The sequence below is a fragment of the Saccharophagus sp. K07 genome (assembly GCF_014336955.1).
Classification (GTDB): Bacteria; Pseudomonadota; Gammaproteobacteria; order Pseudomonadales; family Cellvibrionaceae; genus UBA5868.
Window position 1 is genome coordinate 634388 of sequence record NZ_QRAI01000001.1, and the last position, 57671, is coordinate 692058.

The 57671-nt window shown below is 52.8% G+C and carries 52 protein-coding genes (2 of these 52 running past the window's edge); 22 read left to right on the forward strand and 30 right to left on the reverse strand.

Going from position 1 to position 57671, the window contains the following annotated elements:
- The 6 genes in view from DWB84_RS02605 to DWB84_RS02630 are tightly spaced (each overlapping or abutting the next) and all read left to right on the forward strand, a layout consistent with a single transcriptional unit that may run on beyond the window.
- A protein-coding gene (locus DWB84_RS02605) for a monovalent cation/H+ antiporter subunit A (protein ID WP_222867990.1) crosses the window boundary here: on the forward strand, positions 1-497 show its 3' end. 2398 nt of this gene lie to the left of the window's left edge; the window shows 497 of its 2895 coding nt (coding positions 2399-2895); the start codon falls outside the window, past its left edge; the stop codon is at positions 495-497.
- The gene (locus DWB84_RS02610; RefSeq protein ID WP_187408192.1) at positions 497-838 is read left to right on the forward strand and encodes a Na+/H+ antiporter subunit C; all 342 of its coding nucleotides are present in this window, start codon (positions 497-499) and stop codon (positions 836-838) included. The genes DWB84_RS02605 and DWB84_RS02610 overlap by 1 nt, the downstream gene beginning before the upstream one ends.
- A complete protein-coding gene (locus tag DWB84_RS02615) occupies positions 835-2451 on the forward strand; it encodes a monovalent cation/H+ antiporter subunit D (protein ID WP_187408193.1) in 1617 nt (538 codons plus the stop codon). Before DWB84_RS02610 ends, DWB84_RS02615 begins: the two co-directional genes overlap by 4 nt.
- Positions 2448-2951 (forward strand): Na+/H+ antiporter subunit E, encoded by a 504-nt coding sequence (locus DWB84_RS02620; RefSeq protein WP_187408194.1) that lies wholly within the window; start codon positions 2448-2450, stop codon positions 2949-2951. The genes DWB84_RS02615 and DWB84_RS02620 overlap by 4 nt, the downstream gene beginning before the upstream one ends.
- A complete protein-coding gene (locus DWB84_RS02625) occupies positions 2948-3226 on the forward strand; it encodes a K+/H+ antiporter subunit F (RefSeq protein WP_187408195.1) in 279 nt (92 codons plus the stop codon). The genes DWB84_RS02620 and DWB84_RS02625 overlap by 4 nt, the downstream gene beginning before the upstream one ends.
- A complete protein-coding gene (locus tag DWB84_RS02630) occupies positions 3223-3600 on the forward strand; it encodes a Na+/H+ antiporter subunit G (RefSeq protein ID WP_222867991.1) in 378 nt (125 codons plus the stop codon). Before DWB84_RS02625 ends, DWB84_RS02630 begins: the two co-directional genes overlap by 4 nt.
- A 22-nt stretch (positions 3601-3622) precedes the next feature.
- On the opposite strand, the gene DWB84_RS02635 is transcribed toward DWB84_RS02630, so the two are convergent.
- The 3 genes from DWB84_RS02635 to DWB84_RS02645 all read right to left on the reverse strand — a co-directional run bounded on the left by DWB84_RS02635 (position 3623) and on the right by DWB84_RS02645 (position 8342).
- Positions 3623-4165, reverse strand: coding sequence for a gluconokinase (locus tag DWB84_RS02635; protein ID WP_187408196.1), 543 nt, complete (start codon positions 4163-4165; stop codon positions 3623-3625).
- Between the two features lie 72 nt (positions 4166-4237).
- Complete coding sequence (locus DWB84_RS02640; protein ID WP_222868048.1) at positions 4238-6598, reverse strand: GH36-type glycosyl hydrolase domain-containing protein; 2361 nt, start codon at positions 6596-6598, stop codon at positions 4238-4240.
- 76 nt (positions 6599-6674) lie between these two features.
- Positions 6675-8342 carry an MFS transporter gene (locus DWB84_RS02645; RefSeq protein WP_370589656.1) on the reverse strand — a complete coding sequence of 556 codons (1668 nt, stop codon included), beginning with the start codon at positions 8340-8342 and terminating at the stop codon, positions 6675-6677.
- 267 nt (positions 8343-8609) lie between these two features.
- Between DWB84_RS02645 and gnd the strand changes: the two genes are divergently transcribed.
- Positions 8610-10061 carry a decarboxylating NADP(+)-dependent phosphogluconate dehydrogenase gene (gnd, locus tag DWB84_RS02650; protein WP_187408198.1) on the forward strand — a complete coding sequence of 484 codons (1452 nt, stop codon included), beginning with the start codon at positions 8610-8612 and terminating at the stop codon, positions 10059-10061.
- A gap of 99 nt (positions 10062-10160) precedes the next feature.
- Here the strand turns inward: gnd and DWB84_RS02655 are convergent, their stop codons facing one another.
- The 7 genes from DWB84_RS02655 to DWB84_RS02685 form a co-directional block, all read right to left on the reverse strand.
- Positions 10161-10889 carry a glycosyltransferase family A protein gene (locus DWB84_RS02655; RefSeq protein ID WP_187408199.1) on the reverse strand — a complete coding sequence of 243 codons (729 nt, stop codon included), beginning with the start codon at positions 10887-10889 and terminating at the stop codon, positions 10161-10163.
- Complete coding sequence (locus DWB84_RS02660) at positions 10886-12094, reverse strand: nucleotide disphospho-sugar-binding domain-containing protein (protein WP_187408200.1); 1209 nt, start codon at positions 12092-12094, stop codon at positions 10886-10888. Before DWB84_RS02660 ends, DWB84_RS02655 begins: the two co-directional genes overlap by 4 nt.
- Before the next feature lie 61 nt (positions 12095-12155).
- On the reverse strand, positions 12156-13826 hold the full coding sequence (locus DWB84_RS02665; protein ID WP_187408201.1) for an autotransporter outer membrane beta-barrel domain-containing protein: 1671 nt from the start codon (positions 13824-13826) through the stop codon (positions 12156-12158).
- A 242-nt stretch (positions 13827-14068) separates the two neighbouring features.
- On the reverse strand, positions 14069-15196 hold the full coding sequence (locus tag DWB84_RS02670) for an autotransporter outer membrane beta-barrel domain-containing protein (RefSeq protein WP_187408202.1): 1128 nt from the start codon (positions 15194-15196) through the stop codon (positions 14069-14071).
- 72 nt (positions 15197-15268) lie between these two features.
- On the reverse strand, positions 15269-15727 hold the full coding sequence (locus tag DWB84_RS02675; protein ID WP_187408203.1) for a hypothetical protein: 459 nt from the start codon (positions 15725-15727) through the stop codon (positions 15269-15271).
- Positions 15728-15885: 158 nt separating this feature from the next.
- Entirely contained in the window at positions 15886-16890 is a 1005-nt protein-coding gene (locus DWB84_RS02680) for a nucleoid-associated protein (RefSeq protein WP_187408204.1), read from the reverse strand.
- 92 nt (positions 16891-16982) lie between these two features.
- Positions 16983-17210: a hypothetical protein gene (locus tag DWB84_RS02685; protein ID WP_187408205.1), complete on the reverse strand. Its 228-nt coding sequence runs from the start codon at positions 17208-17210 to the stop codon at positions 16983-16985.
- Between the two features lie 196 nt (positions 17211-17406).
- On the opposite strand from DWB84_RS02685, the gene DWB84_RS02690 reads away from it, so the two are divergent.
- Positions 17407-18150, forward strand: a complete 744-nt coding sequence (locus tag DWB84_RS02690; RefSeq protein WP_187408206.1) for a glycerophosphodiester phosphodiesterase family protein — start codon at positions 17407-17409, stop codon at positions 18148-18150.
- 3 nt (positions 18151-18153) lie between these two features.
- Positions 18154-19314 (forward strand): FAD-dependent oxidoreductase, encoded by a 1161-nt coding sequence (locus DWB84_RS02695; RefSeq protein ID WP_187408207.1) that lies wholly within the window; start codon positions 18154-18156, stop codon positions 19312-19314.
- Positions 19315-19337: 23 nt separating this feature from the next.
- Here DWB84_RS02695 and DWB84_RS02700 read toward each other — a convergent pair whose 3' ends face one another.
- From DWB84_RS02700 to dusA, 4 genes are all read right to left on the reverse strand, one after another.
- A complete protein-coding gene (locus DWB84_RS02700) occupies positions 19338-20354 on the reverse strand; it encodes an HDOD domain-containing protein (RefSeq protein ID WP_255428789.1) in 1017 nt (338 codons plus the stop codon).
- 158 nt (positions 20355-20512) lie between these two features.
- Positions 20513-20965, reverse strand: a complete 453-nt coding sequence (locus DWB84_RS02705) for a TerB family tellurite resistance protein (RefSeq protein ID WP_187408208.1) — start codon at positions 20963-20965, stop codon at positions 20513-20515.
- A 125-nt stretch (positions 20966-21090) separates the two neighbouring features.
- On the reverse strand, positions 21091-22026 hold the full coding sequence (gene tal / locus DWB84_RS02710) for a transaldolase (RefSeq protein ID WP_187408209.1): 936 nt from the start codon (positions 22024-22026) through the stop codon (positions 21091-21093).
- Positions 22027-22072: 46 nt separating this feature from the next.
- Positions 22073-23062: a tRNA dihydrouridine(20/20a) synthase DusA gene (gene dusA / locus DWB84_RS02715; RefSeq protein WP_187408926.1), complete on the reverse strand. Its 990-nt coding sequence runs from the start codon at positions 23060-23062 to the stop codon at positions 22073-22075.
- Between the two features lie 149 nt (positions 23063-23211).
- Here dusA and DWB84_RS02720 point away from each other — a divergent pair, with 149 nt between their 5' ends.
- From DWB84_RS02720 to DWB84_RS02740, 5 genes are all read left to right on the forward strand, one after another.
- The gene (locus DWB84_RS02720; RefSeq protein WP_187408210.1) at positions 23212-23970 is read left to right on the forward strand and encodes a VacJ family lipoprotein; all 759 of its coding nucleotides are present in this window, start codon (positions 23212-23214) and stop codon (positions 23968-23970) included.
- Positions 23971-24152: 182 nt separating this feature from the next.
- Positions 24153-25346: a response regulator gene (locus DWB84_RS02725; RefSeq protein WP_187408211.1), complete on the forward strand. Its 1194-nt coding sequence runs from the start codon at positions 24153-24155 to the stop codon at positions 25344-25346.
- Positions 25343-25828, forward strand: coding sequence for an STAS domain-containing protein (locus tag DWB84_RS02730; protein ID WP_187408212.1), 486 nt, complete (start codon positions 25343-25345; stop codon positions 25826-25828). The genes DWB84_RS02725 and DWB84_RS02730 overlap by 4 nt, the downstream gene beginning before the upstream one ends.
- A 74-nt stretch (positions 25829-25902) precedes the next feature.
- Positions 25903-26556, forward strand: coding sequence for a hypothetical protein (locus DWB84_RS02735; protein WP_187408213.1), 654 nt, complete (start codon positions 25903-25905; stop codon positions 26554-26556).
- A 141-nt stretch (positions 26557-26697) separates the two neighbouring features.
- Entirely contained in the window at positions 26698-28290 is a 1593-nt protein-coding gene (locus DWB84_RS02740) for a hypothetical protein (RefSeq protein ID WP_187408214.1), read from the forward strand.
- Positions 28291-28311: 21 nt separating this feature from the next.
- Here the strand turns inward: DWB84_RS02740 and DWB84_RS02745 are convergent, their stop codons facing one another.
- The 3 genes from DWB84_RS02745 to DWB84_RS02755 form a co-directional block, all read right to left on the reverse strand.
- Positions 28312-29052, reverse strand: a complete 741-nt coding sequence (locus tag DWB84_RS02745; RefSeq protein WP_187408215.1) for a TerC family protein — start codon at positions 29050-29052, stop codon at positions 28312-28314.
- 24 nt (positions 29053-29076) lie between these two features.
- On the reverse strand, positions 29077-31602 hold the full coding sequence (gene secD / locus DWB84_RS02750; RefSeq protein ID WP_187408216.1) for a protein translocase subunit SecD: 2526 nt from the start codon (positions 31600-31602) through the stop codon (positions 29077-29079).
- Positions 31603-31707: 105 nt separating this feature from the next.
- Positions 31708-32094, reverse strand: coding sequence for a hypothetical protein (locus DWB84_RS02755; RefSeq protein ID WP_187408217.1), 387 nt, complete (start codon positions 32092-32094; stop codon positions 31708-31710).
- 127 nt (positions 32095-32221) lie between these two features.
- Between DWB84_RS02755 and DWB84_RS02760 the strand changes: the two genes are divergently transcribed.
- On the forward strand, positions 32222-33016 hold the full coding sequence (locus DWB84_RS02760) for a class I SAM-dependent methyltransferase (protein ID WP_187408218.1): 795 nt from the start codon (positions 32222-32224) through the stop codon (positions 33014-33016).
- Between the two features lie 53 nt (positions 33017-33069).
- Here DWB84_RS02760 and DWB84_RS02765 read toward each other — a convergent pair whose 3' ends face one another.
- The 3 genes from DWB84_RS02765 to DWB84_RS02775 all read right to left on the reverse strand — a co-directional run bounded on the left by DWB84_RS02765 (position 33070) and on the right by DWB84_RS02775 (position 36698).
- Positions 33070-33747 carry an OmpA family protein gene (locus tag DWB84_RS02765; protein WP_187408219.1) on the reverse strand — a complete coding sequence of 226 codons (678 nt, stop codon included), beginning with the start codon at positions 33745-33747 and terminating at the stop codon, positions 33070-33072.
- A 245-nt stretch (positions 33748-33992) separates the two neighbouring features.
- The gene (locus tag DWB84_RS02770) at positions 33993-35132 is read right to left on the reverse strand and encodes an FHA domain-containing protein (protein WP_187408220.1); all 1140 of its coding nucleotides are present in this window, start codon (positions 35130-35132) and stop codon (positions 33993-33995) included.
- A gap of 375 nt (positions 35133-35507) precedes the next feature.
- A complete protein-coding gene (locus DWB84_RS02775) occupies positions 35508-36698 on the reverse strand; it encodes a PilT/PilU family type 4a pilus ATPase (RefSeq protein WP_187408221.1) in 1191 nt (396 codons plus the stop codon).
- Positions 36699-36942: 244 nt separating this feature from the next.
- Here DWB84_RS02775 and DWB84_RS02780 point away from each other — a divergent pair, with 244 nt between their 5' ends.
- A complete protein-coding gene (locus tag DWB84_RS02780) occupies positions 36943-39336 on the forward strand; it encodes a TonB-dependent receptor (protein WP_187408222.1) in 2394 nt (797 codons plus the stop codon).
- A gap of 233 nt (positions 39337-39569) precedes the next feature.
- On the opposite strand, the gene DWB84_RS02785 is transcribed toward DWB84_RS02780, so the two are convergent.
- The 3 genes from DWB84_RS02785 to DWB84_RS02795 form a co-directional block, all read right to left on the reverse strand.
- Positions 39570-40592 carry an ImmA/IrrE family metallo-endopeptidase gene (locus DWB84_RS02785; RefSeq protein ID WP_187408223.1) on the reverse strand — a complete coding sequence of 341 codons (1023 nt, stop codon included), beginning with the start codon at positions 40590-40592 and terminating at the stop codon, positions 39570-39572.
- A 241-nt stretch (positions 40593-40833) separates the two neighbouring features.
- The gene (locus DWB84_RS02790) at positions 40834-43689 is read right to left on the reverse strand and encodes a valine--tRNA ligase (RefSeq protein ID WP_187408224.1); all 2856 of its coding nucleotides are present in this window, start codon (positions 43687-43689) and stop codon (positions 40834-40836) included.
- 138 nt (positions 43690-43827) lie between these two features.
- The gene (locus tag DWB84_RS02795) at positions 43828-44022 is read right to left on the reverse strand and encodes a hypothetical protein (RefSeq protein WP_187408225.1); all 195 of its coding nucleotides are present in this window, start codon (positions 44020-44022) and stop codon (positions 43828-43830) included.
- 310 nt (positions 44023-44332) lie between these two features.
- Between DWB84_RS02795 and DWB84_RS02800 the strand changes: the two genes are divergently transcribed.
- Complete coding sequence (locus tag DWB84_RS02800) at positions 44333-45733, forward strand: MBL fold metallo-hydrolase RNA specificity domain-containing protein (protein ID WP_187408226.1); 1401 nt, start codon at positions 44333-44335, stop codon at positions 45731-45733.
- Here the strand turns inward: DWB84_RS02800 and DWB84_RS02805 are convergent.
- From DWB84_RS02805 to DWB84_RS02820, 4 genes are all read right to left on the reverse strand, one after another.
- A complete protein-coding gene (locus DWB84_RS02805; protein WP_187408227.1) occupies positions 45730-46620 on the reverse strand; it encodes a TIGR00730 family Rossman fold protein in 891 nt (296 codons plus the stop codon). The genes DWB84_RS02800 and DWB84_RS02805 overlap by 4 nt on opposite strands.
- A 107-nt stretch (positions 46621-46727) precedes the next feature.
- The gene (locus tag DWB84_RS02810) at positions 46728-47663 is read right to left on the reverse strand and encodes a hypothetical protein (protein WP_187408228.1); all 936 of its coding nucleotides are present in this window, start codon (positions 47661-47663) and stop codon (positions 46728-46730) included.
- Between the two features lie 177 nt (positions 47664-47840).
- Entirely contained in the window at positions 47841-48251 is a 411-nt protein-coding gene (locus DWB84_RS02815; RefSeq protein ID WP_187408229.1) for a DNA polymerase III subunit chi, read from the reverse strand.
- A 9-nt stretch (positions 48252-48260) separates the two neighbouring features.
- Positions 48261-49736, reverse strand: a complete 1476-nt coding sequence (locus DWB84_RS02820; RefSeq protein WP_187408230.1) for a leucyl aminopeptidase — start codon at positions 49734-49736, stop codon at positions 48261-48263.
- Positions 49737-49861: 125 nt separating this feature from the next.
- Between DWB84_RS02820 and lptF the strand changes: the two genes are divergently transcribed.
- Positions 49862-51034, forward strand: coding sequence for an LPS export ABC transporter permease LptF (lptF, locus tag DWB84_RS02825; protein WP_222867992.1), 1173 nt, complete (start codon positions 49862-49864; stop codon positions 51032-51034).
- 27 nt (positions 51035-51061) lie between these two features.
- A complete protein-coding gene (gene lptG / locus DWB84_RS02830) occupies positions 51062-52123 on the forward strand; it encodes an LPS export ABC transporter permease LptG (protein ID WP_187408231.1) in 1062 nt (353 codons plus the stop codon).
- A 1-nt stretch (position 52124) separates the two neighbouring features.
- Here lptG and DWB84_RS02835 read toward each other — a convergent pair whose 3' ends face one another.
- The 3 genes from DWB84_RS02835 to gap form a co-directional block, all read right to left on the reverse strand.
- Positions 52125-52571 (reverse strand): RDD family protein, encoded by a 447-nt coding sequence (locus DWB84_RS02835; protein ID WP_187408232.1) that lies wholly within the window; start codon positions 52569-52571, stop codon positions 52125-52127.
- A gap of 47 nt (positions 52572-52618) precedes the next feature.
- Positions 52619-53446 (reverse strand): DUF3108 domain-containing protein, encoded by an 828-nt coding sequence (locus DWB84_RS02840; protein WP_187408233.1) that lies wholly within the window; start codon positions 53444-53446, stop codon positions 52619-52621.
- A 190-nt stretch (positions 53447-53636) separates the two neighbouring features.
- Positions 53637-54647 (reverse strand): type I glyceraldehyde-3-phosphate dehydrogenase, encoded by a 1011-nt coding sequence (gene gap, locus DWB84_RS02845; protein WP_187408234.1) that lies wholly within the window; start codon positions 54645-54647, stop codon positions 53637-53639.
- 324 nt (positions 54648-54971) lie between these two features.
- On the opposite strand from gap, the gene DWB84_RS02850 reads away from it, so the two are divergent.
- The 3 genes in view from DWB84_RS02850 to edd are tightly spaced (at most 11 nt apart) and all read left to right on the forward strand, a layout consistent with a single transcriptional unit that may run on beyond the window.
- Entirely contained in the window at positions 54972-55205 is a 234-nt protein-coding gene (locus tag DWB84_RS02850) for a hypothetical protein (RefSeq protein ID WP_187408235.1), read from the forward strand.
- 5 nt (positions 55206-55210) lie between these two features.
- Positions 55211-56662 carry a glucose-6-phosphate dehydrogenase gene (zwf, locus tag DWB84_RS02855; RefSeq protein ID WP_187408236.1) on the forward strand — a complete coding sequence of 484 codons (1452 nt, stop codon included), beginning with the start codon at positions 55211-55213 and terminating at the stop codon, positions 56660-56662.
- Positions 56663-56673: 11 nt separating this feature from the next.
- On the forward strand, positions 56674-57671 hold the 5' portion of the coding sequence (gene edd / locus DWB84_RS02860) for a phosphogluconate dehydratase (RefSeq protein ID WP_187408237.1). Its footprint extends 841 nt past the window's final position; only the first 998 of its 1839 coding nucleotides appear in the window; the start codon lies at positions 56674-56676; its stop codon lies off the right edge, out of view.

Consider the following 57671-nt stretch of genomic DNA (forward strand, 5'->3'; position numbering starts at 1 on the left):
AACAACAGGCATCGGTTGGCTATTTAATGGTGCCGGGTGTGTATTTGCGCTTGATATCGCCGGTCATCGTTCTGATTGCTGCTTACCTGTTTATGCGCGGCCATAACATGCCCGGTGGTGGATTTGTTGCGGGTCTGACGCTGGCGATAGCGATCATCTTGCAATATATGCTGGCCGGAACGACCTGGATCGAAGCTCGGCTGATCTTGCGACCGGGCCGCTGGTTAGCCTTTGGTTTGTCGGTCGTGCTCGCCACAGGTGCGGGAGCATGGCTATTTGGTTATCCGTTCCTGACCAGCCATACCACCCACCTGACACTTCCTTTGTTGGGTGAGATTCATGTGCCGAGCGCCTTTTTCTTTGATCTGGGCGTGTTTGCGGTGGTTGTGGGTAGCACCATTCTGATTCTGGTGGCCTTGGCTCACCAAGCTTTGCGCAGCCATCGCCAGCCGGGTAGTACTCAGAGCGATTATCAAACACTCAAGGAGCTCAATTAGTGGAAGCTGTTCTCGCCATTTCCATTGGGGTTTTATTTGGTTCCGGCGTTTGGCTGGTGTTGCGTCCGCGCACCTTTCAGGTCATTACCGGCCTTTTATTGCTGTCCTATGCGGTCAATCTTTTTATCTTCTTGATGGGACATGCAAAATTGAACCAGGCACCGATCACACCCACTGCGGATATTGATCCTGCGCAATTTGCCGATCCTATACCGCAAGCTCTGGTGTTGACGGCAATCGTTATAGGTTTTGCCAGCACTGGACTTTATCTGGTGGTGATGCTGGCATCTCGCGGTTTGACCGGTACCGATCACGTGGATGGTAGGGAATCGTCCACATGATCGAGCAATTGTATAGCCACCTTATTATTTTGCCGATTTTGGTCCCCATGCTTAGTGGAGCGCTGCTGATCTTATTTAGCCAGCGCAATTTTTCCCTGAAATTCGGTATTAGCGTGTTGAGCACTGCGCTGCAATTTGCCATTGCCGCCTGTTTGTTGTTGTTGATTGAGCGCGGGCACTGGCAAAACGGCGTCGGCGTATATTTAGCGGCCAATTGGATAGCGCCTTTTGGCATTGCCTTGGTGGTCGATCGCCTTGCAGTGTTGATGTTGTTATTGACTCCGGTATTAGGGCTTGGCGCTATCTGGTATTCCTGGGTGCGTTGGGGACGCGTCGGTGTGCACTATTTTTCCCTGTTTCAATTTTTGTTGATGGGATTGAACGGAGCATTTTTGACGGGCGACTTGTTTAACCTGTTTGTTTTCTTTGAGGTGATGCTCGCGGCGTCCTATGGCTTGGTGTTGCACGGTTACAACAGCGCGCGCGTCCGCGCGGGAATGCAATACATAGTCGTCAACTTGTTGTGCTCCTCGCTGTTTTTGATTGGTGTAGCGCTGATCTATGCTGCGACAGGTACTTTGAATATGGCCGATATAGCCGCGCGCACGCCCGCACTGGCAACGCCTGATCGCCATTTGTTGCATGTAGGTACGACGATACTAGTGGTGGCTTTTTTGACCAAGAGCGCGCTTTGGCCCTTGTGCTTTTGGTTGCCTACAACCTATTCCACTGCATCGCCGCCGGTCGCAGCCATGCTTGTGTTACTGACCAAAGTGGGGATCTACACTATTCTGAGGTTGTGGTCGCTCGTCTTTTCTGTGGATGCAGGTAGTTCTGCTGGTTTCGGTGCGTCCGTTTTATTGTGGAGCGGGATTGTCACCATTGGCTTTGGGATTGTCGGTTTGATTGCCAGCCAGGATCCGGGGCGAATCGGCAGCTATAGCGCCATAGTCTCGTCGGGCACTTTGTTGTCGATTATCAGTTTTGGCCAAACACTTACCACCAGCGCTGCCTTGTTTTACATGCTCAGTTCAACCTTGGCTGTGGCGGCCTTTATGTTGCTCGTCGAGTTGATCGAGCGAATTCGCAATCCCGCAGCCGCCATGTTGGCGTTGACGATGGAGGCGTTTGCCATCGGCGATGAGCCAGGGGAATCTGCAGGTGTGGCAATTCCTGGAGCCTTGGCGTTCGTCGGACTCGCGTTCGTTTTCTGCGCGATGATTATGGCGGGCATGCCGCCATTGTCCGGATTTCTCGCAAAATTCGGCATCTTCCACGCATTGATGGAGGGGCATGAGGAAACCTCTATGGGATACGCTGGCTGGACTCTGGTGACAGTAATCGTAGTATCGGGTTTTGCGGCCATTATTTCGTTTATGCGTTTCGGTGTTCGCACCTTCTGGGCATCTCCTATCGCTAAAGCGCCGAGATTGCAGGTGACCGAAGCCGCGCCGATCTTCGCGTTGGTGATGATTTGCGTGTTCTTTACCGTGCAGGCGGGTCCGCTGAAGCGCTATCTGGATCGCGCAGCGGCTTCTCTGCATGCTCCGCAAGGATATATTCACCAAGTGTTATCGCACGCCGCTGTGCCTGGCCCGGGAGGCGCGCCATGAAGCGTTGGTTTCCTGCTCCGCGTTTGTCCGTTGTACTGCTGATTATTTGGCTGCTGGTCAATCAGAGTATTGAATTTGCCACTATTTTGGTTGGAGCGATTCTGGCGATTGTCATTCCATACTGGTTTCGCGCGATCCTGCCGGAAAATGTGCTGATTCGTCGACCTTGGGTGATTGTGCGCTTGGTTGTATTTTCCATGATTGAAATCGTGCGCTCCTGTTTCAACGTCAGCTTGCTGATTTTATTCAGACGACGTGGCCACCTGAATTCGCAATTCATCACCGTGCCATTGGATTTGCGCAGCCCGGCAGGGCTTGCGGTGTTGTCGGGCATCATCAACACAACGCCCGGTACTGTATGGGTGGAATTGCTGCCAGATACCTACGACTTGGCGCTGCACGTATTTGATTTGCACGACGAGCAGTGGTGGATCGATACCATCAAAACGCGTTACGAGCAGCCGCTGATCGAGATTTTCGAGGGGAGGGACGCAGTATGAGTTCACTGCTCGTGTTTGCCATTAGCTTTGCGCAAATTTGCATTCTATTGGCCATGTTGTTTTGCACAATTCGCTTGCTGATTGGCCCAGCAGCGCAGGATCGCATCCTGGCTCTCGACACTCTGTGGATGACCACCATGCTGCAGGCGCTGATGATGGGGTTGCGTTTTTCCAATGAACTTTATTTTGAATTGGCGCTGTTGATCGCGCTGACAGGTTTTGTTTCGTCCATCGCGCTGGCGAAATTTCTGATGCGTGGGGAGATTATCGAGTGATTTACGTTATTGAACCTCTGCCGCTGTGGATTTCGGTAATCGTTGCGGCCTTTTTGATTTTAGGCGGCTTGATCGTATTTATTGGCGGTTTGGGGTTGCTGCGACTACCCAATTTTTATCAGCGTATTCACGCACCCGCAATCGCGATTACCTTGGGGGCGGGGAGTATTTTGATTGCGTCCATGGTGTATTTCAGCAGTGTGGAATCGCGCCCGGTTATACATGAATTATTGATTACGATATTCGTATTTCTTACTGCTCCGATCACGTCAATGTTGATCATGCGCGCCGCAGTATACCGGGACTTGCAGGACGGGAAAATTGATTACTCGAAGCCGAGTAGTCAGCCATTTCCTGTTGAAAAAGAAGATTAGATTTTCTTTGGAAAAGCCAAGGCTAAGTCCGGTGCTTTTGAATAAACTCGCGCGCTAATTCCGTCGCCTGCCGGCGAATTTTAGGAATGCTTTGGCCGACGTCGACTTCGATAATATCGGGCTCATTGACTGCCGCTTCCAACGCTGCGTACTGGCTGTCCAAAAGGCCTGATGGCATAAAATGATTTGCGCGAGCTTCCATGCGCCGACGAATAATTTCTTGAGGCCCTGCCAAGTGAATAAACAGCGTCGGAAAGCCCAGTTCGCGAAAACGTTGGCGGTGGGCACGGCGCAATCCCGAATAAGCCAACACGCAGCTTTCCCCCTTCTGCCGATGCTCGCGTAATTTATCGCACATGCTGGCAATCCAGGGCTCGCGCATGGCGTCGGTCAGCGGCCTGCCGCTCGCCATATGCGCTTTGTTTTCTGCTGAGTGAAAATCATCTGCTTCCAGAAAAACCAAACCAAAATCTTTGGCCAAATATTTGGCCAGGGTGGTTTTGCCACAACCGCTGACGCCCATGCTGATGATCAAGATGGGATTTGAGGAGGCAGAATTGCTCATGGATATCTCGTTAAAAATAAAAATCAAAAATTGCAGTAATGACCGCGCGATTTGCACCGCGCGGCCACCACATTAAACGGGCAGAGTGACTTCCACTTTATAGGTTTTACCCGCCTGAATATTGGCGATGCAGTTGCCCGCCAGCGTCTGGCCATCGACAACAATTCGAGGACCATCCAGACCCGCCGCGCGCGAATAAGACACTTCAAAGGTGGCGCCGCGGAATTGACGGGTTGCCTTGGCGGTCTGCCAAGCGCTCGGCAGTTGCGGCTGCACCAGCAAGCCTGAGGAGTTGCCCTTCAAGCCGAACAGGCCTTCAATCAGTGAACGATATACCCAGGAAACGGTGCCCGTGTTGAACAACTGGCTGGAGCGCCCAGCGGTGCGCGGGAATTGATAGTAGGCGCCGCGGTAGTAGTTGGGGATATACACCGGCATCTGGCCGCGTTGCAGGTAATCGGCTTCGTCCGGGCCGGACAACATCTGACGCACCAGGCGGTAAGCTCGATCGGTTTCCTGGATGGTGTAGAGGCTGTAGATATAAAACACGGCAGCGTGGTTATAGACCGAACCGTTTTCCGCCGAGCCCGGAAATTTCTGCGTTACACGGCCGACGTCTTCGCGCATTTTGGTGTAAGCCGGAGCGAGCATCATAACGCCGTAGGGCGTTTCGAGTTGTTGCTCGATAGCTTTGATCATGGCGGCGCGTTTGGTGGCGTCCGCGGTACCTGCGAGAATCGCCCAACTTTGCGGGTTGAGGAAAATGCGGCCTTCTTTGTCTTTCGAGACACCGAAAATAACGCCGTCATCAGTGATGCCGCGGCCGTACCATTCGCCGTCCCACATGTGGGTGTTGACCGCTTTGTTGACGTCGCGCGCACCGGCGCGGAATTCCGCAGCGAGATCGGCTTGTTGCAAGTGTTCGCAAATATCTGCCCACAAATTCAATGCATAAGCCGTTGCCACAGATAACCAGCCGGAGACGCCTTTGCCTTTGTATCCGACCATATTCATAGGGTCGCACCAGTCGCCTTGCGCGATATAGCTCAAGCCCCGTTCATCGCGCGCGGACAGCAACCAGCGCATGGCGTTGCTGATGCGTTCAAAAGCGGTTTTGGTTTCTTCGCCCTGCCAGGCTTTTACCGGCTCATCAAAAATCGCGTAGTCGTTGGTTTCGTCGAGATACGCACGCAGGCACACGGGCAACCAGACGCAGTGATCGGTGTGGGGAATCTGGTTGATGTATTTCAGCTCCGCGCCTTCAACTAACAAAATGCCGTCCGGAATTGCGCCGTTGTGCTCCTGCTGGCTCAGCGCATGCAAAAACGCCGCGCGCGCAACTTCGGGCTTGATAAAGGTCATGCCCATATTGTCTTGCAGATAATTGCGCGTCTGCGGATCGGTGGTCAGGCGGTTGACGTCGCCGTGGTAATACACTTGGCGCGGCAGCCAGTGATTGACGAATTGGTCGAGGTGTTGGTCCGGCGTTTCGATTTGCAGCACACCTTTGCCCGCTTCGATATAAGCAGCGTATTGTGCTTTGGTCGCGGCGAAATCGGCATCGGCAAAAAAGCGATCGCGCACACTGATAATTTCCGCATCATCGAATGCAGGGCCGAGCAGGAAGCGGTAGGACTCACTTTGTCCGGCTGCCAACTGCACGCGATATTGCAGCACTGCGGCCGGTGTTTCGTAGAGCGCGTCGCCGTTATTTAAAGTTTCCTGCTGCAAACCATCCGGATTGTGCAATCCGCCTTCACCTTCAAACGCTTCGCGCGCGCATTCGAATGCATCAGGTGCGCGGTCATGCAGGAAAAAAGTTTTGTCTTTGAAATATTTATTTTTGAAATAGTCGGCCACTTTTTGATAGGGCGTTACACAGGACGCAACTACACCGCCGAGATCTTCGCGATAGGCTGCTGACTGATTCATCCAGCTCATATAACCCACGGGCGTATAAGGATAGACGCTGAGTTTGCGCGGTTTGCCGGAAATATTGCTGACTTTAATTTGCCATAGTTCCACCACAGCGTCGGTCGGCAAACTTAATTCCATTTCCACGCGAATGCCCAGGTGTTCGACAGTCCAGCGAATATCGCTTTTGCCGACGGAAAAATTAAAGTGATCCAGTTGTTTGCGCACCGGCTCATAGGGCGCAGAAAAAATTTCGCCGGTTTCTTCGTCTTTGATGTAGCAAAAGCGGCCAGGATGATGCGCGTAATAGGGCTGCTCCGGCTGCATAAAGGTTTTGGCTTCCAGGTTTGGCGCATAGGTGTATTTGGCCGGTTCGGGCTGCATAAATTGCGCGACGGTAAAACCGCGGCAATTTACCTGGATCATCATGTGGCGGTTCCACAAAAAGCCCGCTGCGCGCGGCATAGCCGTCGGGCTGAATAATTCAAATCGTTCGCCGTTATTTTGGGCTTGCAACAACATAGAAGTACCCCAGTGTTAGAAAAAAGGCGCTTTCTAAAAGCGCCTTAACATAATTAATGAGCAAACTCAGGGCTTAAGCCGATTCACTTTTCGCCTGTCGGTCTTTCAATTCGCGCTGGATCATTTCCACTTTGGCATCGCTGAGATTGTAAAAAATCAAGGATGCTGCAGTGAACAACGCGAAAATTCCCGGTATCAGAGTTTGCATGTAAACAATCGAATTCAGTGACGCTCCGGCCTGCATTTGTCCCGCCTGATAACCCATGGCTGCAAGGACCGAAAGCATCAAAGCCGAGCCACCAGCGCTGCCCAATTTTTGCGAAAAGGTCGTAGCCGCGAAGGTCATGCCGGTTGCGCGGCGGCCGTTTTTCCATTCGTTGTAATCCGCCACGTCCGCATACATGGCCCAGGTAATAGGTGGTTTAAAACCGAGCGCGATACTGATGAGGATATTGAGCGCAAACATCCAAACGATTTCTTTCGGTAAATCGGCGCTGTCTTTAGTGGTGCCGTCGGCGCGGGTGACGATCACGCTGATGACCGCTGGTTTGGATTTATCCAATTGCAGAATTGGCCCAGTTTCTTCCAGTGGCACACGTTTTTTGATGATCCAGAAGATTTTGTCGTGGCGCAGCCATTGATAGACATCACCGTCGCGATGTTCGATGCCCAAAAGATTGTCTGCATCTAAAACTTTCGCGTCGGTATAAAGCGTATCGACCACGCCTAAATGGGATGGCTTGGGAATAAAGGTAAATACCACCGACAAAGCTGCTACTACACACATCAACAGCATCATCAATTTGCGCTTGTCGATAAAGCGGGTGAAGGTAGAAGCAATCAGCGCGCCGACCATCAATCCCGCCATTTGCAGACCTATATAGTTGCCGAGCAAGTCGGGGCGCTCGACGAAATAACGGAAATAATAAGCGGCGGAGCTGCCGCGCAGAGTCATGGTGACCATGAACACCAGCGCCAGCACAAACAGCATCAGCCAGGGACGACAGATAAATAAATCTTTGAGGTCGCTGAGTGGGTTGGCTTTTTCCTGATTGGCTGGCGGTTGCACACGCTCTTTGGTGGACAAAAAGGTGACCAAAAACAGGCAAGAAGCGATAACCGAATAAATCACCATGGTCATTTGCCAGCCTTTGGCGCTGTAGCGGTCGCCATCGCCAAAATATTCCGCCAGCTCCGGTGTGGCTGCGCCGACGATAATGCTGCTGAAGTAGGCGAAGAAAAAGCGCGTGCTGTTTAGGCTGCTGCGCTCACGGGTATCTGCGGTCAACACCGCAGACAGGGAGTTATAGGGCATATTGAGGATGGTGTAGCACAGCATCAGCAAGCAGTAGGTGGCGTAGGCCCAGATCAGTTTGCCTGTGTCGCTGAGATCGGGGGTGCTCATGGTGAGAATGCCGGCCCCCATCATCGGCAGCGCGCCCCAGATCAGATAAGGACGGAACTTGCCCCAGCGCGTCTGAGTGCGGTCGGCAATGCCGCCCATAATGGGGTCGGTGATGGCATCGATGATTTTGGTGAGGGTCACCATAGTGGCGGCGGCTGCCGCGCTTATGCCGAATACGTCGGTGTAGAAGAAGACCAGATAGGAGCCGATGATCGCCCAGTAGAAGTTGAAGCCGGCATCGCCAAGACCAAAGCCAATTTTCTCACCCCAGCTGAGTTTGGCGGTTCTATCCAAAGGCTGACCGCCGCTTTTGGGCGCTGTTTGATTGGTTGGCACTTTTTACTCCCCAGACTTGATCTTATTTATTTTGATGGGCGCGTAGGATAAACAGCCTGACATTCTAAATCCAGCCGGTTGCTTCTGCGGGCTTCGTTTTTCCCGGTATGCGAGTCTTTATCGGGCGGATTCCCGCGCAATCCGCGTCTCGCGCGGCCTGTGACCGAAGTGGCAATTCCATCCAGATGGGTTTGGTGGTATGGTAACCGCCCGTTTTTCCCGGGCTTCCACCTTCCGATTTCACCTACAACAGAATTCAAACCGCATATGAAACCACTCTCCGACATTGGCCTGATTGGCTTGGCCGTTATGGGCGAAAACCTCGTGTTGAACATGGCCAATAAAGGCTTCACCGTAACAGCGTTCAACCGCTCTGTCGAAAAAGTTGAAAAATTCCTCTCCGGGCGCGCTGCTGGAAAAAGCATTCGCGGCGCTACGTCTCTTGCCGAACTGGTCGCTTCTCTGGAAAAACCGCGCAAAATCATGCTGATGGTAAAAGCCGGTAAAGCGGTTGACGAAGTCATCGAACAATTGATTCCGCATTTGGAAGCGGGCGACATCATCATCGATGGTGGCAATACACACTTCCCCGACTCCAACCGCCGTACCGCTTACTTGCGCTCCAAAGGTCTGCTCTATATAGGCACAGGTGTATCCGGTGGAGAAGAGGGCGCCTTGACCGGCCCATCGATTATGCCCGGCGGAGCGAAAGAAGCATGGCCTGCGGTCAAACCGATCTTCCAGGCAATTGCCGCCAAGGTGGACGATGGCACCCCCTGTTGTGACTGGGTCGGCGACGATGGCGCTGGCCACTTTGTGAAGATGGTGCACAACGGTATCGAATACGGTGATATGCAACTGATCTGCGAAGCCTACCAGATCATGAAAGATCTGCTCGGCATGTCCGCAGGCGAAATGCACGAAGTGTTCAAAGAGTGGAACGAAGGTGAGCTGGACAGCTATCTGATCGAAATTACGCGCGACATTCTGGCCTACAACGAAAATGGTGAGCCACTGGTCGACAAAATTCTGGATACCGCGGGCCAAAAAGGCACTGGCAAATGGACTGGTGTATCCGCGTTGGAATTGGGTGTGCCTCTGACTCTGATCGGCGAAGCGGTGTTTGCCCGCTGTTTGTCAGCACAAAAAGACGAGCGCGTTGCTGCGTCCAAAGTTCTCAACGGCCCAACCCCGCAATTCTCCGGCGATAAAAAAGCCTTTATCGAAGACCTGCGCGGCGCTCTGCTGGCCGCCAAAATCGTGTCCTACGCCCAAGGTTATGTGCTGATGCGCGAGGCGGCGAAGGAATACAACTGGGAATTGAATTACGGCGGCATAGCTTTGATGTGGCGCGGCGGCTGCATTATCCGTTCGGCGTTCCTCGGCAAAATCAAAGAAGCCTTCGATCGCAATTCTGAATTGACCAACTTGCTCGTTGATCCTTACTTCGTTGACAAGGTCACCAACGCACAAGCGGGATGGCGTCGCGTGATTTCTGCCGCAATCGTCAATGGTGTTTCCGCGCCGGCATTGACCTCTGCGCTGACCTATTTCGACGGCTACCGCAGCGCGCGCCTGCCAGCGAATTTGCTGCAAGCCCAACGCGACTTCTTCGGCGCCCACACCTACGAACGCATCGACCGCCCACGCGGAGAATTTTTCCACACCAATTGGACTGGGCGCGGCGGGGATACGGCGTCTACGACTTATAACGTTTGATTTATCGGACGCATTGAGACGCAAAAGCCATCTGCACGAGAGTGCAGATGGCTTTTTCTTTGGACGAGCGATTGGTCTTTTTCGTGTTTGTTCTTTGGGCTAACGTTTTGCACGCTCTTTTGCGCGAGCCACAGCCCTTTGTTGCAAAGCGGCTATGGTTGGATGCAAGGCGTAAATATCCATACCGAACTTGGCTTCAGGCGGGGTAGGGATATTGAACATACGGTAGTGGACTTCAAAGGACGAGCGGTAAAACGCGCTGGGAACGCCGGTACAGGAAATGCGATCGGTCGCGTGAATCAATGTATCCCACATGACCCTATCGTCGATTACATGCATATCGTCCGGAATCAACCACCATACACCTGCTTCCTCTGCCAGTTTGCGTGTGACGAATAAACAGTTGGTATCACAAAAAATTTTGCCGTCACTCTCCGGGCAAATTCCCATAACCTCGCCATTTAAATGGGTAATAAAACGCAGTGAGGTCACCACATCGCTCTGCGTGGCAATGCAATGTTGCACCATGGTTTCCAGATGATTTTCGGCAAACCAGTTGTCGGAATCCAAAAAAGCCACGGCATCGACACCTAGCGAAAAAGCGTAGACGACACCGATGGAGCGCGGTGAATCACCGTAATTATTGAGTCTATGTGGTAATGCAATATTGTGCAGTTTTGGGTGGATAAGCTCCGGAGGAAGTGAGCAGCCATCGCCTACCATCACGTGAATCAGATCCTGATGAGTTTGCGCCTTAACACTGTCGATACAGTCTTTTAAATAAGGGCTGTGCAGGTTGTGATATGGCGTGATTACAGCAACTTTCATGAAAGCGATTCCACATAGTCGGCTATGGTTTCCATAGCAGGGCTGGTGAAGTAGGGTTGGCACCGACGCGCGCAATTTTCGGTTGCGAGTTGCAGGCGGGGATCAGTCATGGCTATCTGGATTGTAGCCCGAATCTGTTCTTCATCCGAAACCCCATGGCCGAGCCACATGGCTAGCCCGCAGGTCATAGCTTTTTGCGTCACACTTAACTGTTCCTGTTGCAGCGGAATCAACAGAGCAGGAATTCCATTTAAAACACTATGCAACAGGGTGGAATGACCTCCGTGGCAAACGACAAGATCGCATTGTTCCAAGCCCGAAGAAATATCGTAAGGCCTAGTAACGATTTCGATATTGGATTGCCGATACTGATCTATTAATTCCTGCGGAGCGTGGGGAATAAAAAACCGACCTTGTATGCCGAGATTAGATATTGCCTGCAGAAATTGTTTCAAATGAGGATAAATCGGCTTTAAATAGCCAAACACTTTTTTTGTGGGAGTGTTATTCCAGTTTAGATTTAGACCGCCAATGCTTGGAGTTTTGAGCAGTCCGATATACTGCTCTGATGTACGCAAGTGAGCGAAAGGATCCAATTCTGGAATGCTAAGCAAAAAAGTCTTGTGTGCGGAAGACAATTCATACGCATATCGAATTTCCGCAAGCTCCACTTCCCGCAGCGCCTGATTGACCACATCAACCAAACGCTGGTCTGAAATCATTAAATTAGCGTCGCTGACTTTTGCATTGAGATCGAATAAAGGTAACGGCGACCGAACAGGCGGCGTGGAAAAGGGATCGCCGAGATTGATTTTATGCCAAGCGTATTGGCGCGCGGCAAGCTGCGCCGCAGGAGCGTAATCGAAAAGAATAGCGTCCACTTGCAGGCTGGCGAAGAGTGCTTTCCACTGCTGCAATTTTTCTGTAACGATTTCCGATTTATAAAAACCTACAGAAAGCAGCACCTCAGTAAGGCTGGCTGGTGGTCTGGTCAGTTTCAGTCGACGATCCATCCAGGATGGTCCTTGCAACACCCGATAGGGAGGAAGATGCGGGTGGGGATAAATGCGCTGGATTTCGCGCAGATCACTAAAAATAGCAGTGACACTGTGCCCGCGCTCACAAAGATGGCGCGCCAGTGCATCCAGGCGAGTGACGTGGCCCAGATCAGCACCCATTTCCCAAACCAAAACGACTTTGGCCATAACGTTTAACTATCGGTAAATGCAAATGCCGCACGTCCGTGTGCGGCCGGTTCAAGAATGTTTAAAACTCCCAGCGCACACCGACTGACAATTGGCCGGAGCCAAAGTCCTTGCGGTCAACAAATGTGTCATAGGAGATAAAACCTGAAACACCATTAGGTAACACAGCATTTACGCCAATCTGGGCAGTCAGATAGTTATCGTCGCGGTTGGGTGCTGTGTAGGCAAATTTGCCTTCGTCGAGACCGCCGACAAAACGACCAGTGACATAGACCGAGTCGTCGGCATATTGATGCTCATGAGCGATCGACAACATCGGGGTAAATACACCGACACCGGTGTTGATATTCCAGGATAATTCCACACCGATATTTGCGATCAAGGATTGCAAATCCATGCCGTCGACGACAGCGGCAGAAGAGTTTCCGCTGACATTTTCAGAATAGCCGTCAATATTGGTGTCTACGTAATTAATAAAGGTAAATAGTCGCGCATTTATATTGTTATGCTGAAGGTTATAACCCGCTCCCAAAGATGCCGATAATTCATCGCCATCGGTTTTGGCGCTGCTGGTGTCATAGCCTCCGGCATCACGGACAATACGGCGGTCCAGATCATAGGCGCTGGTACAGTAAGTGATCATGCCGTCGAGATAAAACTTGTCGCGCGAATAAAGGCTGCCAAACAGAGAGAGACTATAACGGCGGAAATCGGTATTGGCCGTTTTGTCATCGCCGGCGTTAGTATCAGAATGTGTTAAGGCTGCGCCGAGTACAACATTATTGGAAACTTTATAGTCCACACCCGCAATCAGCATATTGGTTTGAAAATCGGATTCGAGAGCGGAATTTTTTTCCTGCTTACCAAAATCCACATTGCCCGTCACAAATGCGCCCCAGCGACCAAATTCCGCCGAATCACCTGCGCCACCGCCGAGCAAAGTTCCTACGGGAAGACTTTGATCTTGCAATCGAACTTGCAGATTATTCGCGCGGAATCCCGAATTATTTTTACGTGCGCGGTCAATTTCTTTGGCGATACTGCGGTCGCGAGTAATAGAGTTGTGTAGAGATAAAGTGCGCAGACTATTTAGCTGTGAAGATAGGCTTTTTTGACGCGCGGGTATTGTTGTGGCACTAAATTTCGGGGTGGATGGATCCTGGATGAAAAAGTCACCATATGCACTGCCAAGAGCGTAAGGGCTTTCTACCCCGGCATCACAAGTTATATCGTAGCTATTACCACCACTGTCAATTCTGACAATTTCGGGAGCCTCTACCTCGTCATCTGCGAGGATGTCAAATAACACTTCGGTGTATATGTCGCCAAAAGTGATGTCGCCATTTTCCAGTCTGCGCGCTTGAATCTGGACCGAATATTCGTTTTGAGTGAATACATAATCCTGTCCTTCAATTGCAGGGTTATTATCCCAAGGTGATACCCAAGTTCTTACTGTTCCTCGCAATGTGCAGGTCGGAAAAACGTCGAACTTTGAACGATCGACTCCTGATTTGATATTTGGGACGATCTTGATCCTTGCCGCATAAGAGCGCGCCCCGCTGTGAGGCTCGTTTGTGCGGGGTGTTTCTTGTTGAGCCAAAGCCTGCGAGCTAAAAAGGGACAAACCACTGATTAAAGTAGAGGCCATTAGTGCTTGGTAAGCGAATGCTCTGCGGTTAAAAGAGGTGGTTGGTGAAGAATCCAGGTTTTTCTTGGGTAATACGATCGGCATAAATAAATCTCCTTGCGTCCTTGATAACAGCTTGATCCGAGGGGCGCCCCTTGGCGGGCGCGACTTTAACATGAGTGGATGGATGAGTTAAGGCTTACCGGACAAGGCGCATGCCTAAACGGAATTTTGCGACCCTTGCCGCATCCTGAGACTCATCTTCCGCTCATTGGACTTAAATAAAGGGAATGTTGCATATTCACCAAGAAGCGTCCGTACCTTCTTCTGTGGACTGATTCAGTTGTTTAAAACTCCCAGCGCACACCGACTGACAATTGGCCGGAGCCAAAGTCCTTGCGGTCAACAAATGTGTCATAGGAGATAAAACCTGAAATACCATTAGGTAACACAGCATTTACGCCAATCTGGGCAGTCAGATAGTTATCGTCGCGGTTGGGTGCTGTGTAGGCAAATTTGCCTTCGTCGAGACCGCCGACAAAACGACCAGTGACATAGACCGAGTCGTCGGCATATTGATGCTCATGAGCGATCGACAACATCGGGGTAAATACACCGACACCGGTGTTGATATTCCAGGATAATTCCACACCGATATTTGCGATCAAGGATTGCAAATCCATGCCGTCGACGACAGCGGCAGAAGAGTTTCCGCTGACATTTTCAGAATAGCCGTCAATATTGGTGTCTACGTAATTAATAAAGGTAAATAGCCGCGCATTTATATTGTTATGCTGAAGGTTATAACCCGCTCCCAAAGATGCCGATAATTCATCGCCATCGGTTTTGGCGCTGCTGGTGTCATAGCCTCCGGCATCACGGACAATACGGCGATCCAGATCATAGGCGCTGGTACCGTAAGTGATCATGCCGTCGAGATAAAACTTGTCGCGCGAATAAAGGCTGCCAAACAGAGAGAGGCTATAACGGCGAAAATCGGTATTGGCCGTTTTGTCATCGCCGGCGTTAGTATCAGAATGTGTTAAGGCTGCGCCGAGTACAACATTATTGGAAACTTTATAGTCCACACCCGCAATCAGCATATTGGTCTGAAAATCGGATTCGAGAGCGGAATTTTTTTCCTGCTTACCAAAATCCACATTGCCCGTTACAAATGCGCCCCAGCGACCAAATTCCGCCGAATCACCTGCGCCACCGCCGAGCAAAGTTCCTACGGGAAGACTTTGATCTTGCAATCGAACTTGCAGATTATTCGCGCGGAATCCCGAATTATTTTTACGTGCGCGGTCAATTTCTTTGGCGATACTGCGGTCGCGAGTAATAGAGTTGTGTAGAGATAAAGTGCGCAGGCTGTTTAATTGTGCGGACAGACTTTTTTGCCGAGTAGGAATCGGTGGAGCGCAATTGCGGTGTGGACGCGTCATTGATAACAAAATGTGCGCCGTAGATGCCATGGGTGCCTCCAACTCGAATTAGCGAGGCATCGCCGGTTTCGCAGGTAATTTCGTAAGATTCGTTGGAAAAATCTACAAGCTCGGGCGACTCGATTTCATCGTCAGCCAGGATTTCAAATAAAATCTCGGTGTTGACTTCGCTATATTCTGAAAGCCTGGATTCAGGGGGGGAATATCCAGAGAATAGGTTTTTGTAATCAGTTCAACATCTCGACCTAATTGCCCCTGTGAGTTTTGACTTACGCCCAAAGTTCCTTTTATGGAGCATCCGCTGTAATCGTATTGCCTTGAAAAATAGAATTTAAATTTCACGCCTATGTTGTAAGCGCGTGCGCCTGATTTCGGTTCCTCTACCTGATGTCGTTGGTACTCAGAAAAGGGCAAATACCCGTTTATAGCCCCTTCGGCCCATGAAATTTGAGGCGCCAGCGCTAAACTACCAAGTACTGTAGAAGCAATAAGACTCCGGTAGGGTGTTTGGAGAAAATGGTAGGGAGAGGCTTGGTGGTTTTCGCGTAATACGATAGGCATTGATAAATCTCCTTGCGTCCTTGATGACATCTAGCTGGGTCCGAGGGCGTTCCCTTGGCGGGCGCGACTTTAGCACGGTGGGGCGGATGAGTTAAGGCTTGCCGGACGAGGCACCTAAGTAGACCAAATTTTGCGAATGTCGCCTCATTATGAGGCGACTATTTCTTCCCCAGGTGCTCCATCAATTTGGCTTTCAACGATGTGGGAATATTCTTGATGGTCAAACTGTCACTATCTGCGTCATAAAACACCGTACTCCCTAAACAAGCAGAGGCAAAACTCATGCTCAGCTGCTCATCACGGCCGCTGATGCGGACGTAGTTTTTGAGTTGAGTTTTGTCCGGGATCCACTCGTTTTTCATTTCCGGTTGGGTGGTGCGGACGAAGTGGGTGAAGTGGGGTTGTTCGGGGACGGAGATGTGTTCGGCGAGCTCAGTCATTTGCACGGGCAAGCCCGCTTTATCCTGCTGCAAACAGAACTCCACGGCGGCGCGGCGAGTTTGTTGGGCGACGTCTTCCGGTAATTCGGCGGTGTAATGGGTGACCAGGTCGAGAAACTCGCTTGTGTCCGCGCTGATATCGATTTTATTGCTCAAGCCAATGGCTTCAGCAAAGGCATCGGATAATTCTTTTTCTCCCCGCCATTTCAACAGGGATAAATAATTTTGCTGCTCGCCGGAGAAAAATTCTGCGGTTTTGATTTTTGCGGCAAGGCGAATATTTTGCGTGTCCAAATACAAGGAATCGCACAATTCCAAATCGCCGTCGAAATATTGGCCGGAGGTGTGGTCGAGCAGAAAAATATACAGCGCGTCGCCCGCCTCAATGCGCTCAAAAAATATCAGCAATATATTGTTTAAAGGGGTTTCGCTTTTGTCGAAATGCATCCCTAAATGTTGGGCGATTTTTTCGCTTAAAGATGTAAACGTCAGACGCTCTTCCAACCATTCGCGAATCCATGCAGGCAGGGGACAATTGGCGGTGTCGTCACTGAAAGCACCGTAGGATTTTCCGCCCTTGCGGATATAGGCGTTTTTCAGCTCGCGGCAAAGATCCTCGCTTTTGCCATCGCGGCGCAATTCGTTTGGGCGTATGCGGGTTTGGCAAGGTTCTGTGGGAGCGGGTTTAACCAGGCGGTGGGCGATCAGATATTGCAGGGCCATGTTGGTCGTCGTTACTCAATGGGAATGCCGGGCGGGCATTATAGTGCGCCTTGCGCCCGCTGGCAGTCGTCATTGGTAACGAGATCGGATGATCAGGATTTATTGGGCTTCAGCAACCAGATGATCAGTAGAGTCGCCGCAGTGATGATGGCTGCTACCAATGCCAGCTTCAGCAGCAGTTTCCAAAGGGATAGCCAGGCGAAAACCCCGAATACGGCCAGTACCGCCAGAAGGGCGCCCACACCGATAAAAAGCACCAGAACCAGTTTCACCACGCCAAGGGGAGTCACAGTTGGGTTGGGGTTGTGTTCGTCACTCACAGGTATTTTCCTCAAAAGCTGACAGGTTGTAGCTGGCCTAAACTGAGTAAGGCAGGCAGCCCATTAAAAAGTGTAGCGGAGCGAATGGTACCTAAAGCTGATTAACACAGTAGCTTTTTTCCTCCACTATAGATGGCTTTTTGCTGGCGCTGGCGTAGCCAGATCAACGAATAACCGTCCGAGGCACAGGAAACGTATGGGACTCTCTCTTGTCACCTGGATAGGCCATAGAGGCTATCCCGAGTTGTATCCGGAAAACAGTTTGCTCGGTATCGAAAAAGCCATAGAAGCTGGTGCGCGCGCGATCGAAATCGACTTGCAGGCCAGTTTGGAAGGCGAGCCGGTGCTGTTCCATGACGAAGATCTGTTCCGCATGACTGGGCGCGCGGGCAATGTGCGCGATTATCCGCTGCAGAAGCTGCAAACTTTTAGCGCCCATGAGCCGCGCCGCCTGGGCGAACGCTATTTTCCCTGCCCGATTGCGCATCTGTCCCAGGTGGTTGAGCTGATGAGCAAACACCCGGGCGTGAAGCTGTTTGTCGAAATCAAAAGCGAAGTTTTTCAGACATTTTCGCGCTCGGCTTTTCTCGATGTGGTCTGGCAGACACTTGCGCCGATTCACCAGGACTGCGTGCTGATTTCCTTCGACTTGCTGGTGCTGCGCATGGCGCAGGAGCGCTTTCAGTGCCCTGTGGGTTGGGTGTTGACCAATTACGATCATCAATCCTATGCGCGCCTCAAGGACAATCCGGTGGAATTTGTGATCTGCAATATCCGCAAACTGCCGCCGCTGCCGGAAAAACCCTGGGCAGGGCCGTGGCAGTGGTTTGTCTACGACGTGGTGGATGAGGCCAATACGCAGGCGTGTTTGCAGCGCGGAATCTATTGGATCGAGACCTGGAATATAGGCGCCATGCTGCAAATGTCGGCCGGGCAATAAAGAATGACGCAATTGAAGAAGTTCGACTTGGTAGTTATTGGTGCTGGCATTCACGGTGCCGGCGTGGCTCAAGCAGCGGCGGCGAAAGGCTTGTCGGTTCTGGTGTTAGAGCGGCGGGAGGCGGCAGGCATGGAAACCTCACGCGCCAGCTCGAAGCTGATCCACGGCGGTTTGCGCTACCTGGAAACGGGGCAATTCCGCCTAGTCTATGAATGTCTGCGCGAGCAGCGCTACTTGCTGCGCAATGCCCCCCATCTCGTCCGGCGCAGTGATTTTTATATTCCCGTCTACCGCCAAAGCAGTCGCAGTCCCTGGTGGGTCCATTTGGGGCTGTGTTGTTATCACATGCTGGCCGGCTGGGCGAAGGAGCATGCGATAGAGCGCTTATCGCTTGAGCAGCGTGCGAGCTTGGACATACGGCAACAAGATCTATTGGCCGTTTTTCGCTATACCGACGCGCAAACGGATGACCAGGCCTTGACGCGAGCCGTGTTGGAATCGGCGCGCTCACTCGGTGCCGAAGTTCGCTTCAACACTTGGTGCGACCAGATGGAATACGCTGGTGAATTTCGTTTGCGCTTGAACGATGGCAGCGAAGTCACCAGTCGCGCCTTAGTCAATGCGGCGGGCCCTTGGGCCAATGAAGTCGCCAAAATAGGTGGATTTCAACAGCAGGATGTTGATTGGGTGCAAGGTGTTCATATAGTTCTGAAGCAGCCGAGCGGCGCTGGTTGTTTTTATGTGGAAGCTGCAGATGGGCGCGCGGTATTTGTTCTGCCCTGGCGCGGTATGACCATGGTTGGTACCACGGAATTGATTGTCGACAGTCCCAAGGCTCAGGCGACACAAGCGGAAATTGATTATTTGCTGAATGTTTACAACCACTATTTCCCGCAATCGAAGCAAACCGCCGCGGATGTAACGGAAGTTTTTGCTGGTGTGCGGGTGCTCCCCAAGGATAATCGCATCGCCAATAAACGCTCGCGCGAAACACTGTTTGTGAGTGATGCCGGTGGTGCTTATGTGGCCATTTACGGTGGCAAGTTGACGTCCTACCGAGCGACGGCGGAGAAAGTCATGGAGCAACTGTCGCCGGTTTTACGCGATGCAGTATCCGATAAAACTGCGTTTGCGCGCTCTACTATTAATTTACCGCTGCGCTAAGCAAATGGTTTACCGCTGCCTAATCAAATTGCGCGCGCAGCTTCTTCCAGGCGGGTGAACAGATTTTTCGGCAGTGCGAAGTCGCCGATCAGAAATTGCAAATCGGTGATTTTGTTTTTGGGGGTGACGGCGTAAGCCTCGCACACAATATTGGCTTGAAAGAGCAGTTGCCCGAGTTCGCTTACCTGCTTTCCTGGCGCTATATCGACTTGTTCCTGCAAGGCAATGCACAGGTCATCCGGCAATTGCCAGTCTTGCGCAATTTGACTGCTCAACTGAGTGGCCCCTTCGCGCAAGGCCGGAACAAACGCCTGCGGCCCTGGCGAGGAGTCGGCACTGAGCTTGTACTGTTTGCACAGTTCACTGAATAAAGTGATTTTGCCGATATCGTGCACCAGTCCCAGCATGTACGCCTTAAACCGCTCTTGCCTGCGCGCGTGGCCGATGATTTCACAGGCAATCGCGGTATTGAGCGAATGCGCCCAGAGGCGTTGGCCGGTTTGGGAAAAATAGGGCGATTCACGCTGGATGATAGGCTGCATTACCGCCGCAGAAAGTACTGAGCGCAAACCCTCAATGCCCAGTTTGACGATAGCGCGTTCGATATCGCCGATATAACCTCCGGTCGGGTTGAAATACACGCTATTGGCCAGTTTTAAAACCGCCGCGCTCATCACCGGATCTTTGTTCACTATCTCCACATAGTCCTTCACCGAACTGTCGGGATCGCGCAGGCTGCGCAGCAGCTTGGGGATCACCGTCGGCAGGCGCGGTACCGCGTTCAGGCGATACTCTTTCTTGCCCAGAGCATGCATGACGGAGTCGATGGCCTGTCTTTGTTGTGCGGTCAAAGGTTCACTGTGATTGCCCGTGAAAAGAAACTGAAAAAAACGCTCCTCGCTTTCCGCGCGGCTCAAATTGCTGGACTCTTCAATAAGGGGCGAGACTAACTCCAAAGCCTCAAGGGTAGCTTCATGAGGCGCTTGGGCAACCTTGCCTCGTTTGCCGAGCATTGAGCGCAAAAAAGAAGAGACAGCCATAAATCCAGTCCGTGTCGAAGGGGCCCGCCCGAGCGGGCGATGACTAACCAAGTTCTATGAACAACTATAGTACGGAACGGAAGCGAGCAAGGACGAAGCAGAGACAGCGGAGTCTGGCGGAGAAGAGAGTGCTGGACACACGAGGAGCCGATAGGCTCTCAAAGACCTGAGCGCGCGGCGTGTTTTGCGCGGATAAATTCACCGTGGCCGAGATGGATCAGATCAGCGACCTTGCGAATGATGTATTCCTCGTATTTGTCTAGATCGCCATCGGCATAGGCAATGCGCCACATATGGACGATCAAATCGAATTTTTCTTCCAAGCTGCAGTACTGGTTCACCAGCTGGGTGAAGCTGTACATGGAGGTGGATTCGGAGCATTCGTGTTGCGCCATTGTCACCAGCTCGTCTAATTCGGCTTCTGGCACTTGGAATTCGCGGTGCAATATGGCTTTAACTGAGGCGAGCTCTTCGCTATCGAACTCGCTGTCGATCACAGCAACTTCAATTAACAGAGCGGCACAGGCTAAGCGCTTTTTATTTTCGTCCAGAGGATGGGATGGGGCGTCTTGAAGTTGCGTTTGGAAAAAGTCGCGAATGCGCGCGAGCATGGTACCTCCGGGGGACGAGACGTCTTCGTATGGTGGAGTTTTCGCGGTACTGCAATCGATAATCGTGATGATTGATGAAACAGCGTCCTTGCTGTTCTGCGCTTCCTGCCGATGAGTCTTTTCAATCAGCGATTGAAATTGCTCAGGTATTTTTCCAGATTGATCTGATCTGCCACAAAGCCGCGGATGCCTTGAGCCAGTTTTTCAGTGGCCATAGCATCGTCGTTCAAGGTCAGACGGAACTGAGCTTCATTTTCTTTGATTTTTTCGATAGCAGCGCCTGTATTGGCGGGGCTCAGAGCGCGTTCGAGCTTACCGCTGTCTGCTTCCAGTTCGCCCAACAATTGCGGGCTGATGGTCAGACGGTCACAACCGGCCAGGGCTTCGATTTCGCCGGTGTTACGGAAGCTTGCGCCCATAACAACGGTTTTGTAGCCGTGTTGCTTGTAGTAGTTGTAGATGCGGGTAACAGACTGTACGCCTGGATCTTCAAAAGGCGTGTACTCTTTTTTGTCGGTATTGGCTTTGTACCAGTCGAGAATGCGGCCGACGAAAGGCGAGATCAGGAATACCCCTGCGTCCGCACAGGCTGCGGCCTGGTTGAAGCTGAACAGCAGAGTCAGGTTGCAGTTGATGCCTTCTTTTTCCAGTTGTTCGGCCGCGCGGATACCTTCCCAGGTGGAGGCAACTTTGATCAGCACGCGATCTTTGCTAATGCCAGCTGCTTCGTAGAGTTCGATCAAGTGATGCGCTTTGGCGATAGAAGCTTGGGTATCGAAGGACAGGCGCGCGTCAACTTCAGTGGACACCTTGCCGGGCACGATTTTCAGAATTTCACAGCCGATCGCAACGGCCAGTTTGTCGGCTGCGGCGGCGATGGAGGAAGTGCTGCCCAAAGCTTCTTGCACAAGCGGCGCGTACTGGGGCATTTGTGCGGCTTTAAACAGCAGGGAAGGGTTGGTTGTTGCGTCGAGCGGTTTATAACGACGGATAGCCTCGATGTCGCCAGTGTCGGCTACAACGTCGGAATAGGATTTCAATTGTTCAAGTTTGTTGGTCATAGCACCCCCTGTATAAAGCCGGTCATTATCCGCCCGGCAGAGTTCTCTAGACAAGTCGGCTTCCCGCAGAGTTCATATACTTTTGTGCTTCGTGCAGCAGGCTCGCGGGCGCTCCGGCGCGCGTTGCGTTTTCGCTGAGAAAACGGCGGAAGTATTTTCCGCCGGGCTGGCCGGCGTAGAGACCGAGAATATGCCTCGTCATATGATTCAACCTCGCACCCTGGCGAATCTGGTTCTCACAATAAGGAATAAATGCTTCCAAAACCTGGTCACGGGTCAGCGACTCGGCATTTTCGCCATAGATCTCTCTATCCACATCGGCCAATACAAACGGATTGTGATAAGCCTCGCGGCCCAGCATTACGCCATCCACGTGTTCTAAAAGGTCGTGACAGGTGGTCAAGTTGGTAATGCCGCCGTTGATCACAATGGTGAGATGGGGAAAACGCTGTTTCAGGGCAAAAACCCGGTCGTACAGCAGCGGTGGAATTTCACGGTTTTCTTTCGGGCTTAATCCCTGCAGCCAGGCTTTGCGGGCGTGCACGATAAAAACATTGCAGCCGGTTTGGGCAATGATACTGACGAAGTGGTGAAGGTGTTCTTCGCTGTCGTGATCATCCACCCCGGTGCGGTGTTTGACGGTCACCGGTATGTTCACGGCTTCCCGCATAGCGGCGATACAGTCGGCTACGGTCTGTGGCTCCGTCATCAAACAGGCACCGATGCGGCCTTCCTGTACGCGGTCGCTGGGGCAGCCGCAGTTGAGGTTTACCTCGTCGTAGCCGTAGTCCTCCGCAATGCGCGCGCATTCCGCCAGGGCTTTAGGATCGTTGCCGCCGAGTTGTAGGGCGACAGGTTGCTCTTCCGGATTAAAGCGCAAAAAGCGGTCCCGGTCGCCGCGCAGAATCGCACCGGTGGTCACCATCTCGGTGTACAAACGGGCTCGCTTGGATAACAGCCGCCAGAAATAGCGGCAGTGACGGTCACTCCAATCCATCATGGGGGCGAGACAAAAACGCCAGTCGCGCTCGTGCATGGAAAACCTCAGGCAAAAATCGGCCGCATAGCTTATGCGGGTCGCGAGGCGATAGGAAGTTCTGTTAGACAGGCGATGCGGATTCATAGGTTTTCCGGCTGCATGCGTATAAAATGCCTGGCTTTCGCATAGCCAACGGGGATTAGGCGATGATTCGAGTAGTAAATAAGCAGTGGCTAGGTTTCGTATGGGTGCTGGCGGTTTTGCTGCTGAGCGCCTGCGCATCCACGCCCAAAAGCGCTCAGGATGGCGAACCCATTGAACCGCCTAAGGATCCTTGGGAAGGATTCAATCGCAAAATGTTTGCGTTCAACGATACCCTCGACCGTTTTTTTCTCAAACCCGTCGCACAGGGCTACCGCTTCGTCACGCCAGATCCGGTTGAAACCGGGGTTTCAAATTTTTTCAGCAACCTCGGCGAAGTCTCCAATGTGGTGAATAACATGCTGCAGTGGAAGTGGCGCAAGGTCGGTAACAGCACCGGGCGTCTATTGCTGAATACCACCGTGGGTTTTGGCGGATTGTTTGATGTGGCTCGCTACGCAGGTTTGCCAAAGCAGGATCCCGAGTCCTTTGGCCAGACGCTTTCTTATTGGGGGGTAAGCAGTGGCCCTTACGTGATTCTTCCTTTCCTTGGTCCTTCTACCATGACTGACACAGTGGCATCGCCGGTCGATTGGTATCTGGACCCATTCAGCTATGTGGATGACAACACCGTCCTCTATGGCACCAAAGCTCTGGATATTCTGCAGTCTCGCGCTGCCTTGCTCGATGCCGAAAAGTTGATTTCCGGTGATAAATACGTATTTATCCGCGAAGCCTACCTGCAGCGGCGCGAATATCTGGTACAGGATGGCCAAGTCCAAGATGATTTCGGCGGAGAACTGGAAGATTTCGACGATTTTTAATCCAAGTATGCATAACATAATGGCGCCGTCCTTGCTGGCGGCACCTGCGCAAAAATGCCCACAAAATTTCCCGTTCAGCGCAGCGGTTGCACAGTACTCATATACGGGTTAGTGTTTAGGTTAGTGTTTTTTCGCTCCAGCAAATTACTTTCTAATAATTAATCCAAAAAAGCGGGTGAGAGATGACTGAGCGGGGCCGCCAGCTTCTGGTAATCGACGACGATAGTCTGGTCCGTCAAAGCATAGTGGCCTATCTGGAAGATAGCGGATTCAGGGTTCATGAAGAGTCCGACGGTCACTCCGGTATTGCTTGGTTTCGTAAAAATAAACCCGATCTTGTTCTGACTGATCTGCGTATGCCGGATCTCGATGGTTTGTCATTGATGCGAGCCGTCAAACAAATTGATCCCGACACACCCGTGATAGTGATTTCTGGACTGGGAATGGTGTCGGATGTAGTGGAAGCGCTGCGTTTAGGCGCGGCGGATTATTTGATAAAACCTCTCGTCGACATGGAAGTGTTAACACATTCGATCAACAAGGCCTTATCCGTACTGGATCTGCAGCGCGAGAATCAGCGATATCGCCGCGATCTGGAAAAAGCCAACCGCGAAATGCGTGAATACGTGCGGGTTCTGGAGCGCGATCAACAGGCGGGGCGGCAAGTGCAAATTAACCTGTTACCACCAACGCCCGTGCAATACGGCAATATCACAGTCGCGCACAAAATTGTCCCCTCTTTGTATTTAAGCGGCGATTTTATTGATTACGGTTTGATAAATAACCGGTATTTGTCCTTTTATCTCACGGATATCTCGGGTCATGGCGCTTCATCCGCCTTTGTGACCGTCTGGCTAAAACAGCTCGTTAGGCGCATCATTCGCGAACGCCGCGTTTTTCAACCGCAGGATGACTTCCAAATTGATGCGGCGGAATGGCTGTCGATGATCAACCAGGAACTGATGCGCTCCAAATTCGGCTGCCATCTGACCTGTTTTGTCGGCATTCTTGATACCGAAACCCGGGAAATGCGTTACGTGTTGGGAGGCCATCTCCCGCTGCCGGTTCTGGTGGTCGATGGAGAGGCGACGTTCCTGCCGGGTAAAGGCAAGCCGGTGGGGATTTTTAAAGATGCAACCTGGGAAGTGTTTCATGCCACGCTGCCCGAGAAGTTTTCGTTAACGGTGTTTTCGGACGGCATTCTGGAAGTGCTGCCGCCCCTCGATTTAATAGGCAAGGAACAGTGCCTGCTAGACTTGATGAAAAACAGCCCCGGTGATTTGGAAGGCATCTGGTCGGGCTTGGGACTCGATAAGATACGAGACATGCCCGACGACATAGCCGTCCTCACCCTTAAGGCAGGTGATGTAACATGAGTTCCGGTCACATTTACGTCGCGGAACACGACGGAACCTACGTGATTAAGTTGGTGGGCGATGTCCGCCTCACGCTTTGTATTTCGTTCGACCAGTTCATCTCCACCATGTTTGGCGAGGAGAACTTTAAAACTGTGGTGTTCGATTTGCGCGAAGCAGAAGGCATCGACAGTACCACTCTTGGTCTGATGGCGAAGATTTCCATCGGTTCGCGCGATCTCGGCCACGGCAATCCTATAGTGGTCGCATCAAACCCAAGCATTCAGCGTCTTCTGATCTCGATGGGATTTGAAGATATCTTCGAATTGGTTTCAGACACAGATCTGCCCTTTAGCGGTACGCAGCCGCTGCCGGAGAATCTGGAAGACGAAGCTGCCATAAAAGCGAAAGTCCTCGAAGCTCATCAGATTTTGATGGACCTAAACCAGCCCAATAAAGTCAAATTCCACGAGCTAGTGGAAACCCTCCGGGGCAAATACTAATTCCACAACTATTTCCACATAAGCGATGTTGGCGTGACAAAACAAAAAGTTGGCCAATCTATAAGAGGCTGTTTATGGCGTTGGGATCGTTGATCATTTCTTGGCGAGCTGGATTGGTGAATTTTTGCAACGGCGTTGCCGCAAAGCTCCGTTCTGCACTGGTTCTTGTGGCGGTTCTGATTCTTAGCGGCTGCGCGAGCACGGTCAGTACTCGGGTGAATACCTTCAGGACGCCGGGCGATATGCCGGCGAGCGGGTCAGTGACCGTTCAGGCCAGTGACCCGCAAATCAATCGCTCCCTGGAATTCGCCTGGTATCGGGGGCAAGTCGAAACAGCCTTGGCAAATCTCGGTTACACCATAACGTCTGATCCACAGGCGGCGGAATTTGTCGCGTTTTTGGATTACGGTGTTGAGCCGGTTGAAGCCGGTCGCCGCGGTCCCTTGTTTACCACGGGCTGGGGGTTTGGTCGGTCGCGTTATTTCGGCACCAATGTCGTGTTTGTCGATGACGACCGCCGGCAAGAATTCCTCCGCCACGTTCAGCTGGTCATCGAGCGCAACGAACCAAACGGAGAGCGGGTATATGAAGTCTCCGGCGCCAGCCAGGGTCGTTGCGGGGTGATGTCCGTGGTGTTCGACGAGATGCTCGCTGCCATGCTCAAAGAGTTTCCTTCAGCCAACGCTTCGGTAAAAACCATTTCCGTCAAGGGTGACGCGCGCTGCTAGAGGGCGCGTCATCTAGTCTTATTCTCAATCCTAGACACTCATCACCATTCCTAGATCATATTTGTAAGAGCATTGGTCGGGCGGTTGTTTTAACCATGTTCTAGAAATAGAGTGTGGCCCCAAACTCGCTTGGACCAACTTGTGCAACGACTGACGCAGCTTATTTTTTTCATATTCAGTTTACGCACCGCGATGTTGCTGGTGGCCGTATGGCTGCTGGTCAGCGACCGTTTACCTGCTGCTTTTTTGCACGCCCAGGATCAGATCCAAACCCATATCTTTCGTTTGGGCCTGGCGATGAGCGAACTGCCGACGCCGAAAACCCAACTTACCGTTATCCATGTCCCTGATGAAGAATATGACCACTGGTTAGTGGATCTGTCGGGCTCAGTGCAGCTGGAGCAGTTGATCGATAAAAAGGACGAATCCGCCATTTTGGGATTGGTGTTGGAGCGCCCGCTGCCGCTGGCGCAGCCAGCGGCAGAAGAGTTGTTAGGCGAGATTCAACGGGGACGGAAGGCCCGCGACGTTCACTATACGGATGTGCAGGATTTGCTTGCCCGGCGAGAGAAACTACTGACCGCTTTGACTGCGCCGAGTACAGTTCTCGGGCTTATGGATCAAAGCTCGCACGAGCATGGAATCGTGGTGGAAGATGGATTTACCCGGTATCCACAGGCGTTGCGCGATTGGCTTTGGCCGTGGCCAGCTCCTTTGCCGGAGACGGTAATCAGCCCCGAGCTTCAATATTTTCCTATCGATAGCGCACCCAGCCCATCCAGACGCTTGGCTTCATTGGAAGATGACCAGGTTGTACCTATGTTTCCTTTGCAGTTTTGGGCCGCAAGTCAACACCTTCCGCCACCTGAGAGCGGGCCAGAGCAGGTCTTGAGCTGGCGGCGCGATCGGGGATTCGCCTTTGGCATTGAGGAAATTGCTACCTCCGTCAAAGCGGAAATCACCCCACTTTACGGTGCTTTTTCCGGAATTCGCGCCTCGATGCGGCAAGTGGCCCTCAGTGCTGTGTTGGGGGGTGAAAAACTGACCGGATGGATACTGGTGGGGCGAGACAGCAGCCCTGTATTAGAGCAGTCTGCCCAGATGATCGCTTCCTTGGGAGATGGGGCCTTTCTGGTAGAACCTGTATGGTGGCCAGTTGTACAAAAAGCGCTGATGGTGGGAGCAGCGGTTTTTCTGGTTCTGCTTGTCCCTCTCTGGTCCTTGAAATGGGGCATCGGCATTTCCGCAACTGCATTGTTGGCGCTGGCGGGAGGGCAGTTGGTCGGGCAATCGCTGTTCGGTTATTGGTTGCCCTGCGGCGATGTTTGGCTGTTTATCGCGGTTGGTTTGCCGGTGATGTTGCTCTGGCGCTTAAAGAAAAAATTGTGGCTTAACCTGTTTGAACGAGCCGATGCGGCCAGCCGAGCACTTGCCTCCATCGCCTTAGCGGAAGGTAGGTTAGAGGACACCTGGAGGCATCTGCGCCCTTGCCGCAGTACTCCCGAGACGCTCGACGCCCTGTATCAACTTGGACAGCGCTATGAATTGATCGGGGATTTCGCCAATGCCTTAAGGGTATTCAAACATCTGCGTCGACGCCGTTGGCGCTACCGCGACGTGTCGGTGCAAATCAAACGACTGCGCGCCTGCCTGAGCTATCAACAAATACACGATCAGCCGTCACATGAAGAGGGATTTACTGACGATGCAGCAAGGGTCTCCGCCGCCGGTTGATGCCAACGACGGAGTCCGGACTTACTCGTCCTGCGGTTTGTGCAGTTGGATGGGATCTCGTTTTTTGCGCAGGCGCAAATTGAGCATTTCGACTCCCAGAGAAAACGCCATCGCGAAGTAGATATAACCCTTCGGAACATGGACGTCGAAACCTTCGACCATCAGCGTCAGACCGACCATCACCAGGAATGACAGGGCGAGTATCTTCACAGTGGGGTGAGATTCCACAAAGTCGCCGATCGGCCGAGCGGCAAATAGCATAACCCCGACCGCCAGCACTATGGCGATTGCCATCACCATCACGTCGTCTGCCAAGCCCACGGCTGTGATCACCGAATCCAGCGAAAAGACGATATCTAAAATCGCAATCTGCACCAGAATCATCAGCATGTTGGATGCCCCGATAGGGCGTTCTGACTCTTCAGCGCCTTCAAGGCTGTTGTGGATCTCATGGGTCGCTTTGGCCAGCAGGAACAAACCCCCGCCGATCAAAATGATATCGCGCCCGGAAATCTCCTCTCCCAGCACAGTAAACCAGGGGTCCGTCAGGCCCATCACCCATGCCAGCGAAAACAGCAGGGCGAGGCGGGTGAGCATGGCGAGCGCCAAACCCAGTCGGCGCGCCACATTGCGCTGGCGCGCGGGCAGACGTCCGACCAGGATGGAGATAAAGATGATGTTGTCGATGCCGAGAACGATCTCCAGCGCGGTTAGCGTCGCCAAAGCAATCCAGGCTTCCGGGTTGCTAAGCCATTCGAACATAACGAACTCCTAATTGTGTTTTAGTTATGGCATTTCATCGAGTTGCTGACGCAGCTCTTCGGCGCTGGGGCGCAATTGTGACAAGCCTTTGCGAATTCTCCGTTCGCCGAGCAGCAGAACTATAGGCGCAGCGATAAAGATAGACGAACTGGTGCCGACGACTATACCGAAGAGCATAGGCAGGGCGAAGCTCGCCACTGCATCACCACCGGCAATCGCCATGGGTGAAATGGCGAGGAAAGTTGTGACCGAGGTGAAGATGGTGCGCGTCAGGGTCGACGTAATGCTCTCGTTCAACACTTCCGCCAAGGGTTTATCGGGAGACTGTCGCAGAAACTCCCTCATGCGGTCGAAGACGACCACCTTGTCGTTCACCGAGTAACCAATCAGCGCGAGCAATGCCGCGACCGCAGTCAGATTAAACTCCACGCCCGCCAGCACAAAGAAGCCAATGGTTTTGGTCATGTCCAAGGCCAGGGTGAGGGTTGCTCCGATTGCAAAATGAGATTCAAAACGAATCCATAGGTAAACCAGCATGCCGAGGCCGGCGATCACTATGGCGAGAATCGTCGCATCGCTGAAGTTGCCGCTGACTTTCGGGCCAACGACTTCGACGCGGGGAAATTCCGCATCCGGGCTGACGCTTCGCACTGCAGTTTTCAGATCTTCCACGGGCGCGCCACTGGCGACTTGTTCGGCACTCTGGCTGGGTAGGCGAATCAAATAGCTACCGGTTTCGCCAAACTCCTGAATCGCCGCACTGGCGAAATTCTGCTGGCGCAAACTATCGCGCAAGGTTTCCACTGAAGTACCTGGAGCGCGAACTTCGATAACACTGCCGCCGGTAAAGTCGATGCCGTAATTCATGCCGGGTGCGACAAACAAAATCGCCGAGGCAACCGATAAGACGATGGATACGGCGAGGCCGATATAGCGCCCGCGCATAAAGTTGATGGTGCGGTTGCTCAGTCTATCCAGAGCCTTGATGGTCGAGATATTCAGCGTATCGCCGGACAGTTTGCGAACGCGCCATTCCATCAGCAAACGCGTTACCGCAATCGCTGTGAACATGGAGATGATCAATCCCACCGCCATAGTGACCGCAAATCCCCGCACCGGGCCGCTGCCAAACAGGAATAACAAGCTGATAGCGATCAGCGACGTGATATTGGAATCGAGAATGGTGCTGTAAGCGCGTTTGAAACCGGCGTCGAGCGCCGCATAGGCAGAATTGCCATTAAGGGATTCTTCGCGGATGCGTTCGTTGATCAGGATGTTCGCATCCACCGCCATGCCGATACTCAGGATAAAACCGGCAATGCCCGGCAGGGTCAGGGTCGCGCCGAACAGGGTCAGAATGCCGAACACCAGGCCGATGTTGATGGCCAATCCGGTGCAGGCAATCAACCCCCAACGGCCGTAGATCACCACCATAAACACGAACACCAGCAGCGCGCCTATGACGCCGGTAGTGATGCCCATGGAGATGGAGTCGCTGCCCAGGTCTGGCCCGACGGTGCGTTCTTCAATCACTTTGAGAGGGGCGGGCAGGGCACCGGCGCGCAATAGAAGCGCGAGATCATTGGCGCTGGCGGAGGTGAAGTTGCCGCTGATTTCGCCGCTGCCGCCGGTAATGGCACTGCGGATCACCGGCGCGGTGATGACCTTGCCGTCTAGCACTATGGCAAACGGGCGGCCGATATTTTTGGTGGTGATGTCGGCAAACCGGCGCGCGCCTTCACTGTCGAGGCGGAAGTTGACCACGGGCTCGCGCGTATCCGGATGAAAACCGAGCTGGGCGTCGCTGATATGCCGGCCTTCCAATGCTACGCGCGCTTCCAGCTGGTAACGCTCGTTAGGTCCGTCGCCGGGCACTGTGATAACGCGGGTTTGCCCTTGTGAGCTGCCGTCCGCCACCAGATGGAACGTCATTTTGGCGGTGGTGCCGAGCAACTGGCGGATATAGGCGGGATCATCCACCCCGGGTAACTGGACCAACACCCCGTCCTCACCCTGGCGGGTGATGGTCGGGTCGACCAAACCAGTCTCATTCAGGCGGCGGCGTACCACCTCAAGGCTGCGCTCCACTGCATCCTTGCGGACGGACTCGGAAAATTCTTTGCTGGCGCTGATGCTCAGGGATTGTGAGCTCACTTCCACCCGATAACCGCGCGTGCCGTTGGCGAGACCTTCCAAAAGCGGACGGATGGCCTCGCGCACCTTCTCCAGATCGGCTGGATTGGTGGGGGTGATATGGATTTCACCGCGTCTGACTTCCGGTCGGCTGTGAAAAATGCGCAGCTCACGCAATTTGGCACTGATCTGGTCGGCGAGATCCTGATTCTTTTCCGCCAGCAGGTTTTGTGTATCCACCTCCATCAACAGGTGAGAGCCGCCGCGCAGGTCGAGGCCGAGGGTCAGAGTATTACTGGAATACCAGGAAGGCAGTTTTTGCAAAACATGTTCGGGCAATACATTGGGCAGTGCACTGAGCAGGCCCAACAGAATAAAAAAGCTGTACACCACAGCTCGAGTGGAAAGAGAGCGCATGAATAACCTCGTGTTGTTATGCGCGAACAGCACATCAAAAAGCATCGGGTGCAGGCGATGGGTTCGCTGAGCCGCTAGCGGCGGTAAATGTGGAAGTGGTGGAGGTTAGGCGACGGGAGGAGCGCGGGGGACTTGAGGTTGGTGGCCTCTGGAAGGAGTCAGTTGAGCCTGATCGGGCCAATCGATAAGGCCGATATTGAGAGTTGAGTCATAACTCCAGAAGGGCGAAACGCAGAGCTGTGGTGGGTCCAGATCGGTGGATGAGTCGTCCAGATGGCGCCAGCGGTGATCGGTCTCGCGGTTGACGTCCTTCGGATACGCCTTGAAGGCAGGCAACGGAATTTCCGCACCTGCGCGCGGAGTGGCTTGCAATGACAGGCCGTGACGAGAAGAAGTATTGTGTCCCGCTAACAAGGTCCCGCACAGCGCCAGCAGCAGTGCAAACGCACCACTGACGGACCAGCAGGAGAAAAACTTGGACGCGCGCGACATAAACAGGCCAGCTATGGAATCCCGGTAAGGTGGGGGCTGGCGGTCTCAGAGTCAATAGAACTGGGCGAATATATTTCCCGGAACAGCAAATCTGCGTAGGATTCACCCTTTTTTGGCCTTTCCCGACATGAACTCCTCCATCGACGTTATTGCCGAAGATCCTGCCACCCAAGAGGCCGCGAGCCGGTGCGCCAAGGCTTTGAATATCCCGCTCAATATTGTGAGTGAAGATGCGCACTATCGAATTCACTTTCACTCGGAAGGTGTTTTTTTGGAAGCGGCAGACAACCGCAAGCATGGGCGTATTCAGGTGGATTTTTGCGCGGGCGGCGCGGCGCACAGGCGTTTATACGGCGGTGGTAAAGGCCAAATGATCGCCAAGGCGGTCGGCATAACGGCGCAAATAAAACCTCAGGTTTTTGATGCGACCGCTGGTTTGGGTGGTGATGCTTTTGTGCTGGCGTGCCTAGGTTGCCCGGTCACCATGATGGAGCGCTCACCCGTAGCCTATGCGCTTTTGGAAGACGGGTTGCGCCGCGCTGGCCGGTTTGCCGCAGAACAGGATGAGGAATTGGCGGCAGTTCTCCAGCGTATGCAATTATTTCCGGGTGACAGCATTGCCTATCTGGAATCTCAGGATGATCCGGTAGCAGACGTGATTTATTTGGATCCCATGTTTCCTGAGCGGCAAAAATCCGCAGCAGTGAAAAAAGAAATGCAGGCCTTTCACGAGGTGATAGGTCAGGATCGGGATGATGAGCGCCTGCTGCAGGCCGCTCTCAAGCGGGCGATCTATCGGGTGGTGGTCAAACGTCCCCGCCATGCTCCACCGATCGGTGGGCAAAAGCCACATTACACCCTGGAAGGCAAATCCTCTCGTTACGACATCTACGCGTTGCGCTCTCTTACCCGCGCCTCATAAAAAAGGCCCGCAGCGCGGGCCAAACTTCCGAGGAGGGTTTGAACGCAAGGAAATCAGATGCCGGTATAGGCGGGAGCGGGGTGCTCGACCGTGATATCGACGCGACGCTCTTGCCGGTAGGCTTCAAAATCGCCTTTGGCCGCGCTGGAAAAACGATTGCCGTGGCCGGTATAGGTGATGCGATTGCTCTCGATTCCGGAATTTTCCAAAGCTTCTTTCACTGCCTTGGCGCGCTCTTGCGATAACACGTTGTTGTATTCGTCAGTGCCGCGCGGATCCGCATGGCCGTCCAGGGTAACGCGTAATTCCGGGTGGGCGCGCAAATGGTCGGCAAGCTGTTTTACGCGCTGCAGATCCAATTCACTCAATGTGTCATCGCCACTGGCAAACAAGATCTGGAATGTCATAGTCGCGGTGGCGAGTTCTTCCAATTCTCCAGCTCGTGCGCGCTCTTCTTGCAACAAGGCTTGCAGTTTTACTTGATCTTCAGTCGCCCGCTGCAGTGCCAACTCATTCTGATTGGCCTGGCGACTTTGGTCGGCGAGAAACGCGCCACTCAGCGCTCCAACCAAAAATCCAATCGGCCCTGCTGCTACGGTTCCGGCGATGGTAAGACCAGTAAACGTAGCGCCTTCCAATGCGGCTTGTTGATTTGGGGTTCGTGCAGCGTGGGCATTGAGGCTAATGGCTGAGGCGAGGATAAGACCGGAAATGGTGAATAGGTTTTTCATTGGGAAGCTCCTGTAATGCCTGCTCAAGCAGCGGCGTGTTCAAAGTTGGGTTTAAATGGCGGTTGCGTAACGCATCCGTTGTGATCATTAAACCGAGGGAACAGGACGCACCTGGGGATCAAACAGGGCTAGCTGCGGAACAATTGTGGCGAAAGGTGGCAAGTCAGAGGAAAGTGGCGAGTGCAAACAAAAGCGCCTGCAGGCAGAGCCGGCAGGCGTTTAATAAACCATGAGAAAGGCAGTTATCAGCGTGAGGTTGCAAACAGCGCAAAGACCAGCACCACCAAGGCTACCAAGGTGATACCTATGGAATAGCGCCGCATACGAACCCCGTCCATTTCAGACCGATCGACAATCACGGAAATGCTGTTTTCATTTCCGGTCTCGTCAGTTTTAAAGACCAGTTCCGTCCTGCCTATCTGGATCTTGTCGTTGTGCACCAGATAGGCCCGGTTTTTCGCGATGCCGTTGATCAAAATGCCATTTTTCGCGTGGGTTGCGGTGAGCAAATAGCCATCGGCGGTTTTGGTCAAACGGGCGTGATCGTTGGAAATGGTTTTGTCGTTAATGCAGATCTCGGCGTGAGGGTCGCGACCTATCTGCCAGCTGGTTACTGGTTTGGCCGCGTGCAGTTCGAACAACTTGCCGCGCAGTGGCGCTGTCATGACGATCAGGCGCGGGCCGGAACCGACGTTGAGATCCTGATCCAGCCGGCTGCGCTCGATAAACCGGTCCAGCTGCGCCGCCGACAACATCTGAGTTCGGTCATTGACGTCGGGTGATTCGGCTTCCGCCAGGGAAGTTGCGTAAGCAGGCTGTGGTTCCGCCACCGTTTTCTGCGGCCGCAGGTCTTCTATAACTGCGGTAGGTGCCGGGGTGGAATTCAATAATTCATCCACACTGCTGATATCCAGACGGCCGAGTTCAGGCTCTTGCCGACTGCTAACCAATGAAGGACGCAGGGGTTTTGGCGGAATAACCGGTCGGCTAGGGACAGGTTGCAGATGGCTGTCCAAGGCCCCATGGCGCCGCGGCGACAGGAGCGTATCCGTTGTACTGACGGAATCATTAGATGTCAGACGAAAACTGATGTCGTCAAATGCCACTTCGTCACCGACACTCAAGCGAATTCGGCCTTTGATTTTCTGCCCGTTGACGAAAGTACCATTGGTGGAGTGCAGATCTTCGATATACACCCCGTTGGGAGACACATTGATTTTGGCGTGATAACGGGAAACATGGCCGGACTTGAGCGTAATTGCGCAATCCGCTTCCCGTCCAACCAGCATTTCCCCTTGCAAAATATATTCTTCGCCATCGGCTAGCGCCCGGAGAACAAAAGCCTGGCTTCTTCGTTTGATCAGCGTTGCATCTTCCATAGCCATAGTCTCTATTGTTCCTTATGAGTTGTTATTTGGCGGCGTTATGTAGTCTCAATTCCAGTGAAGAACCCATTCCGTGAATATCGAACTACCCGTGCCTGAGCTAATTGTGCAAACGGTTGTAAATTTTTTCGGCAATGTAACCGAAGAAAATTCACACTATTGTACTGCAAATGCACAGGTATGCTGCAAAACCCGCCATTGCCGATGCCTATTCCGCCGACGCGTTGGCAAATCGCGGTCTTGGGCTCAGGGAAGCAAGATTTGGACCTGTAACCGGGTGATCAGTTCGACAGAATGAATTGTAGGCATTCATACGCTTCGTAGCGAAGCGTATGAATTTAGAGTGTTTTTCGACGAAGTTGCGGCTCGAGTGCCTTAGAAGGGACGTTGTTTCTGTTGCTCTTCGGATTCTTCCTCCGGCGGTTCATCGACCACCAGCTTGAGTTCACCAAAGCTGACTTTTTCTGCGGCTTGTTCTCCCGCCGGGGCTGCAGGGCTTTCCCCTTGAGCCAATTTGATGCGCAGGCGGAGGTTGTTGGGGGAGTCGGCGTTGGCGATGGCGTTGTCGTAGCTGACCTTGCCCTCCATAAAGAGTTTGAACAGGGCTCCGTCGAAGGTTTGCATGCCCAGATTTTCCGACTTTTCCATAATCTCTTTGATTTCGGTAAGGCGGTTTTTCAGGATCAACTCCTGAATCGTCTTGGTGCCGAGCAACACTTCCACCGCCGCACAGCGTTTGCCATCAACGGTAGGCACAAGCCTCTGAGAGACAATGCCGCGCATATTCTGTGAAAGTCCCATCAACAGCTGCGGGCGTTTTTCGTCCGGGAAGAGGTTGATGATGCGCTCAAGTGCTTGGTTAGCGTTGTTGGCGTGCAGGGTAGAGATGGCGAGGTGGCCGGTTTCAGCAAATTCCAGCGCGTGTTCCATGGTTTCCCGATCGCGGATCTCACCGATCAGAATTACGTCCGGCGCCTGGCGCAGGGTGTTTTTCAGCGCATTCTTGAATGAGCGGGTGTCCACGCCGACTTCGCGCTGGTTGATGATGCTTTTCTTGTGTTTGTGGACGTACTCCACTGGGTCTTCGATGGTGATGATGTGACCGCCCGAGGTGCTGTTGCGGTGGTCAATCAAGGCGGCAAGAGAGGTGGATTTGCCCGAACCGGTTCCGCCGACGAAGAGGATCAGACCGCGTTTGTTCATCACTAGGTCTTTCAATACTTCAGGAAGGCCGAGGTTTTCGAATTTGGGGATTTCGGTGTTGATATTGCGCGCAACAATGGCGACTTCGTTGCGCTGCTTAAAGATATTGATACGGAAGCGCCCTACGCCCTGGATGGTGATCGCCAGGTTCATTTCCAGTTCTTTGGCGAAGATTTCGCGCTGCTCGCCATCCATGATTTCCATGGCGATCTGCTCGATCTGCCCAGGTTTGTAGGGCTCTTGCGTCAGGGGCTTGAGCACTCCCTGGAATTTGGCACAGGGCGGCGCGCCAGTGCTGAGGTAGAGGTCGGAGCCGTCTTTTTTGGCAAGAATATTCAAATACTGATCGATGGGTGTGCCCATGGCATTTCATCCTTCCTACTGCGTGGGGAGCCTCGGGAACGGCCAATCGGTCCCGAACAGTTTTGAGTATAGAAGGGGATTTTTGAGATTCCCGTGACGGCGGAGGGAGAGGATGAGTGGTCGGTTTTTTTCATCAATGGCAAAACGACAAACCTGAAAAATAGCAACCGTTGGTGCACGCACGGAAGTTACCTGAAATTTAGCGGCTTATAGTGGGCTTCCTTTCATCTCAGGGGCCAGGGATATGCGCAGATTCGTTTGGCAAGTCGGGTTGATGTTATTGGTGATGGTTGTATTGCCATACGCCTATGCGGACGATGGCAAAGTTCGTCTTCAGATTGTGGATGCGCAAACCCAACGGCCTGTGTCAGGTGCAAAGGTGACTGTGATTCCGCGCCAAGGCGCAACGCAAAACCTTAACGCGGCAGATAACGGCCAAGCCCATTCGGAAGGTTTAATTCCCGGCCTCTATGAAATTCTGATCAGCCGCCCCGGCTATCAAACGGCGCGCTTGCCAAGTGTGCGGGTGGTGGACGGCAAAACCACCAGTTTGCGGGTGGACCTATTCGTCCAGCGGCAGAACGTCGAAGAGGTGGTGGTTCTGGGCACGGCCATAGGCGCAGATTTGCTGAGTTCGGTGGGCACGAGTTTGGTGGATCGGGAGCAACTGCGCAGTGCGGCTGGAAGCGGTGGCGATGTACTGCGGGCGTTGGACGGTCTGCCTGGGGTGTTTTCCGATGGGGAGTTCACAAGCTTTACCGTGCGTGGCGCGGGGCCGCGGGACAATCTGGTCTTGGTCGATGGGATTCCTTTCGAGAAGCTCGTGCACTTCGCCGAGACCTTTGGCAATGAGGAGGAAGTCGAGGGCGGTGGCCGCTATTCCGTATTTGCCCCCAATGTCATCGGCTCGGCGGAATTCCAACCCGGCGGCTGGAGTTCGGCATACGGCGGCAAGGCGGGCTCGCTGCTCAAGTTGGAGGTGGCTGAAGGCAATCCGGACAGCGCGTCCTATTCCGCGCGGTTGGATTTGGCTGGTATAGAACTGGGTTATGACGGGCCGAGTCGCTTCCATGACGATACGTCCTTGTTGCTGTCAGCGCGTACCTACAACTTTGGTCCGTTGTTTGAGGCCATAGGGCTCGAAGATGAAGGCACTCCTAAATTGACCGACGTGATCCTCAAAACATCGACGCAAGTGTCGTCACAGGACAAGGTCCAGTTTCTCGCCATTTACGCCCCCGAGGAGGACACTCGCGATATGGACAATGTACTCGCGTCCGATGAAGACGAACCGGGCAATTTCACCGACGTGGAACTCTCGCGCAATAAGTCGGACAACTCGCTCCTGGGACTCACTTGGTCGCGTCTTATAGGTCGAAATTCTGAATTGGTTAACCAAATTTATTTTCGCAATTTCGATGCGCGAACTCGCCTCGGGGAGGCTTATCCGGATCAGGTTCCTTTGGATACTCCTGCTGACCAAATTCCCGCGCGGGAAAATCTGCTCAATATCCGCGCGGAGGAGCAGGAGGCTGGCTGGCAACTGGATTTTTTCACCGACAATGCGCTCGGTCGCCTGTCTACAGGCTGGCGAATTACGCAATTGGATTTGCATTACCAGAGCGATCTTTCGGAAAACTGGATTATCTACACCTACGATAGCGACGACTTCCGCCCCGATCCCGAACAGCGCTATATAGAACTTACGCCTGAATCACTGAATAGTTTTTATAAACAATCTGAAGTGAATTACACGCTTTATATGGATCAGGAATTTTCCGTCAGTGATTGGAGTTTTCGCACCGGCGTCCGTTATGACCGCGATAATTTTTCGCAGGAAAATTTGTGGTCTCCCAGAATCGGTGCCACTTGGTTGGCAACCAATAATCTGCGCATTACCGCCACCCTCGGTCGCTATTACCAGGCGCCGCGCATAGAAGATCGCGCAGCGGATGACACAAATAATGGCTTGGAAAATGAGGTGGTGGACCAGTTCGGCATTGGCTTCGTCTATCGCATCAACGACACCTTGAATCTTTTCGTCGAACCCTATTATCAGGAGCTCAGCAATCTGGTGACGGAAGGTGATCGGGTTAATCAAACCTATAGCAACAGCGGCGATGGCAGATCTTATGGCGTAGATACCGCGCTCACGCGGCAGTTCAACAATGGCTGGTCCGCCGATTTCAAATATTCCTACAACCACGCCCGAACCCGCGATCGCGTCGGCGAACCTTATGAATTCGCCGAATACAACCGGCCTCACGCTGTGAGCATCGGCGGCGTTTGGGAAATCAATCAGCGCTGGAAATTATCCGCGCGCTGGAAATGGGCATCCGGCAAACCCCGAGATGACTATGTGATTTATGAAAATGTTTTGGGCGATGGAGAGCCACTGCGTTATTCACGGGAAACCGTCGCGAAAAATACCGGACGTTACAGCAGCTACAGCTCCCTGAATTTTCGCGCGGACTACCGCCGCAGCATCGGCCGCGTCGATTTGATTGCCTTTATCGACGTCATCAACCTCCTAGAGGCTGAAAATCCCAGCAGCGCGGAATTTAATGAGCGCTCGGGTAAGAATGAAGTAGAGGAGGGCGAGGCTTTTCCACTGGTGGGATTGCGGTTTGAGTGGTAGTGGTCTTTATTCTAAGGTGGCTTCGAGTCAGAGGCCCACCAACTATATCCGGGATCGCTACGAGTACGTCCATGTAAGCTCCCTCACCGCCGTCCTTGGCGGTGAGGGTCCCGGATACAGTTGCTAGACCTCTTTTGAACGTGCGGATCTTCGGCTTAACGTCTTTGTTCGCTCGGGTTCTCTTTGTGATCTCGCGAAATAAAGATTCAGTATTCTGCTGAAAATACAAAATCTTAATATCTAATGAGTCCGAGTTCTTCCAAGCGAATCGCCATGGCTCCTACCGAAACTCTAAATTGTACGGCCAACGATTTAAAATGATTGGAATGGTAATGCGTCGCTCCTGCTACCAATTGCGCTAATTGTTTTTTGTTTTGGATTTTCTTTCGCAACTCATCAATATTTGAGAAGCCCAAGCCAAATGCTACGTCTTCGTTAATATTTAAGTGCTCTGTTCGGAATTTCTGTTTGAAGACTTTTTTCACTAAGTTTTCCGGCATTAGAAAATACGCGGCAAACTTATCTGCGGCCCATTCAATATGATCTCGAGAGAGCTTAGACCCATCAGCGGGTCGATCTCGATGCATACGGCCTATTGAGTCGCCATGCAGAAAGATATGGCCGAGTTCATGCGCTGCCGTAAAAAGTTGCTGCTGTGCAGTGAATTGTTCAGAAACGTAAACTGTTTTTTTATCGTTATCCAAATATCCAGCGATCTCCGCAATATCGTTGTCTCTGATTAAAGGTCCAAATCCTGACACAAACTCCAATGAAAAACCTTTTATTAACATAGCGTGCGCAGGGCTCAATAATTCAATCGGGTCTTCCGGTGGACTGCCATCCCAAAGCTCATTTTTATGATTCCATATGTCGATTTGAATTTGCCGAGCAATAGTTTGAATTTGTTGATCGGTGTACTTTCGGGGTGCCTTTATTGATGTACGTTCCGGGGCATTCTTAGTCGCACTAAGCTTATTGAAGCTCTCATCTGGCGTCATTAATACCGCTCGGTCATTGGAAGAAACTCTCGAAGCTCCTTCAAAATTTCCATCGCCATTTAAGTGCGCATACTGGTTTTGTAGCCGCTCACGGCTCGCGTGGACTTGTTCTGGAGTGGCTAGTCTGGATTGTATAGGTGAGGCTGTTGGCTTATTGAGGGTTGGTGCGCGCGCTCCCTCTAGTTCTTCCATAAATGCATACGGGTTACACAAAGCCAGTCGGGCAGCAGAGAGTTGGTCATCTGTGTATGAGCTCATTCAATACCTCCATGCCGATTAAGGCTCTGAACCGTTCAATATTTGAGCATCCCCCAATCGTAACATTTATTAGTGATTGGTCAATTCTTAATCGATTTGGATTTCTTGGCGCAGGTACGGATAAGCGCCATGTACGCTGTCATGGATCTTTAGGCTTGAGGAGGGAAATCCTCGTTGGTATGGGAGACACCAATGAGGTGAGCGCATGGTATGAGGTGGGTGAATGGGCAGATTGCGGCGCTCAAAGCGCCGCAATCTTCTCTGCCTGTTCTTCCAATTTACTGAGTTTTTCCTTCGCGTCCGCCAATTTGTCGCGTTCTTTCTGCACAACATCTATCGGCGCTTTATCGGCAAAGGCGGGGTTGTCGAGTTTGGCTTGTACGCGCTCGATTTCTTTTTGCAGTTTGTCCTGCTCTTTGGCGAGGCGGGCAAGTTCGGCGGATTTGTCGATCAGGCCGGCCATTGGGACCATGACTTGCAGTTTGCCCACCAGCGCAGTTGCACTCAGAGGTGCTGCGTCGCCGGGGTTAAGCCAGGTGATGGATTCCAAGCCTGCAAGTTTGGACAGGAACTGGCGGTTTTCTTCCAGAACGCGTTTGTCGTCTTCGCTGCCGTCTGCCAGATACAAAGGCAGTTTTTTCGCCGGTCCGATATTCATCTCACCGCGAATATTGCGCACCGCGACGATTACGCCCTTCAGCCATTCGATGTCCTTGATTGCGGCGGCGTCCAGCTTGGATGCATCGGCGGTTGGGTAGGACTGCAGCATCAAGCTGGGGCCTTGAGCACCTGCCAAAGGTTTTACGCGTTGCCAGATTTCTTCCGTGATAAACGGCATCAGCGGATGGGTCAGGCGCAGGATGGTTTCCAGCACTCGTACCAGAGTGCGGCGGGTACCGCGTTGCAGGGCAGCGCTGGCGTTTTCGTCCCACAGGACGGGTTTGGACAGCTCTATGTACCAGTCGCAGTAATCTTTCCAGATAAAGTCATAAATCAGCTGGCTGACCAGATCCAGACGGTAAGTCGCGAAGCCTTCTTCCACGGCTTTTTCGGTTTCCTGCAAGCGGCTGATGATCCAGCGATCGGCCAAGCTCAGTTCGTAGTCGCTGTTGCCGTCGGCACCGCAGTCGTGATTTTCGCAGTTGCTCAGAACGTAATTCGACGCGTTCCACAGCTTGTTGCAGAAGTTGCGATAGCCCTCAACCCGGCCCATATCGAAATTGATATCCCGCCCGGTAGTGGCGAGGGAGTAGAAGGTGTAGCGCAGTGCATCGGTACCGTAGGCGGCTATGCCGTCCGGGAATTCCTTGCGGGTGGCCTTTTCGATTTTGGGCGCGTCTTTGGGATTCATCAGGCCGGTGGTACGTTTTTGCACCAGGGTTTCCAGGTCGATACCGTCGACGATGTCCAGCGGGTCGAGCACGTTGCCCTTGGACTTACTCATCTTCTGCCCTTGGCTGTCGCGCACCAGACCGTGGACGTAGACGGTCTTGAAGGGGATTTGGCTGTTGCCGTTTTCATCTTTCACCAAGTGCATGGTCATCATGATCATGCGGGCAACCCAGAAGAAGATGATGTCGAAGCCGGTGACCAGCAGGTCGGTCGGATGGAATTTTTTCAGATATTCCGTTTGTTCCGGCCAGCCGAGAGTGGAGAAGGTCCACAGCCCGGAGCTGAACCAGGTATCCAGAACGTCTTCGTCTTGCGTCAGAACTACATCCGCCGCTATGCCGTATTTGCTGCGCACTTCGGCTTCATTGCGACCGACATAGACTTTGCCTGCGGCGTCATACCAAGCGGGAATGCGATGTCCCCACCAAAGCTGACGGGAGATACACCAGTCCTGAATGTCGCGCATCCAGGCGAAGTACATGTTTTCGTACTGCTTGGGCACAAACTGGATACGACCGTCTTCAACCGCTGCAATGGCGGGTTCGGCGAGGGGTTTAGTGCTGACGTACCACTGATCGGTCAGCCAGGGTTCGATGACCACACCGCTGCGGTCACCGCGCGGCACTTTCAGCGCGTGATCGGCGATTTTGTCCATCAAGCCTGCAGCTTCCAGATCGGCAACGATTTGTTTGCGCGCTTCATAACGGTCCAGCCCGGCGTAGGCGGCGGGCAGGGTGGTGTCCTCATTGGAATTAACGGAACCGTCGAAGTTGAAAACCTGCGCATGGGCCAGAACGGCGGCGTTTTTGTCCAGCACGTTGATCAGCGGCAGGTTGTGGCGCTTGCCGACTTCGTAGTCGTTGAAGTCGTGGGCCGGTGTGATTTTCACGCAGCCGGTACCGAATTCCATGTCGACGTAATCGTCGGCAATCACCGGAATGCGGCGGCCGACCAGGGGGAGTTCGACAAATTTGCCGATCAGGGATTTATAGCGCTCGTCCTCGGGGTGAACCGCCACAGCGGAGTCGCCCAGCATGGTTTCGGGGCGGGTGGTGGCGACAACCAAATAGTCCAAACCTTCAGCGGTTTTGGCGCAGTCCGCCAGCGGATAGCGCATATGCCAGAGAGAACCTTTTTCATCGCGGTTCTCCACTTCCAGGTCGGAGATGGCGGTGTGCAGTTTGGGGTCCCAGTTCACCAGCCGCTTGCCGCGGTAGATCAGGCCGTCGTCATACAGGCGGACAAAAGCTTCGAGAACCGCTTTGGACAGACCTTCGTCCATGGTGAAACGCTCGCGGCTCCAATCGAGCGAAGAACCCAAACGGCGCAACTGACGGCTGATATTGCCGCCGGATTCTGCTTTCCATTCCCAAACCTTTTTCAGAAATTCTTCCCGGCCCAGGTCGTGGCGGGTGATGCCCTTGGCTGCCAACTGCCGCTCCACCACCATTTGGGTGGCGATGCCCGCGTGGTCGGTACCCATCTGCCACAAGGTGTCGCACCCCTTCATGCGGTGGTAGCGAATCATGGCGTCCATCACGGCATTGTTGAACCCATGGCCCATGTGCAGGCTGCCGGTGACGTTCGGTGGCGGGATCATGATGCAATAGGGAGAGCCTTCGCCTTTGGGCGCGAAGTAGCCGTTCTCTTCCCAGGTTTTGTACCAATGTTGTTCGATGGAGGCGGGTTGGTAGGTTTTTTCCATTGAATCGGAGCCTGTAGCAATTAATTAACTAGAGCCGTAACAGTGCGTTCGGGGATCAAGAAGATGGGTACCTCCGCAATTGCGGAGGGAGAAAGGGACGCATTATACATGGCACAGGATGGCCCGCCAGAATGCGGGTTACTGGGATAACCCGCTTATTTCATTGCGGGTAAGAAAATAAACCGCTGTTATACCGCCTTCGCTGGTTGTCTCGCTGTAATAGGCGATGGTGCCAAAGGCTTGTTTGGACACCAGATGGCTTTGCGGAAATGCCTGAATAAACGCGTGCTGTGCATCGGCGCCCTGATGGTGGATGCTGAAACGGTACGACATTCCGTCTGTTCGACATCAGTGCCAACCAAAGCAGCGTTGTTAAAGACATCGTAAAAGGTGTTTTCAATTGGCTCCGCCCAGGATGGGTCGAATGTTTCCGAGGCCTACCATCCAAACCAAGTGCCGGCTAAGCCATTTTCATTGCCCACGCGTGCCAAACCGCAGTTTGAGGGAATGGTTTTCCCGCCGCAGTAAGAAATGAGCGCCTGTTCGGTGACATTTTCACAGCAGAGGTGCTTTTGTATGGAGAGGCAAAAACCGGGGCTTTGTTGTAGCCTTGGCAGCTTTATCAGCGAGAACAAGGTTCGCTATGGCAACAATCCAATTTTTAGGGGCTGCTCAGGAAGTTACGGGGTCTTGTCATCTTTTGCATTCGCCTGCCTTAGGCCGGATTCTGCTGGATTGCGGTATGCATCAAGGAGGCGATGTGGTGGAGCGCCTGCCGCAGGAATGGTATGGGTTTAATCCAGCTGAGATTAACGCTGTCATCCTGTCCCATGCCCATATGGACCATTCAGGCCTATTGCCTAAGCTTTTCCAAGACGGATTCCGCGGCGCTATTTATTGCACGCCGTCCACCCGGGATTTGTTGGACATTATGCTGCGAGATGCGCACGGCCTGTATGAGCGTGATCTTGAGCGGGAGAATATCCGTCGCCAGCGCCGGGGCTTAGCCCCACTTCCGCCCGAGTACACCATCGCTGACGTTGAAGGCGTTATGCGCGCCTGTGATCCGCAGCCCTATCGAACCACATTTTCTTTGGGAACGGCTGAGGTGACCTTTCACGACGCCGGCCATATCCTCGGTTCCGCCATTACCGAAATCCGGTTTGAAGAACAGGGCCAGAAGAAAACGCTGGTCTTTTCCGGCGATTTGGGCAAACGCAATGCTGTATTGATGAATGATCCGGATCTATTGGCCCAAGCGGATGTGGTGCTGATGGAAGGTACCTACGGCAATCGGGATCACCGCTCTATAGAAGAAACCGTCACGCAACTTGAGGAAATTTTGCGCGATGCGTGGCGGCGCGGCGGCAACGTGGTTATCCCAGCATTTGCGGTGGGACGCTCACAGGAGTTGATGTTCTACATAGGTTTATTGGCTCACCAGGGCAAGCTGGATGACTGGCAGGTCATTCTCGACAGCCCCATGGCCATCGCTGTGACGCGCCTGTATGACCGATGGCTGAGCGAGTTGGATAGCAAGGACATCAAACCTCTGCACGACAGTGACAAAAACTCGCTGCGCCAATTTATTCCCCGTCTGCATTTGTCCGCGACCGTGGAAGAGTCCATGGCGATCAACAAAATCAAACGCGGCGCGATCATTATCGCCGGCAGCGGCATGTGTAACGGCGGGCGTATTCGCCACCACCTGAAACAACGCATCTGGGATAAGCACAACACCTTGATTTTCGTCGGCTTCCAGGCCAGAGGCACTCTGGGCCGGGTGCTGGTGGATGGCGCCAAGCGGGTCAAACTGTTTGGTGAGGATTATGTGGTGAACGCACGCATCGAAACCCTAGGTGGCTTCTCCGCGCACGCCGGGCAAACGGAATTGGTGCAGTGGATCAGCCATTTCACCTCAAAGCCGCGTGTCGCGTTGGTTCATGGCGAGCCGGAAGCGCTTGACGCCCTGGCCGAGCGCTTGTGGAAAGAAAAACAAATCAAGGCAGAGGCGCCCGCGCAAGGGCAGAGCTGGGCGTTTTAAATCTCAACTGAACGGATGATCTCCCAGGCTTCTTCGACGCTGTCGACGTATTGAAACAGCGTCAGATCCTCCGGACTGATCATCCCTTCCTCTACCATCAATTCCCAGTTGATCAGTCTTTCCCAATAGGCGCGATCAAACAGCAGCAGCGGCAGGGGTTTGATTTTGCCCGTCTGGATCAACGTCAGGGCTTCAAAGAGTTCATCCAGCGTGCCAAAACCACCGGGGAACGCCACCAGCACTCGTGCGCGCAGCAGAAAATGCATTTTGCGCATGGCGAAGTAGTGGAAGCGGAAACACAATTCCGGGGTGATATAGGTATTCGGCTCCTGTTCCCTCGGCAAGACGATATTGAGTCCTACGGATCGACCCCCAGCCTCGTATGCGCCGCGATTAGCCGCCTCCATAATGCCGGGACCTCCGCCAGTGATCACATGCATCGGCGTGACATCACTTTTATCGCAATGCTCGGCGATCAGGTGAGCTAGCCGTCGCGCCTTTTCATAATTCTCCGCTTGGCGCAAATTCCTTTTGGTCTGCTCCACTAAGGCTTTGAGTGCGGGGTTTGCCGGGTCTTGCTGCAAGCTGTTTTGTGCAGCCAAACAGGCCCCTTCAGCCGCTTCCTGGCTGAGCGTGCGGGCGCTGCCGAAAATCACCACCGTGTTGCGAATCTGGTGCTCGGTCAGAATTATTTCCGGTTTGCTCAGTTCCAAAAGCAAACGGACCGGGCGGAGTTCATCGCGCAGTATGAATTCGTCATCATCGAATGCCAGACGATAAGCAGACGAGCCGACTTGCGGAGTAACCGCCGGTGTCAATCGGGCGGTTTTGGCGTCATCGGCGGCGGTCGGGAAGATGCGTTTATTGGGATCGGTATTATCGGTCATAAGGATTGGAAGCCGCGAACGATGCGCGACGGGCATTAAGTTAATTGAAGATAAGCTGATAGCGATGTTGGAGAGATCGCCGAGGGAAACAGCACAAGCATCCGCTGCTATTCGTCCAGCATTTTGCGCAACCGGCGGCGCAGTTCCGCAGCGATCAGCGGCAGGTATTCGTCCACCAGATCATCCACCAGCTTTTGCTTCTGCATGGCCGATTTGTCGCGGCTAAAGGAATATTGCGGCCCACTGTCCCCGTAGGCTGAGCTTCCATAGGTTGAACGATTGAGGCGCTCTGCGCGGGCGTGAGTGCGCAAAATCGCGGTGCTGGCATCGAGTGCAGCGCTGGATTGCGCGATTTCTTCCACCAGATTGCGTTTGCCCTGGTTGAGCCGGTCGAGAATATGCTGCGGCAAAAACGGGTTTTCGCTTTTTTTGGGCAGAGGCTTGCCTTCAGCTGGTGCTGGAGGTGGGGTAAAAGGTGTCTGGGCAACGCTGTTAGGAGTTGAAACAGGTGCAGCGGATGGCGCTGGCGGCTCGACGGGGGCAGCAGCTTCGGGAGCTGGGGCTTCTGCCTGGATAGATCCCTGCTTGGGAGCAGGAGCATTGGGGTTTTCGCTGGCGAAGACTATGGCCTCGAGAGTTTCGATATGCTTTTTCTGCTCCGGGCTGATCAGCGAGTTGCGATCGTCTTCCAAAATCATCTCCGCCAGCGGCAGTGTCTGGATTTCGTCATAGCTGGCGAGATTGTCCTCTTCGGCTTCACCCGTCGTGTCCAGGTAGCCGAGATCCACGTTCAATTCTCTTTCGGCAGGAATACCTTCTGCTGCGGCAGATCCATCTGGTGTCATGAAATCGCTGCTCATATTGCTCTCCTTTTCGCTTGGCGGTAGCGCCGCAGCCTGATATGCAGCTGCGAGGGGCCCTTCCTGTCCATGAAGCTCAGAGAGATCAAGCGCTTCTTCCAGGATGGGAATTGCGTCTAGGTCCAGGTCTGCCGGCGGGGTTAAGTCTTCCTGTTCCGCTGCCAAAGGTTTATCCGGATTCATCAATCTGCCTTCGATCTGCGACCATTAGCGGTCGTCTGTTATGGTTATAGTAGCTCGCCTGAAAAAGGTGAGCCTCGATTTCGTATGAATAATCAATGTCGAGGTTTGCCTATATTCGGCTATAAGCCGAGTCATTTTTCTAAGTATTGCTACAAACCAGGGCCATTTCCATTGGTATCAGGGGAGTTTATGGGTGTTGATGTTATGGCCCATCTCCTTGTATCGACTATAGCGCCGTCTTGTCTGGTCCAATACATCAGGGGTTTGAATCACAATCTCGGCGAGTCGCTGAGCCTGCGTCTCGGGCATTGTGTGCCCGAGATTGATCAACAGTTGCCGAGCCGGTAGAGCCTCAGCATCCGTGCCGATCACCAGTGGATCGCCGCTGGACCCGCGTCCGTGGGGCAGAAAAGATTCGGGTTTGAATTCCCACAACAAACTGTCCAGTGTTTGCGCCGTCGCTTCATCTGCCACCAGGAAGGCGACGTCGCATTGTTGCGCCCAGGCTTTTTCCGCCAGACGGGCGGCGAACTGCAAACGCTCGTGATGAGATTGCGATTGCAGAACGTAAAAATCGACGCGCAACATGCGGGGCGATTAGCCGGTGTAGGCGCCGATCAGATACTGCAGCAACAATCCCACCGGACGACCTGTTGCACCTTTAGCGCCGCCACCCAGCCACGCAGTTCCGGCTATGTCCAAATGCGCCCACTTGTAGTTTTTGGTGTAGCGCGACAGGAAACAGGCCGCAGTAATAGAACCGCCTTCGCGTCCACCGACGTTTGCCATATCGGCAAAATTGCTGTCCAGGGCTTTCTGGTAGTCGTCCCACAAAGGCATTTGCCAAGCGCGGTCGTGCGCCGCTTGACCCGCTGCCAAAAGCTCATCTGCCAGAGCCTGATCGTTGGCATACAAACCGGATGCATGGTTACCGAGTGCAATCACGCACGCGCCTGTCAGAGTGGCGATATCGATGACCGCTTTGGGCTTGAAGCGCTCGGCGTAGGTCAGGGCATCGCACAGCACCAAACGGCCTTCGGCATCGGTGTTGAGAATTTCGATGGTTTGGCCGGACATGGAGGTGACCACATCGCCCGGTTTGGTCGCTTTGCCGCTCGGCATATTTTCTGTCGCGGCTATAAGACCAACCACATTTATGCGCGGCTGCAATTGTTTCAGAGTGGTCATGACGCCGAGCACACTGGCTGCGCCGCACATATCAAATTTCATTTCATCCATGGCTGGGCCAGGTTTGATGCTGATGCCTCCAGTGTCGAAGGTAATGCCTTTGCCCACCAGAACTACTGGCTCAACGGAAGCTGCAGCGCCGCGATATTGCATAACGATAAATTTGGCGGGCTGATCGGAACCTGCAGCAACAGACAAAAATGCACCCATGCCCAATTTGGCGATTTGTTTTTCATCCAAAACATTGACGGTTAATTTTCCACCGGCCAGTGATTGTGCTTTTTTGGCCAAGTAAGTGGGGGTGCAGATATTGCCTGGCAGATTGCCGAGGTGACGTGCGGTATTGATACCGTCGCCAGTGGCTTTCCCTTGTTGCAAACCGCTGCGCCATGCACTGCTGAGCTTTGCGTCACTGTGCACAGTTAATTTGGTCAGAGCCGGGGTGGAGAGATTTTGGGTTTTGGTTTCTTGATAGGTATAGAGCGAGGTTACGAACGTTTCGGCAATCAAGGTAGCGAACACGTTGTCGGCAACCGAAGATGCATTCTCAACTGACCAAACCGCATTTTTGATCTGCTTGCCTTTGAGTGCTTTAGCCACCGCCTGGACGCTGGTGCGAATATCTTGTGACGTAACGGCATTATTTTTGGAACCCAGGCAGACAACCAGGAGTCGTTTGAAAGCTGTACCGCTCGGCGGTAATGCCCATGCGCATTGACCGGCTTTCAAGGTCAACTCGTTCAATTCGATCAGTCGGGAAATCAATTGGTATTTCTTGTCGAGCACTTTGGCTGCGCCAGACAAAGTTTTGTCTGCATAAACTTGTACGATCAGACAGTCTGTGCGCAGAGTGTCTAGCTGCCCGGATTTAACCGAAAATTCCATACCTGATGCCCCAGTGAGGTGAAAAAAGATAAACAAACAGGAAAATAAACCGATATATAGTGGCCTGTGGGGCGGATTATTTCAATGCGGCTGCGGGGTGTGGCTTATCCAAGGGGCAAGCTATAATGCCGCGTCCACGTCGCAGCCCAGCATGGCCGCGGTTTGATCCGCTCGTCACAAACAAGTCATTCAATGTGATTATTTTTCGTTATCTCGCCAAAGAAGTGCTCGCCAGCATGCTCGCCGTGAGCGCCGTGCTGTTGTTAATCATCATGAGCGGCCGCTTCGTGCGTTACCTGGCGGACGCAGCTGCAGGCAAGCTCGATGCCCAGGTGTTGCTGACCCTGATGGGTTACCGCCTGCCATCTTTTCTCGAACTTATTTTGCCGCTCGGATTTTTTATCGGAATTTTGCTCGCCTACGGACGCCTTTATGTGGACAGCGAGATGACGGTCCTGTCGGCCTGTGGCATGAGCGAAAGGCGTTTGGTGGGTTACACGCTCGCCACCGGCTCGTTCGTGGCGGTCATAGTGGCAATACTGAGTCTTTATGTCAGTCCGGTCGGCGTTAAAGCCGCCGAAGATTTATTCGTCGAACAGCGCAATCGCACCGAATTCGAAACCCTAAAACCCGCGCGCTTTCACAAGTTGAGCAGCCGGGATGGTGTGACCTACGCGCAGAGTGTGAGTGCCGACAAAAAACAACTGCAGCAGGTCTTTATCGCGGGAACAGCGGAAACCAGCGACAAACTGTCGGTGGTAACAGCAGCCACTGGCGAGACACTGGTCAATCAAGTCACCGGCAAACGTTATCTGGTGCTGCAAAACGGCCAGCAATATCGAGGTCAACCCGGCGATGCGGACTATGAAGTCATTACCTTCAGCCGTTATTCGCAATATGTTCCTGAGCCGGATTTCGAAGCGCGACCCAAAAAGGCGACCGACGGTTTGAGCACTATGACCTTGTGGAAATCAGACACGCGAGAGGCGAACGCAGCTTTGCAATGGCGTTTATCTTTACCGGTTCTGGTATTGGTGGTTGCGTTGCTGGCTGTACCGTTAAGCCGTACCCAGCCACGTAAAGGGCGCTACGTGAAAATGATTCCCGCGATCCTGCTGTACATCATTTATTTAGTTGTGAGTAATGCAGCGCGCGGTTTGATGGAAGAGGGTAAAGCTCCAATTCCTTATTTGTTGTGGTGGGTTCACGCGGTATTTTTGCTGCTCGCGCTCACTCTTTTATTGATGCCTTCGTGGCTGCGCTTCCACCGGCGTCCGAGCCAAGCGGCACCGGCGTGAATTTATTTTGCTAAAGAAAATCATTCAATGAAAAAAATCAGAAGCTACATAGGCCGCTCCGTGGCCGGTTCTATTGCGGTCGTGCTGCTGGTCATTGTCGCTTTGGATTTTATTTCGGAATTGGTCGACCAAGGCGGCAAAGTCGAAGGCAACTACACTTTCAGCGAAGTCATTATTTACGGCTTGCTTTCGATTCCTTCGAGTATTTACGACTTTCTCCCCTTGGCGTCCTTGGTGGGTTGTCTGATCGGTTTGGGTTTGCTCGCCAACACCAGCGAGCTGACAGTTATGCGCGCTGCAGGTGTTTCGGTGCTGCAGATAATTTGGGCAGTAATGAGACCCATTTTGGTGTTTATTGGCCTGGGTATTTTTCTCGGTGAATTTGTGACACCCATGACGGACCAGTATGCCGAAAGCCGTAAGGCAATTGCGCTGGGACACCAATCGGCTCTGCAAGGGCAACGCGGGGTGTGGAATCGTGAAGGCAATGAATTTATGCACTTCAGTGCCGTCTTGCCCAACGGCAAATTGTTCGGCGTCACCCGTTTGCAGTTTGATGATGAAGGGCGCCTGTTAAACAGCACTTACGTGGAATCGGCGATTTTCCAAGGCGATTACTGGTTTGAACGCAACGGCATGAAAAGCTCGTTGGGCGACGAGCAAGTCACCACGGAATATTTCACCACCGGCTCATGGCAGTCGGAATTGTCGCCGCTGTTGTTGGACGTTTTGGTATTGAGCGCGGAAGATCTGCCGATGAAGCGTCTGTTTTCTTATGCGAATTATTTGGAGCGGCAGGGGCAGGATGCGAGCGAGTACCGGCTAGCGTTTTGGCAAAAAGCTCTGCAACCCTTGGCGACCGCCAGTCTGGTGATGATTGCAATCAGCTTTATTTTTGGCCCCCTGCGTCAGGTCACCATGGGATTTCGGATTTTTACCGGTGTTATTGTGGGTATCGTATTTCGAACCTCTCAGGATCTGCTTGGGCCAAGCAGTCTGATTTTCGGCTTTTCCCCATTTGTCGCCGTTATGCTGCCCATCATGCTTTGTGCGTTGATTGGGTGGGTTCTGCTTAGACGATCTATCTGAGTTACTTTTCTTTCTCTGTCAGCAGTACTTGGGTGCGCGAAATGCGGTCGTGCAGACTGCGTTTTTGCGTATCGAAAAAACTGCACCAGTAACCTATGCCGCCTAACAGCACTGATGGTATTGCGACAAGGCTGCGCACAAGACATTGCTGCCAATTGGGTGTTTGGCTGTTATCGAATTGGCTGACCAGTTTTAACCGCCAAGCACGCATACCTACTGTCTGTCCGGACTTGTGCCAAAACCAGCAATAGAACGCGATAAGCGTTAAAACCCAACCTACAAAAACAATCCAGTGGTGAAACATCGGCTGGTACTCACCTTGATGCCACCCGGCAAGCGCGCCTATCAGAGTGATGACAGCGCCATAAAAGAAGCTCAAAGCAAGCAAAATAAAACCGTCGTATAACAAGGCGGCGAGGCGACGCCATAGAGGAGCGCTGATTGGCACAAGGAAACCTTAATGTCTGCAGGAGGGCGCGATTGTGCGAATCTTTTTTATTGGCCGTCAACACCGGGAGTTGCTTCTGTCGGCGACGCGCTGGCGAGTGGGGCGCGCGAAATAATCTGGTACAGCTGCTTCAGCTTCGCCGAATTTCCCTGATATTCTGCCAAGCGAATTTCGTAGGTGTCGCCGTCATCCGTGTGACGAATTTGTCCCACTTGATAGTCCAGGTCTGGGATAACCCACAGGCGCGTGATCTTATCTTTTTCATCATTTTCCCGCAGTACGACCAGAGAATCGTAATTGTGCTTTTGCACGGAAAAAGACTCGTTAGCCAACGCTTTGAAATTGTAATGTTCCAGCCTTTTGCGTTTGACGAACTCGTAAACGAGGTCCGTTTCCTGCGTTGCAAGATCTGCCTGCAGGGCAAGTTGATACAGGGCAGGATCTAAAAAGCCCGCTTTAATGGCATGAGTAGTGTCATTTTGTGGGCGATCACTGCGGGTGTAAAAAGCTCTCATGGCGGTCCAATCGAACGAAATTTTTTCCGTCGTGCTGCGCCCGAATAGTCTGCGCTCGTAGGTGTATTGAGAAGGATAAAGAGAGTTGTCTTTGATCTGGAATTCGCTCACCTCTTTAATCGAGGCGAAGAGATTCTTAGCCTCGGATTTAAGTACGTAGCGATGTTCATCGATTTGCGTCAGCGTCCGCACCATCTCAATTTTGAAGCCGGAGATTGTGCCTTTGTACACGCTGCGGGCGAGCTGTTCGTTGTAAGTAACAGGAGCGGAACCGGTCTCAATGTTTGCATAGACTGCAACAACCGACGTTGACCATAAAAGTATCGCCAGCTTCCATAACCAGGACTTGGTATGCAACATAAAACTCTCCCGCACGGTAATGGGCCGCGTTCGTTCCGGTACGGCCCTTTCCTTATCAGAATACGAATCCGGGCTTAAGTTCTGCTGAACGAAACTCAAATTCAGTTGCGACAATAGGTTATGGATACAAAAAATAAGATACGGGCATAAAAAAAGGGGCTTTTGGCCCCTTTTCTTGCTCAGGTATCTCTTAAGCGTTGGCTTTGAGAATAGCCAGAGTAGTGTCCAGCATGCGGTTGGAGAAGCCCCACTCGTTGTCATACCAAGACAGAACTTTCACCAGGTTGCCGCCGATTACACGAGTTTGTGTAGCGTCGAACACGCTGGAAGCGGAGCAGTGGTTGAAATCTACAGAAACCAGCGGCTGAGTGTTTACTTGCAACACGCCCTCAAAACGGCTTTTTGCAGCGCTGGTCACGATTTCGTTGATTTCCGCAACAGTGGTGTTACGAGCTGCGGTGAAGGTCAGGTCCAGCAATGAAACGTTGATGGTCGGAACGCGAATAGCCAAACCATCGAGTTTGCCTGCCAGTTCTGGAATCACCAAGCCGATCGCTGAGGCAGCACCAGTTTTGGTCGGGATCAAAGAGTGTGCCGCAGCGCGAGCGCGATACATGTCTTTGTGGTATGCGTCAGTGATGTTCTGGTCATTGGTGTAGGAGTGAACAGTGTTAGCCAAACCAGAAACTATGCCTACGCCGTCGTGCAGAGCTTTGGCCAGCGGCGCCAAGCAGTTGGTGGTGCAGGATGCGTTGGACAGAACTTTGTGTTCCGCTTTGATTTTGTCGTGGTTTACACCGTAAACAACAGTCAGGTCCACGTCGGTGCCAGGAGCAGAAATCAGAACGTGTTTGGCGCCAGCTTCCAGGTGAGCTGCAGCTTTGTCACGCGCTGTAAACAAACCGGTGCATTCGAAAACGATATCTACGCCCAATTCACCCCAGGGCAGAGCAGCGGGATTGCGCTCGGCAATAACTTTGATTTTGTGGCCGCCGACAGTGATGGATTCATTGTCGCTGGTAACTTCCTGAGAAAAACGGCCGTGAACTGTATCAAATTGCAGGAGATGGGCGTTGATGGCAGGAGAGCCGAGATCGTTGATCGCAACGATTTCCAGATCTTTTTGCAGGTTTCTCTCATAAAGAGCGCGCAAAACATTGCGGCCGATACGTCCGAAACCATTAATTGCTATACGTGCCATATGGTGAAATCCCGTGAGTCTGTTAGGTCAAGATGATGGAACTGGCTGGCGAAGCCGCCCCGGGTAAAGAGGTGAGTGCGAGGTTTTATCGAGCGATTCCGGCGAGTATTAAAGCCTTGAACAACGCTGCGATGGGCATAATCGATTGCGTGGTCGCCATATCGACAAAGCCCCCTTTCCGCCCGTCTCAGGCTGCGGGATTATCCGTAATCGCAGTTGAAAAAGCAACCGGCCAACCTCTACAATACGGCCTGTTTGCCTGGGTGCGAGGCGATCCTTATGAGGGCGTCTCCGGCGCGCTAAACGCTGGTCAGCGGATCTTCTATGGACGCACTGATCGCCTTTGCGGTGGTTATGCCCCTTGGTGCGGGACTGTCCGGGCAAACCACTCTTATGCAGAGCAAACCTTGTGCAAGAGTAACCTCGAGCACCGCCCTTCAGATTCGACAAAGGCTGACTAATCTATTATTCCCGGCGGCTACCATCGCACAATATTTGATCCTTATTGCAAAGGTCGTGGGGCGTTTGACCAATCTATTTAAACAAAGGCAGGTTTAACCACTATGAATACCGACATCTTGATTGTGGGTGGCGATGGCGATTTGGCGCTGCGCAAGCTGTATCCGGCTTTGTACTACCTTACGTTGAACGGATGCATGCCCGAAAACACGCGCATTTTTGGAATGGCGCGTTCACACAATACTCAAGATGCTTTTTTAACCAAGGTAAACGAGTGGATGAAAGACAATACCGGCTCGCTTTACGACGAAGCGATCTGGTTGGAGTTCAGCAAGCGTTTGACCTTTGTCCAAGGCGACTCCACTAATCCGGCTGATTTAAAAAGAATCAAAGACACGCATTTTTCCGACGATCGCGATCTGATCGTTTATTTGGCGGTACCGCCACTCATCTTCGGCAAAATCTGCACCGCGTTGGAAGCGTGCGGTTTGGCTAAACCCTCTACTCGTCTAGTAGTGGAAAAGCCGCTCGGCGACAGCAAAGAATCCTTTACCGCAATCAACAATGAATTGCGCCGCGTCTTCAGCGAAAAGCAGCTGTATCGCATCGACCACTATCTGGGTAAAGAGTCTGTGCAAAACCTGCTGGCGCTGCGTTTCGCCAATGACATCTTTGAGCCTATCTGGAATTCAAAACACATCGACCACATCCAGATTTCTGTGACTGAAACCGTCGGCTGCGGCAACCGCTGGGATTTCTACGATCAAACTGGCGCAATGCGCGATATGATCCAAAACCACCTGTTACAGGTTTTGTGTCTGGTTTGTATGGAGCCGCCGATTAATCTGGACGCCGATTCCGTACGCACCGAAAAACTCAAGATTCTGCGCAGTCTGAAACCTCTGACCGAGAAAGAAATCGAGACCAACACCGTACGCGGACAATACCGCAAAGGTGTCATCGGCGGAAAACCGGTACCTGGTTATTTGGAAGAGGAAGAGGGCGGTCGCGAAAGTTTTACCGAAACCTTTGTTGCACTCAAAGCTGAGATCAACAACTGGCGCTGGTCTGGTACACCGATTTATATCCGCACCGGTAAGCGTCTGGATCGCCGTCATTCGGAGATCGTTATCCAGTTCAAGCAAAACCGCACCAACCTTTTTGCTGATCAATTGACGCAAAACTGCGCCAACCAGCTCATTATCCACCTGCAGCCGGACGAAGGTATTTACATGCGGGTGAAAAACAAAAAAGCCGGCCTGGATGCTCGCGTTCCGCTGGAAGACCGCAGTATGGACCTTTCTTTCGCGGACAATGCCAAAAGCAAAAAGCACGACGCCTACACGCGCGTGTTATTTGACGTGATTCGCAGCGATCAGACACTGTTCGTCAGTGAGCAGGAAGTATCCGCCGCTTGGGATTGGGTTGACCGCATTATTGAAGGCTGGAAGAGCAAGAACAAAAAGCCTGTTGGTTATGATGCAGGCTCTACTGGACCGGTTGAAGCCATTGAGCTGTTGGCTCGTGACGGACGCCGTTGGAATCGTGGGGAATAAGAGGTGACTCTGTGAATATTACAGTTGAGGCAGTAACTGCTCGCATCATTGAGCGCAGTCGTGAACTGCGCTCGGCCTATGTCAACGCCATGAAGGCAACGATGGAGCAGAATCCGCCGAAGAGACGCCTCTCCTGCGGAAATTTGGCGCACGCTTATGCCGGTTGCAACGAACAGGATAAAAACATTATCCGCCTGATGCAGACGGCCAATTTGAGCATCACCACTGCTTACAACGATATGTTGTCGGCGCACAAACCCTACGAGCGCTATCCGGACATTATTCGCGAAGCTGCGCGCCGCATGGGGTGCAGTGCCCAGGTGGCGAGTGGTGTGCCCGCCATGTGCGACGGGGTGACCCAAGGACAGGCGGGTATGGAGCTCAGCCTGTTCAGCCGGGAAGTGGTGGCTATGGCAACTGCCATAGGTCTGACCCATAACATGTTCGACGGCAACCTGTTCCTGGGTATCTGCGACAAAATCGTGCCTGGCATGGTGATAGGCGCGCTTCAATTCGGTCATATTCCAGCGGTTTTTGTTCCGGGCGGCCCAATGCCGTCGGGCATCCCCAACAAAGAAAAAGCCAAAGTACGCCAGCAGTACGCCGCTGGTGAAGTTGGTGAAGACAAACTGCTGGAAATTGAAACCAAGTCTTACCACAGCCCAGGTACTTGTACGTTTTACGGCACCGCCAACAGCAACCAGATGTTGGTTGAGATGCTCGGTCTGCAATTGCCCGGCTCATCTTTCGTCAGCCCTGACTCCGAATTGCGTACAGCATTAACCCGTGCAGCGGTAGAAAAGCTGATCGCTTGCACCGCGTCCGCCGGACAATACCGTCCGATGTATGAAGTCGTTACCGAAAAATCCATCGTCAACGCAGTAGTCGGTTTGTTGGCGACCGGCGGTTCTACCAACCACACGCTCCACTTGGTTGCCATGGCGCGAGCTGCGGGTGTGATTCTGACGTGGGACGATATGGATGAGCTGTCTCGCGCAGTGCCGCTTTT

Bases quoted from the DNA above. Each gene is read 5' to 3' on its own strand.
- DWB84_RS02615 (WP_187408193.1), top strand. From the start codon at position 835: ATGATCGAGCAATTGTATAGCCACCTTATTATTTTGCCGATTTTGGTC.
- DWB84_RS02620 (WP_187408194.1), top strand. From the start codon at position 2,448: ATGAAGCGTTGGTTTCCTGCTCCGCGTTTGTCCGTTGTACTGCTGATT.
- DWB84_RS02625 (WP_187408195.1), top strand. From the start codon at position 2,948: ATGAGTTCACTGCTCGTGTTTGCCATTAGCTTTGCGCAAATTTGCATT.
- DWB84_RS02635 (WP_187408196.1), bottom strand. From the start codon at position 4,165: ATGAGCAATTCTGCCTCCTCAAATCCCATCTTGATCATCAGCATGGGC.
- gnd (WP_187408198.1), top strand. From the start codon at position 8,610: ATGAAACCACTCTCCGACATTGGCCTGATTGGCTTGGCCGTTATGGGC.
- DWB84_RS02655 (WP_187408199.1), bottom strand. From the start codon at position 10,889: ATGAAAGTTGCTGTAATCACGCCATATCACAACCTGCACAGCCCTTAT.
- DWB84_RS02660 (WP_187408200.1), bottom strand. From the start codon at position 12,094: ATGGCCAAAGTCGTTTTGGTTTGGGAAATGGGTGCTGATCTGGGCCAC.
- DWB84_RS02665 (WP_187408201.1), bottom strand. From the start codon at position 13,826: ATGCCGATCGTATTACCCAAGAAAAACCTGGATTCTTCACCAACCACC.
- DWB84_RS02670 (WP_187408202.1), bottom strand. From the start codon at position 15,196: ATGGCATCTACGGCGCACATTTTGTTATCAATGACGCGTCCACACCGC.
- DWB84_RS02675 (WP_187408203.1), bottom strand. From the start codon at position 15,727: ATGCCTATCGTATTACGCGAAAACCACCAAGCCTCTCCCTACCATTTT.
- DWB84_RS02680 (WP_187408204.1), bottom strand. From the start codon at position 16,890: ATGGCCCTGCAATATCTGATCGCCCACCGCCTGGTTAAACCCGCTCCC.
- DWB84_RS02690 (WP_187408206.1), top strand. From the start codon at position 17,407: ATGGGACTCTCTCTTGTCACCTGGATAGGCCATAGAGGCTATCCCGAG.
- DWB84_RS02695 (WP_187408207.1), top strand. From the start codon at position 18,154: ATGACGCAATTGAAGAAGTTCGACTTGGTAGTTATTGGTGCTGGCATT.
- DWB84_RS02700 (WP_255428789.1), bottom strand. From the start codon at position 20,354: ATGGCTGTCTCTTCTTTTTTGCGCTCAATGCTCGGCAAACGAGGCAAG.
- DWB84_RS02705 (WP_187408208.1), bottom strand. From the start codon at position 20,965: ATGCTCGCGCGCATTCGCGACTTTTTCCAAACGCAACTTCAAGACGCC.
- tal (WP_187408209.1), bottom strand. From the start codon at position 22,026: ATGACCAACAAACTTGAACAATTGAAATCCTATTCCGACGTTGTAGCC.
- dusA (WP_187408926.1), bottom strand. From the start codon at position 23,062: ATGCACGAGCGCGACTGGCGTTTTTGTCTCGCCCCCATGATGGATTGG.
- DWB84_RS02720 (WP_187408210.1), top strand. From the start codon at position 23,212: ATGATTCGAGTAGTAAATAAGCAGTGGCTAGGTTTCGTATGGGTGCTG.
- DWB84_RS02725 (WP_187408211.1), top strand. From the start codon at position 24,153: ATGACTGAGCGGGGCCGCCAGCTTCTGGTAATCGACGACGATAGTCTG.
- DWB84_RS02730 (WP_187408212.1), top strand. From the start codon at position 25,343: ATGAGTTCCGGTCACATTTACGTCGCGGAACACGACGGAACCTACGTG.
- DWB84_RS02735 (WP_187408213.1), top strand. From the start codon at position 25,903: ATGGCGTTGGGATCGTTGATCATTTCTTGGCGAGCTGGATTGGTGAAT.
- DWB84_RS02745 (WP_187408215.1), bottom strand. From the start codon at position 29,052: ATGTTCGAATGGCTTAGCAACCCGGAAGCCTGGATTGCTTTGGCGACG.
- secD (WP_187408216.1), bottom strand. From the start codon at position 31,602: ATGCGCTCTCTTTCCACTCGAGCTGTGGTGTACAGCTTTTTTATTCTG.
- DWB84_RS02755 (WP_187408217.1), bottom strand. From the start codon at position 32,094: ATGTCGCGCGCGTCCAAGTTTTTCTCCTGCTGGTCCGTCAGTGGTGCG.
- DWB84_RS02760 (WP_187408218.1), top strand. From the start codon at position 32,222: ATGAACTCCTCCATCGACGTTATTGCCGAAGATCCTGCCACCCAAGAG.
- DWB84_RS02765 (WP_187408219.1), bottom strand. From the start codon at position 33,747: ATGAAAAACCTATTCACCATTTCCGGTCTTATCCTCGCCTCAGCCATT.
- DWB84_RS02770 (WP_187408220.1), bottom strand. From the start codon at position 35,132: ATGGCTATGGAAGATGCAACGCTGATCAAACGAAGAAGCCAGGCTTTT.
- DWB84_RS02775 (WP_187408221.1), bottom strand. From the start codon at position 36,698: ATGGGCACACCCATCGATCAGTATTTGAATATTCTTGCCAAAAAAGAC.
- DWB84_RS02780 (WP_187408222.1), top strand. From the start codon at position 36,943: ATGCGCAGATTCGTTTGGCAAGTCGGGTTGATGTTATTGGTGATGGTT.
- DWB84_RS02785 (WP_187408223.1), bottom strand. From the start codon at position 40,592: ATGAGCTCATACACAGATGACCAACTCTCTGCTGCCCGACTGGCTTTG.
- DWB84_RS02790 (WP_187408224.1), bottom strand. From the start codon at position 43,689: ATGGAAAAAACCTACCAACCCGCCTCCATCGAACAACATTGGTACAAA.
- DWB84_RS02795 (WP_187408225.1), bottom strand. From the start codon at position 44,022: ATGTCGTACCGTTTCAGCATCCACCATCAGGGCGCCGATGCACAGCAC.
- DWB84_RS02800 (WP_187408226.1), top strand. From the start codon at position 44,333: ATGGCAACAATCCAATTTTTAGGGGCTGCTCAGGAAGTTACGGGGTCT.
- DWB84_RS02805 (WP_187408227.1), bottom strand. From the start codon at position 46,620: ATGACCGATAATACCGATCCCAATAAACGCATCTTCCCGACCGCCGCC.
- DWB84_RS02810 (WP_187408228.1), bottom strand. From the start codon at position 47,663: ATGAATCCGGATAAACCTTTGGCAGCGGAACAGGAAGACTTAACCCCG.
- DWB84_RS02815 (WP_187408229.1), bottom strand. From the start codon at position 48,251: ATGTTGCGCGTCGATTTTTACGTTCTGCAATCGCAATCTCATCACGAG.
- DWB84_RS02820 (WP_187408230.1), bottom strand. From the start codon at position 49,736: ATGGAATTTTCGGTTAAATCCGGGCAGCTAGACACTCTGCGCACAGAC.
- lptF (WP_222867992.1), top strand. From the start codon at position 49,862: ATGCCGCGTCCACGTCGCAGCCCAGCATGGCCGCGGTTTGATCCGCTC.
- lptG (WP_187408231.1), top strand. From the start codon at position 51,062: ATGAAAAAAATCAGAAGCTACATAGGCCGCTCCGTGGCCGGTTCTATT.
- DWB84_RS02840 (WP_187408233.1), bottom strand. From the start codon at position 53,446: ATGTTGCATACCAAGTCCTGGTTATGGAAGCTGGCGATACTTTTATGG.
- gap (WP_187408234.1), bottom strand. From the start codon at position 54,647: ATGGCACGTATAGCAATTAATGGTTTCGGACGTATCGGCCGCAATGTT.
- DWB84_RS02850 (WP_187408235.1), top strand. From the start codon at position 54,972: ATGGACGCACTGATCGCCTTTGCGGTGGTTATGCCCCTTGGTGCGGGA.
- zwf (WP_187408236.1), top strand. From the start codon at position 55,211: ATGAATACCGACATCTTGATTGTGGGTGGCGATGGCGATTTGGCGCTG.